A 56097-nucleotide genomic window follows, 5' to 3' on the forward strand; every position below is an offset into this window, starting at 1 on the left:
ACGGCTGTGCCCGAACTGGTCAACGCGCTGTAATTTGGCGCACATCAAAAGAGGGGCTTCAAGCCCCTCTTTTTCCATGGGCGCCTGGCTCGTACAGGTCAGGTCATCAACAATAATTCGGCAGCTGCATGGGCGCTTCAGACCCACTGCATTGATGGAGAGGGAGACTCTGAATGAATCGCAAGCATTGGGTGTTGGCGCGAGCCGGTTTGGTCGCCATGTGTGCAGGTGCTGTTTTGGTGGCACAGGCCTGGACGGTAGGGCAGGTGGCCCCGATGTCGGGGGCCGAAGCCAGTCAGGGGCGGGCCTATGCGCAGGGCATGCGTCTGTACTTTGACCAGGTCAACAAGGCCGGTGGTGTGCAGGGCCAGCCTGTGGAACTGGCCGTGCTCGATGATGTAGGCCATCCCGAAGAGACCGTGACCAAGACGCGCAAGCTGCTGAGCGAATCCAAGCCCGTGGTGCTGGCAGGCTATTTCGGCAATCGCAATCTCTTGGCCTTGCTGGAGAGCAGGGCTCTGGATGGCTCGCAGATTCCGCTGGTGGGTTATCAGAGCACGGATACCCGTGTGCTGGCATCACCCCAGATGTTCTCCACGCGTGCAGGGCTTGTCGAGCAGATCGCAAAGATTTCCACCCACCTGGCCACCGTAGGCATCACGCGGCTGGCGTTGGTGTTCGAGGAGCGTCCCGATGCACAGGAGCTGACGGCCTTGGTGACCAAGGCCGTGAACCCCAGCGGGGCCAAGCTGGTCGCATCGGCCATGCTTAAGAGCCGAGGTGGCTCGGACAAGGCTGTGCAGGAACTGCAGGCTGCGAAGACTTCGCCTCAAGCCATCCTGTTGGTGGCTTCCAGCCCTGCCACGGCGGCATTTGTCGAGGCATATCGCATGGAGGGCGGTACCGCCCAGGTCTATGCCACGGCCGAGGCCGATATCGAGCAGTTGGCCAAGCGTCTTCCTGTGGAGTACATGAGCGGTCTGTCGATTGCCCAGGTGGTGCCCAGTCCCTACAAGGTCTCGGGCAAGCTCAACAAGGAGTTTCGCGACGCGACGATTGCTGCGGGCAAGTCCCTGGACGTTCCGGTGAGCTTTGCGATGATGGAAGGCTTTGTGAATGCCAAAGTCATCGTGGAGGCCATGCGTCGCAGCCAGCCGGTGACGCCGGAAAAAATGAGTGCTGCCTTGCGCGGACTGGAGTCTTATGACCTGGGCGGCTACTGGGTGAACTTCAAGCCCGGGCAAGTGGGATCCAAATATGTGGACCTGTCCATCGTCAATGCCGCCGGGCGTGTGACGCAGTAAGAAACCAAGGCCTGATGCAGCACCGCGCCCAGGCCTTTTTTGCGGCCGCTCCCATCACGATGATCCTCCGTGCACAGAGAAGGCAAAAACTGTTGCCCTGGGGACAGGGAGTGGCGCCATGGCAGGCGAAACTGGCCAAAGGCCAGTCGGACGGCTTCACCGTCGGCACAGGGGTGCAAACAGTGAGCCGTCCTTCGAACTGCTTCTGAAATAAGAGCTGCCTGCGTATCTGGAACAAACGCTGCAGCCCTTTTTTATTGATAAAACGAAGAAGGAGACAACATATGTCCAAGCTGCCACCCGCCCTCAAAAAGCTGGCTCTGCCTGTCATCGGCTCGCCGCTTTTCATCATCAGCAATCCCAAGCTTGTCATCGAGCAGTGCAAGGCCGGTATCGTCGGCTCCATGCCTTCTCTCAATGCCCGCCCGGCCGAGCAGCTGGAGGACTGGCTGGCAGAGATCACCGAGACTCTGGCGGCCTGGGACAAGGCCCATCCCGATCGCCCTTCGGCACCATTCGCCATCAATCAGATCGTGCACAAAAGCAATGACCGTCTGGAGCACGACATGCAGGTCTGCGCTAAGTACAAGGTGCCCATCATCATCACCAGCCTGGGTGCGCGTGAAGATGTGAATCAGGCCGTGCATGGCTGGGGCGGTGTGGTGCTGCACGACATCATCAACAACAAGTTTGCTCGCAAGGCCATTGAAAAAGGTGCCGATGGCCTGATCGCCGTGGCAGCCGGTGCTGGCGGCCATGCGGGTGTGAAGAGCCCATTTGCCCTGGTGCAGGAAATTCGCCAATGGTTTGACGGCCCTCTGGCGCTGTCCGGCTCGATTGCCACGGGTGGCTCGATTCTGGCGGCCCAGGCCATGGGTGCGGACTTTGCCTATATCGGATCGGCCTTCATTGCCACCGACGAGGCGCGCGCCGTAGAAGCCTACAAGCAGGCGATCGTCGAGGGCAGCTCCGACGACGTGGTCTACAGCAATCTGTTCACAGGCGTGCATGGCAACTATCTGGCACCTTCGATTCGTGCGGCCGGTCTGGATCCGGAAAACCTGCCCGAATCAGACCCCAGCAAGATGAATTTTGGCGGCGGTGCGCAAAAGGCCTGGAAAGATATCTGGGGCTGTGGCCAGGGTATCGGTGCCATTGACAAGGTGCAGTCCACGGCGGAGCTGGTGGCTCGCCTCAAGCGTGAGTACGCCGAAGCCAAGGCAAGCCTGCTGGTTGCCTGAGGCAGTTCACTATCTTCTGTGCCAACGGCGTCTTCGGACGCCGTTTTTTATGGGCGGCTTGCTCGCTTGATGTTGCTCAAGCACGACTTGTTCAAGGGTTAACCCTTGTTAAATCGCTTCGGAGTTGATGCGTATCAATGTAGGCCTGGTCCTGCAATTGGCTTTTGCATATCAAGTCATGATGATTGTCAAAAGAAGAGTAGTATTCCGTTAATTTCAGTAAATACTGAAAATTGAGAAATGCAGCACACCCCTTCTTCCTCCACCGACAAACAGGTCGATACAGCACATGCCGAGTTGGCGAGCGTCATCCGTCGCCCTGGCGCGGGAGCTGTGTGGCAGGTGTTTGCCGGGCTGATATGGCTGCCACAGGCAGCCTTGCTGGCCTGGGCTGTGCAACTCATGGCCAACGGTCAGGGCATGGCGGCCGTCTGGCCCATGGCTGCTGGCGTGTTGTTGCTGGGCTTGCTGCGAGCCTGGGCAGAAGGCCATGGCGGCATGCTGGCCAACCGTGCAGCGCGCGCGCAGCTCAGCAGCTTGCGCGCCCGGGTGGCGCAGTCGCTGGCTCAGACATCGCCGCTGGACAAGAGCCGCCCAGCTTCCGGCCAGGCGGCTAGCGCCATGGCCGAGCAGGCCGAGGCCATTGTTCCGTGGCTGGCGCGTTACCAGAGCGCGATGTGGCGTGTGCGTCTGCTGCCCTTGGTGATTTTGGCTGCCGTGGCCTTGCAGTCATGGGTCGCTGCTCTGATTTTGATGGTTGCCGCGCCGCTGATTCCGCTTTTCATGGCGATCGTGGGCTGGCGTGCCAAGGCGGCCAGCGAAGAGCAGATGCTGCAGCTCGGTCATATGAACGCTTTCTTGCTGGACCGCCTGCGTGGCCTGAGCACGCTACGTGCACTGCATGTCGTGGAGCTGACGGGCCAGCGGCTGCGTGACCATGCCGAAGACCTGCGCACCCGCACCATGCGCGTGCTGCGCATTGCCTTTCTGTCTTCTGCGGTGCTGGAGCTTTTCTCGGCACTGGGTGTGGCCATGGTGGCCGTCTATATAGGTTTTCACCTGCTGGGCACGCTGAATTTCGGCGCCTGGGGCGACAAGCTCGGTCTGGGCCAGGCCATGTTCGTGCTGCTGCTGGCGCCGGCATTTTTCGAGCCTTTGCGCGATCTCTCGGCCGTCTGGCATGACAGAGCCGCAGGCGAGGCCGCACTGCAGACCTTGCAGAGCATGCAGGCGCAGTCCATGCAGATTGTCGGTGCACAACATGCCGCTGAAGCATCTCCGGTCGATGAGCAGTCATGGCCTGGCCAGCCTGTGTCCGTAAGCGTTTCGGAACTCAAGGTTCAGGCGCCAGGCAGTGACTCCAGCCTCGCGCCGCTGTCTTTGCACATACAGGCTGGCGAGCATGTGGCGCTGTGGAGTCCCAGCGGCAGCGGCAAGTCTGTGCTGCTGGCGCAGATTGCCGGCCTTTTGCCGGTACTGCAAGGCCGTATCGAAGTCGACCGGCAAACGCTTGATGCCAGCAGTGCTACCCAACTGCGCCGGCGAATGGCCTGGCTGGGTCAGTTGCCCCATGTCTTTGCCGGCTCGGCCGCGCGCAATATTGCGCTGGGGCGCAGCTCGGTAGGACCCGAGCAGATTGCCGAAGCTACGCAGCTGGCGGCACTTGATGAGGCCCTGGAGCATCGCCCCGGCGCAAGCCTGGGTGAGGGCGGCGCAGGCCTTTCCGGTGGCGAGGTGGTACGTTTGGCTCTGGCACGTATGGCCGCGCAGACACGGGCCGGACTGCTGCTGGTCGATGAACCTACTGCTCATCTGGATCCCGAGACAGCAGCCCAGATTACGCAGTCTCTGCGCCATATGGCCAGGGGGCGCACCATGCTGGTCGCCACCCATGATGCACAGCTGGCCGCTGCCATGGATCGCGTGATCGAGCTGCCGCTGCTGCGACCGACGCGGGAGCCGCAGTCATGAAGATGCGAGCCATTTCAATGCGCGAGATGCTGAAGCTGCTGGGCCAGATGGCGCCGCACAAGCTCTGGCTGGGAGGTGCCGCCCTGGCAGCGCTTACGGTGCTGATGGGCATGGCATTGCTGGGTTTGTCGGGCTGGTTCATCACGGCCACGGCCCTGGCCGGGCTGATGCCTGCCACGGCCCTGGTGTTCGATGTGTTCATGCCCTCGGCCGGCATTCGCCTGCTGGCCGTGGGCCGCACCGGTGCCCGCTATGCCGAGCGCTTGGTGACTCACGACGCCACACTGGCCGTGCTGGCCGCTTTGCGCCAGAGACTGTTCCTGAGCTGGGCTCGCCCGCAGGCCGCCCGTCTGCTGCTGCAGCGCCCGGCCAGGCTGTTGCAGCGTCTGACCTCCGATGTGGATGCCCTGGACAATCTTTATCTGCGCCTGCTGGTGCCCGCCGTGGCGGCGCTGGGCGCGGCCTTGCTGGCGGCTCTGGCCTACGGGTTCATGCGCTGGTGGCTGGGCCTGTTGACCCTGGCGTGGATGCTGCTGACTGGCTGGGGCATTGCCCTGTGGCATGGCTTGCGCAGCCGCAAGGCCGCTGTACGCCGTGCCATGGCACTGGAGGCCATGCGTGCCCAAACCGTGGATCTGGTTGCAGGCCAGACCGAGCTGCTAATGGCAGGCCAGTTGCCTGCCCAGGTGCAGCAAGTGCTGCACAGCGATGCGCGCTGCGCCCAGGCCGATGAGCGGCTTTATCAATCCGAAGCGGCTGCCGCCCAGGCTTATGGTGCGGTGTCTGCCATTACTTTGAGCGCATCCGTGCTGTTGATGGCCTGGTTGATGGAACAGGGCCGCATCAACGCGCCGGTTGCTGCGCTGGGTATTTTGCTGGCACTGTCGGCAATGGAGCCGTTTGCAGCTCTGCGCAGAGGGGCAGAACAGGCCGGGCGTACCTGGCTGGCGCTGCGCAGGCTGGCTCCACCGTTGGCGGCCAAGGCCGAAGCGGCAGAGAGTCCGCAGCAGCCTGTGCAGAAGCTGGCCGTCAGCTTGCAGTCTGTCCGACTTCGTCAATTGGGTCCTATAGACCTGAACGTGCGCCAGGGTGAGCGCGTGGCGCTGATCGGCAGCAGCGGCGCAGGCAAGACCAGCTTGCTGCATTTGATGGCGGGTGAGCTGCAGCCGGACGAAGGCGTGGTTCAGGCCCGCGGCTGCAGCTGGATGACACAGAGAACCGAGCTTTTTCAGGACAGCCTGCGCAACAACCTGAGGCTTGCCGATGCCAAGGCCGACGATGAGCAACTGTTGGGCGTCCTGCAGGCTGCAGGTCTCAGAAGCGACGTCATGGCCCTGCCACAGGGGCTGGACACCATGCTGGGTGAAGGCGGCCTGGGTCTGTCCGGAGGCCAGTCGCGCCGGCTGGCACTGGCCAGACTGCTGCTGAGCCCAGACCGCTGCTGGCTGCTTGATGAGGTGACCGAGGGACTGGATGCCGTCACTGCTGCCGATGTGCTGAAGCGGTTGGTGCAGGCGGCTGAGAGCGGCTCGCGAACGCTGATTTTTGCCACGCATTGGCAGCGTGAGGCGAGCCTCGCCGATCGCATTGTGTATCTGCAGGCAGGACAGGTAAGAGCGCAAGCCCTGCGCGGCACGCCAGAGTTTGGGCAACTGATGGCAAGGCTGCGACCCGATGTGCTGGGTGCTGTTGCACCGCAGTCCATATGTTTTTCCGATTGATTTTTGAAGTACCGAGAGAAAGGACCTGACCATGGACCTCGACATCGTCGATTTATCGCGACTGCAGTTTGCGATAACGGCGCTCTACCACTTTCTGTTTGTGCCGCTGACACTGGGCCTGTCCATACTCGTTGCCATCATGGAGACGGTGTATGTAATGACCGGACGAGCCATCTGGCGCGACATGACCAAGTTCTGGGGCGTGCTGTTCGGCATCAACTTCGCCATGGGTGTGGCCACCGGCGTGGTGATGGAGTTCCAGTTCGGCATGAACTGGAGCTACTACAGCCACTATGTGGGCGACATCTTTGGTGCACCGCTGGCGATCGAGGGTTTGATGGCCTTCTTCATGGAGGCGACCTTTGTCGGCCTGTTCTTCTTTGGCTGGGATCGCCTCTCCAAGGTCAAGCACCTGATCGTCACCTGCCTGATGGCCATAGGCACCAACTTCTCGGCGCTATGGATTCTGGTCGCCAATGGCTGGATGCAGAACCCCGTGGGTGCTACTTTCAACCCCCAGACCATGCGCATGGAAGTGAATGACTTCTTTGCCGTGCTCACCAATCCCGTGGCGCAGGCCAAGTTTGTGCACACGGTGTCGGCGGGCTATGTCATGGCCTCGCTGTTCGTGCTGGGTATTTCGGCCTGGTATCTGCTCAAGGGTCGTCACATCCATCTGGCCAAGCGCTCGATGACGGTGGCCGCATCCTTTGGTCTGGCTGCTTCGCTGTCGGTGGTAGTGCTGGGTGACGAATCCGGCTACCTGTCCTCGGAACACCAGAAGATGAAGCTGGCGTCGATCGAAGCCATGTGGGAGACCGAGCCCGCACCGGCCTCTTTCACGGCCTTTGGTTTCCCCGACCGCGAGGCGCGCGAGACCCATTTTGCCGTGCACATCCCATGGGTCATGGGCCTGATCGGTACGCGTTCGCTGGACACCCAAATTCCCGGCATCAACGAATTGGTCAAGAGCGCCGAGGGCAATATCCGCAACGGTATCGACGCCTATGACGCGCTGCAAACCATTCGCAAGGCCAGGACCGATGCCGAGATTCCCGCCGAGGCACGCCTGCGCTTTGAGAACAATGGCGCCAATCTGGGCTACGCCCTGCTGCTGATGCGCTATGTGGATGACCCACGCAAGGCGACCGAAGCACAGATCCATCAGGCAGCAATGGATACCGTGCCGCCGGTCGGTCCGCTGTTCTGGACCTTCCGCATCATGGTGGCCCTGGGCATGTTCTTCATCGTGCTGACCGGCACCTTCTTCTGGCTGGCTGCCCGCCACAGGCTGGATGCCTACCCCTGGCTGCTCAAGGTTGCCGTGTTCTCGATTCCGCTGCCCTGGATCGCCGCCGAATGCGGCTGGGTGGTGGCCGAGCTGGGTCGTCAGCCCTGGATCATCGAAGGCGTGCTGCCCACGGCCATGGCGGTTTCCAATCTGGGCGCGAAGACGCTGTTGCTGACCATTGCCGGCTTTGTGCTGATTTACACCGTGCTGCTGGTTATCGAGCTCAAGCTGATGGTCAAGGCCATCAAGAAGGGCCCCGAGCATGAGAGCGAACCTCACCTCAGCCTCTACGAACCCATGATCAAGAAGCTGGCACGCGGCCAAAGCTGAGAGGAGTAACCAAATGATCTTGCATGAACTGATTTCATATGACGTGCTGCGCCTCATCTGGTGGCTGCTGCTCGGTGTGCTGCTGGTGGGCTTTGCCGTCACCGACGGCTTTGACCTCGGCGCCATGGGCCTGTTGCGCGCCACGGCCAAGACCGATGTCGAGCGCCGTACGGCCATCAACTCAGTCGGCCCCGTGTGGGAAGGCAATCAGGTGTGGCTGATTCTGGGTGGCGGTGCCATCTTTGCGGCCTGGCCCCAGCTTTACGCCGTGTCCTTCTCGGGCTTTTACCTGGCCATGTTTGCCGTGCTGGTGCCGCTGATCCTGCGTCCCGTGGCGTTCAAGTTCCGCAGCAAACATGAAGATGCAGCCTGGCGCAACCGCTGGGACTGGGTGCTGTGCATCACGGGTCTGGTGCCAGCGCTGCTGTTCGGCGTGGCAGTGGGCAATGTGATCCTCGGCGTGCCATTTCGTCTGGGTGACGATATGCGCATTTACTACGACGGCAGCTTCTTCGGCCTGCTCACGCCTTTCGCATTGCTGTGCGGTCTGGTCTCGCTGTCCATGCTGCTCATGCATGGTGCGGCCTGGCTGATGTTCAAGACCGATGGAGAAGTCGCCAACCGCGCCGCCAGGTATGGCACATGGTTTGCCGTGCTGACCACCGTGCTGTTTGCGGTTGCCGGCCTGTGGCTGGCTACAGGCATCAACGGCTATGTGATTACCAGCGAGATCAACCCCGTCGGTCCCTCCAACCCCTTGAACAAGACCGCAGCCGTGGCTGCCGGTGCATGGATGGCCAACTTCAAGTCCTATCCCTGGCTCTGGCTGGTGCCCGGTATCGGCCTGCTCATGCCGCTGATCGTGGCCATCGGCTTGCGCAGCCGTCGCGAGTGGCTGGCGCTGCTGGCAAGCGGCCTGGCGATTGCCGGAATCATCCTGACCGTGGGCGCTGCCATGTTCCCCATGATCCTGCCCTCCAGCATTGATCCGCGCTTCAGTCTGACGGTCTGGGACTCGTCTTCCAGCCATGTCGTGCTGTTCATCATGCTGGTCTGCGTGCTGATCTTCCTGCCCTTGATCCTGGCCTATACCAGCTGGGTGTACTCGGTGCTGCGAGGCAAGGTGGACGTGAAGGCCATCGTGACCGGTCAGGGCCACTCGTATTGAGATGGGACGCCCCTCGGACGCCATGCTGCGTTCTTCCTTCTGTGTGGGGGGCGGTTCGAATATTGTTGGCCCATACATTGGATGGGCCGAATGAAAGGAAACTTATGTGGTATTTCGCCTGGTTGCTGGGTCTGCCGCTGGCAGCAGCCTTTGCCGTGCTCAATGCGATCTGGTTCGAGTTGATGGATGACGAGGCAACGCGTCGCAAGCTTCTGGAGCGAACCAAGTCGCTGCCGGATGCCTGAGTCGCCAAGACATGGAAAAGCCCGGTCGGCTTGGAGCTGACCGGGCTTTTTTTTATGGATGAGGCCTTGTCTTGCTCAGGCCGTGCGAGAGCTTCTCAACGCCTGCGTGGCCTGAGCCAGCTCGGTGATAAGTGACCAGTTGCCACTCTCCACGGCACTGGCGGGGACCAGCCAGGAGCCGCCCACGCAGACCACATTGGACAGTGCCAGAAACTCCGCCGCGTTGCCGGGCGAGATGCCGCCCGTGGGGCAGAAACGCAGCTCTCCGAACGGACCTTGCCAGGCCTTCAGCATCTGGATGCCGCCCGACTGCACGGCGGGGAAGAACTTGAGCTCGGTAAAGCCATCTTCCTGAGCCATCATGATTTCGCTGCTGGTTGCAACACCGGGCAGCAGCGGCAGGTTCAGATCGCGGCAGGCCTGGCCCAGCTTGCTGGTAAAGCCGGGACTGACGGCAAACCTTGCGCCGGCCCGAGCAGCCGCCGCGGCATCGGCTGCATTGCGCACGGTGCCCGCACCGACGATGGCTTCGGGCAGTTGCTTGGCGATGGCCTCTATGCAGGCCAGGCCCTGAGGCGTGCGCAGCGTGACCTCCAGAACCCTGATGCCGCCGGCCAGCAGTGCTTTGGCCATGGGCACCGCATGCTCTGCGTTGTGCAGCACGATGACCGGAATCACCGGTGCATCCTGCATGATGGACAAGGCGGTCATTTGAGCAGCCATGTGCAAGCTCCTTCTTCTGCGCTCAGCGCATTGCGCCGGAATCCGGCAAACAGTTCACGGCCCAGGCCGCGGTGATTGGCTTGTTGCAACGCTGGCGGCATGATGGCCAGCGGCCTGGCTTCCCATTCGGCATCCGTCAGCTCGGCTTGCAGCAGGCCGGTGGGGGCATCGAGCACGATGATGTCTCCGCTTTGTACCTTGGCCAGCGGGCCGCCAGCCAGCGCTTCGGGACTGACATGGATGGCCGCCGGGACCTTGCCCGATGCGCCGCTCATGCGGCCGTCGGTGACCAGGGCCACGACATAGCCCTTGCCTTGCAGAACGGCCAGCGGAGGGGTGAGCTTGTGCAGCTCGGGCATGCCATTGGCCTGCGGACCCTGCCAGCGCACCACACAGACGACGCCATTGAAGCCATTGGTCTGGCAGGCCTGCTCCAGCGCACCGGATTTGAAGGCCGCCTGCAATTCATCCTGCGAATCAAAGACCCATGCCGGTGCCCGCAGTGCGTGGCGATCTTCAGGTACGGCGCTGATCTTGATGACACTGCGGCCAAGATTGCCTTTGAGCAGCTTCAAGCCGCCCGTAGGGCTGAAGGGGCGGCTGGCAGGGCGCAGAACAGTGTCATCGCCGGAGATGCCCGCATCCTGCCATTGCAACTGATGGTTTTCGACATGGGGGATGCGCCCGAAGGCGGCCAGCCCCTCGGGCCTAACCGTAAGCACATCGCCATGCATGAGTCCGGCCTGCAGCAGCTGGGCGATCACGTAGCCAGGGCCGCCTGCGGCCTGGAACTGATTCACATCGGCGCTGCCATTGGGGTAGACGCGGGCCAGCAGGGGAACCACCGCGGACAGCTGCTCGAAGTCATCCCAGTCGATGACGATTCCGGCAGCTCGGGCCACGGCCACCCAGTGGATCAGGTGATTGGTGGAGCCGCCGGTCGCCAGCAGGGCCACCATGGCGTTGACGATGCAGCGCTCGTCCACGACATGCCCTATGGGGGCAAAGCGGCGGCCCCGGGTGATGGACAGCACGGTACGCATGGCTTCGCGCGTGAGCAGTTCACGCTCTGCGTCGGCGGGGTTGATGAAGGCTGTGCCGGGAACATGCAGGCCCATGGCTTCGAGCAGCATCTGATTGCTGTTGGCCGTTCCGTAGAAGGTGCAGGTGCCCTGATCATGGTAGGCCGCGTTTTCTGCCGCGAGCAGCTCCTGCCGGCCGACCAGGCCCTGCGCCGCCTGCTCGCGTACCTTGGCCTTGTCGCTGTTGGACAGGCCCGAAGTCATGGGGCCGGCAGGCACGAACACCATGGGCAGGTGGCCGAAGTGCAGGGCGCCGATCAGCAGGCCGGGAACGATCTTGTCGCAGACGCCCAGCATCAGGGCCGCATCGAAAGTGTCATGCGTGAGAGCCACGGCGGTGGACATGGCAATCGTGTCGCGGCTGAACAGGCTCAGCTCCATGCCGGGCATGCCCTGGGTCACGCCGTCGCACATGGCCGGCACACCGCCGGCCACCTGAGCCGTTGCGCCGTTGCGCCTGGCCTCGTCTTTCAGAATATCGGGGTAATGCGCAAACGGTGCATGGGCGGAGAGCACATCGTTATAGGCCGTGACGATGCCGACATTGGGGCCTTTTTCTTCAACGATGCGAATCTTGTCCGTGCCGGGCAGAGCCGCAAAGGCGTGGGCCACATTGGCACAGCCCATGGTGCGTACTTGTGGAGGGCGCGCGGCCATGGCATCGACCTGTGCCAGATAGTCGGAGCGGCTGGCGCGGCTGCGCTCCTGGATGCGCCGCGTCACCTGGTCCAGAACGGGGTGAAGTGCCATGATGAAAGTCCTTGGGCAGCAAGGCCTGTGCTTGGGGCGCAGGCATTGTCTTGGAATGAGTCAGAGCCATGCCCGGGGCATGGCTCCATGGTTGGGCGCTTATTTGGCGCGAGCTTGCTTGACGGCTGCCTGCACAGAGTCCCAGGTACCTTGACCCACGGACTTGGCAATGCCGGCATTGACGGTGCCGAGCTTGTCGCGCATGCGGCCTGCTTCGGCGGCTGGCAGCTCGTTGACCTGCATGCCCTTGGTCTTGATCTCGGCCAGAGCCTTGGCGGCTTCTTCGCGCGTGTCCTTGCGCTCGAATTCACGGCTCTTGATCGCCGCATCCTGCAGCACCTTCTTCTCGGCGGGGCTCAGCGTGTCCCACCACTTCTTGCTGACCGTCACGATCCAGGGGCTGTAGACATGGTTGGAGACGGTCAGGTACTTCTGCACTTCATAGAACTTGCTCGAAAGCACCGTGTTGAAGGGGTTTTCCTGACCGTCCACGGCCTTGGTTTCCAGCGCCGTGAACAGCTCGGAGAAGGGCAGGGGAACGGCATTGGCGCCCAGGGTCTTGAAGCTGTCCAGGAAGACGTTGTTCTGCATCACGCGCAGCTTCACGTCCTGCAGATCTTCCAGCTTGGTGATGGGGCGCTTGTTGTTGGTCAGATTGCGAAATCCATTTTCCCAATAGACCAGACCCACCATGCCCTTGGGCTCCAGAGTGGCCTTGACCTTCTCTCCCACGGGGCCGTCCAGCACGGCATCGGCCTCCTTGGTGTTGGCAAACAGAAAAGGGGTGTCCCAGATCGCCATTTCGGGCGACAGGCCCACCAGCGTGGCGGTGGAGCCGACCATCATTTCCTGGGCGCCGCCGATCAGGGCCTGCTGCATCTGCGTGTCCGAGCCCAGGGATGCGTTGCCGATGGCGCGGACCTTCATCTTGCCGCCGCTGGCCTTTTCCACTTCCTTGGCGAACATGCGCACGGCACGACCCTGGTTGGAGTCTTCCACCAGGCCGTAGCCGAACCGCACCAGGCGGGGCTTGAAGTCCTGCGCCTGAACGGCGCCGGCGGCCAGCAACATTGCCGTGAGGCCCGCGACTGCAAATTTGATACGCATACCCGTCTCCTTGCTTGATTGGGCCTGGGCCCTTTGATGAAATTGGAACTGTCGTGATGCGCTTGATTGCAGTGCGCACCATGTTATGAATCTAAGATCTTTCATGGATGGCATGCCGTTCTCAGTGCATCCATTTGAGCGGACCCGTGACCAGCTGAGGGAAGATCACGAAGAGCACGGCCAGCAGCACATAGACCATCAGGAAGGGATTGGTGCCCTTGATCACGGTTTCCATGCGCAGCCTGCCGACCCCGGCCACCACGTTCTGCACCGTGCCCACAGGGGGGGTGATCAGGCCGATACAGCCCACATAGATGAACATGAAGCCGAAGTACACGGGATCGATGCCGGCCTTGACGGCCAGCGGTGCGCAGACCGGACCGAAGATCAGGATGGTTGGGGTCAGATCCATGGCGGTGCCGACCACGAGCAGGAAGAGCATCATCACGGCCATGAAAAGCATGGGCTGATCCAGCAGACCCGAGAAGCTGTCGGCCAGCATATTGGGCAGGTCGGCGAGCGTGATCATGTAGGCGGTCACAGTGGCCGCACCGCAGAGGAACATCACCACGGCGGTGGTCTTGGATGCGCCCAGAAAGACTTCGTAGAGCCTACTCCAGCTCATCTCCCGATAGACCACCATGGACACGAACAGCGCGTAGACCGCGGCCACCACGGCGGCTTCGGTTGGCGTGAAGACGCCGCCCTTGAGGCCGCCCAGAATGATGACAGGCATCATCATGGCCCAGAAGCTCTTGGCCAGTGCCTTGAGGCGCAGGCCCCAGCTCACGCGTTCACCCGAGGTCAGCTGGTATTTGCGCGCGATGAACCACCAGGCAGCAATCAGAAAGCTGCCCATGAACAGGCCGGGAACGACGCCCGAGAGAAACAGCTTGCTGATGGAGGTGTTGGTGGTGACGCCGTAGATCACGAACGGCATCGAAGGCGGAATGATGGGGGCGATGATGCCGCCTGAAGCCAGCAGGCCGGCGCTGTAGCTGTCGGGATACTTCTGGTCGCGCATCATCGGCAGCAAGATGGTGGCCAGCGCGGCGGTGTCGGCAATGGCCGATCCGCTCATCGAGGCCAGCAGCACGGCTGCGCCGATGGCCACATAGCCCAGGCCACCCGGGATATGACCGACAAAGGCGCGGGCCAGATCGATGATGCGGCGTGACAGGCCGCCGGCATTCATCAGCTCACCTGCGAGGATGAAGAATGGCACGGCCAGCAGCGGGAAATTGTCGAACCCGGCTTGCAGGTTCTGCGCGAGCAGCTGGGTGTCGAAAAAGTCCAGGTGCCACATCAGTGCGACACCGGTGAGTATCAGTGCATGCGCAATCGGCATGCCGATCACCATGCCGCCGATCAGCACGGCGAGAAAAATCAGGGTAACGACCATGGCGCTCTCCTTACTCCACGCTGGTTTCAGAAGATTCGGATGGGGTGCCGCGCAGCATGTCGCGCACCACGACCAGCAGCATGCCTATGGCCAGCACCAGCGTCGCCGCTGCGCCCAGAGCCAGGGGATAGCCCAGCACGGTGCTGTAGCTGCTCCAGCCGGCAACGACCTGCTCCCAGGAGCCCCACAGCAGCAGGGCCATGCAGGTGCCGATCAGCAGTTGCGAGACCCAGAACAGGACTTTGCGGGTGATCGGGCCGACCCGCGATGTCACCATGTCAAAGCCCAGGTGGGCGCCTTCGAAAGCCGCCACGATGGCGCCGATGGCCACCAGCCACACAAACAGCAGGCGCGAGATCTCCTCATAGGAGACGATGCTGGTGTGGAAAACGTAGCGCAGCACCACGTTGACGAAAACGGCAACCACCATGCCGGCCAGGGCCAGCACCATCAGGCCTTCGGCCAGGCGCTTGAGCCATGGCTTGCGGCCCTGTGCCTCTTTGCGATCTTCAGACATTGGCTGTCTCCTGCTGTCTTTATGCTTGGGATTCGCGCCTTGCCCATTGCCGGGCCGCGAGCGCGATGTCGTTGAGATTCATGGTGGCGCTGACGGTCAGAACATCGGGCTCCTGACGCGGGTCTTCCAGCGTCGTGAACTGATTGGCCACCAGGTCGGGCGAGAAGAAATGCCCGGGTCGGGTCTGGACGCGTTCCAGGGCCGTGGCATAGTCGAGATCGAGAAACACAAAACCCAGCTGCTGGGCGCTGCGCAACTGGTCGCGGTACTTGCGCTTGAGCGCCGAGCAGGTCAGCACCAGGCCGTGTTCGGCATCTGCCTGAGCCAGTCGCTGCGCCAGGCGTTCCAGCCAGCCTTCGCGGTCGGCATCCGTCAGGGCAATGCCGGCCTGCATCTTGGCCACGCTCTGGGGGGAGTGGTAGCTGTCTCCTTCTACCAAGGTCCACCCCAGTTGACGGGCGATGGCTTCTCCTGCGCTCGATTTGCCGCAGCCGGAAACTCCCATGACGACGAGTGCCGACATGGTGCCATGAGGCTGGATCTTGCTTTGAGTCATTTTTGGATAGCGCTATCCGATGTGGTTAAAAAATGAGCAGCCTGCTGCTTTCTGCGATTGGCTTCAGACCTTGGTCGAAGGCAAGTCAGTGCTTTCATCAAGCTGCTTCTACAGACTTCATTTCAAGTCTGGATAGCGCTATCATACTCAAAAAACCTCAGGCATCTGACTAGGAGATTCCCTTGCCTCCCGAGACCCGTACCAAGAGTGAAACCCCGGCAGACAGCGCTTCTTCAAGGCGATCTCGTGCCAGCGGGCGCGTCACCCTCAGCGATGTGGCACAGGCTGCGGGCGTGAGTCCGATGACGGTCTCCAGAGCCTTGCGCGGAGAGCGCAGAGTGGCTGCAGCCCTGGTCGACAAAGTGCGCGAGGTTGCGGCTTCTCTGGGTTATGTGCCCGATCTGGCTGCACGTGCACTGGCCTCGCAAAAAAGCACCCAGGTGCTGGTACTGGTCCCCATGCTCTCCAACACCTTGTTTGTGGAGGTCCTGGAGGCTGTGCACAAGGTGCTGTTTGCCCAGGGCTATCACATGCTGATCGGCGTGACCCACTACGACCCTGCGGAGGAAGAGCAGTTGCTGCGGGCCTATCTGCCCATGCGGCCTGCCGGGCTGTTGCTGACCGGGTTTGATCACAGCGAAGAGTCGCGGAAATTATTGGCTGCCAATCCAGTGCCGCGCGTGCATCTCATGGAGTTGCGCGAGCCCGGCACGGGGCCCGATTGCTACAGCGTAGGTTTTTCTCAGATTGCAGCTGGCGCTGAAATGACCCGTCATCTGCTGGACAAGGGATACAGACGCATCGCATTTTGCGGAGCCCAGCTCGACGCGCGTGTCATGCAGCGTCTGGAAGGTTATCGGCAGGTGCTCAAACAGGCCGGCCTCTATGACCAGAGCCTGGAGATTCTCAATCCCGAGCGTTCATCGCTGGCGCTGGGTGCAAGGCAGTTTGAGACACTTCTCAAGGCGCAGACTACGGTGGATGCCATCTTTTTCTGCAATGATGACATTGCACAAGGCGCATTGCTGGAGGCCAATCGCATGGGGGTCAAGGTGCCGCAGCAGGTGGCGATCGCCGGGTTCAACGACCTTCCTGGCAGTGATCAGATGGTGCCGCCTCTGACCACTATCCATACACCCAGGGATGAAGTGGGCAGAAAAGCTGCCAGCATGCTACTGCAGTTGCTGGCAGGGGACACCGTCAGAGAGGCCAGCGTGGATCTGGGCTTCAGGCTGGTGCCCAGGGCCAGCACCTGAGTTGTCGGCGTCAGGCTTCCGAGCCTGACTTGCCTCGCCCGGTAATCTTGTCTTTCAGGTCCAGCAGTCGCGTCACGGCGGAGCCCATGCCCATGAGCTGCATGGCGGTCTCTGGCGACAGACGCTGAACATCGTCAAACCAGCTCATCAGTTTGTCGATGAGCTCGTGCATATCGCGCATGCGCTGCTGGGCGTAACGTTCTTCGTCGGTGCTGGCTTCCTCCATCATGGCGGCACGCAGCATGGACTGCGTGGGCTCGATCTCGCGGCGGCGGCGCTCTTCGGCCAGTCGCTTGAAGATTTCCCAGACATCCTCGGGTGCCTGGAAGTATTCGCGCCGGTCGCCGGGCTGGTGACGCAGCTGAACCAGCCGCCAAGCCTGCAGCTCCTTGAGCCCCATGCTCACATTGGAGCGCGAGAATTCCAGCGTGTCGGCAATCTGGTCTGCGTTCAGCGGCTCGGGCGAAATGAACAGCAGGGCATAGATCTGCCCCACGGTGCGATTGATGCCCCAGCGGCTGCCCATCTCGCCGAAATGCGAAACAAATTGTCGGCTCAGCTCCGACAGTGGTTTGGCTTGCGTCATGGCCTCCATTGTGCCTTTGCCCGGGGTTCTCAGTGGGGCAGGGAAATCAAGCCGGAGTGCAATCGCTCTGGTTTTGTTCATGCTTGGCGCATGAAACCCGCGCAGATATGTTTCGTAAAACTTGCAACGCTGTCAGCAAATTGTTGGGAATCGGCGCAAAATCGCCATCCTGTTTTAAGTCGGCTTTTTTACGTTGCCTGTTGCCGGGCAAACTCACCCTGCCGCCGGGCAGCCCATGGGCTGCCCGGCGGCCGTGATCTGATGGTTCAAAGTTCTATTTCCTCTCATTCCCGCAGTGCCCTGATCGACTGTACCAAGGGGCTGGCTTGTGCTGCCATCGTCTGGCATCACCTGGCTTTCTACGGCCCCATGTCCGATGTGGCTCACCCTGTCATGCCCGACCTGCTGGACTGGCTCTATGAGTACGCCCGTATGGCCGTGCAGATCTTTCTGGTGATCGGCGGTTTTCTGGCTGCAGCCAGCCTGGCTCCCATGGGTCTGGCGCGGTTTGATTCACCCTGGTCCAAGATCGGCAAGCGCTTTGTGCGTCTGGTCGTGCCTTATGCCGTGGCACTGGTGGTGACGATTGTGGTGTCTGCGGCGATTCGTCCCTGGTTCGATCACGAGTCCGTGTCCGCCGACCCCGATCTATGGCAGCTCATGGCCCATGCTTTGCTGCTGCAGGGCATTGTGGGCGAGGAGTCACTGTCGGCTGGTGTCTGGTATGTGTCCATAGACTTTCAGCTGTTCGCCGCGACCGTGCTGTTGCTGGCCGGAGTGCGCTGGCTGCAACAATGGGCGCTGAAGCGCTTGGGTGCTAGGGCCATGAAGCGCTGGTGGCCCTGGGCTGTGACTGGCATGCAAGGGCTGGTGGTTGTGGGGACGGCAGCTTCGTTGCTGAGCTTCAATCTTGATGCAGACCTGGATGTCTGGGCGATTTATTTCATGGGTGCCTATGGCATCGGCATGATGGCCTTCTGGGCAGTGGCGGCAGACAAGCGCCTGACGGCCTGGAGCTGGGGCCTGCTGATTGCTGCTCTGATCATCGGCGCGCTGGTCTATGAGTGGCGCGACCGCATTTTTCTCGCCGGCGTGACCGCGATGCTGCTGATCGTTTGCATGCGTACCGAGGTCATTGCCCGCTGGCAGGGTTTTGCACCGCTGCGTCGCCTGGGAGAGATTTCCTACTCGGTATTCCTGATTCACTTTTCCATCTGCCTGCTGGTCAACGCAGTGGTCAACCATTTCTGGCATGGTTCGGTCACAGCCGCCGTGGTGGGCATCCCGTTTGCCTTTGTGCTTTCACTGACTGCCGGCTACGCGCTGTATCAACTGGTGGAGCGCCATGTTTCGTCATGGAGTCAGGCCCTGCGCTGGCAGGCAGGCTTGATCGGCGCGGGTCTGCTGACCACCATGCTGGCCGGCTTGCGCTGAGTCTGATCCAGGCAACAAAAAAAGCAGCTCCGGTGAGCTGCTTTTTTGTTGGGTGAGCCGGTTCAGCGATGGAGCTCGCCCGCGCTTTCGGGCTGGAACTCGATGGCATCCACGCGCACGGTTACCTGACCGGTAGGGCTGGGCATCTTGAACTCATCGCCCACTGACAGGCCCAGCAGGGCGATGCCTACCGGCGCAAAGATGGAGACCTTGTCGGCGCTGCCATCCATATCCTTGGGGTAGACCAGTGTCAGCGTATTGGTCTTGGCGATCTCGAGAATGGTGAAGCGCACGGTGGAGTTCATCGTCACCACGTTGGCGGGTATTTCTGCGGGGTCGAGTACATCCGCGCGGTCCAGCTCCGCCTCCAGTGCATCACGGCCGGGGAACTGGCTGTTGTTCTTTTCCAGCAGCGATTCAATGCTATCCAGGTCCAAGGAGGACAGAGTGATATTGGGCTTGCGCTCCATGTAGTAACTCCCTTGCGAGATGGTGTGGTTGGCGCTTTGGCGTTGCGCAAACGGACAAAAGCCCGGGCAACGGTGTTGTCCGGGCCAAGGCATTCAGTGAAAGGCACCAACTTGGTGCATTGAAGGGATTGTCGGCGCTGAATCGCAAACTGCCAAGCCATCTCGCACTCACTGAGTGCGGATTGACTTTGAACTTGCTCTAGTTAATGGAGCGTGCTAGGCCTATAGAACAATGGGCGCAGTCATTTTCTAGCCAGATCTGACTCACTCAACCCTCACCGTATTGACTGGGATGCAGCCATGGTCAGTGCCCATTTCTTGCAATGAATAACTGTATTTATGTACAGTTGTTTTATGAAGAAACTTGCCTCATCCTCTGGACTGGAATCCATTCGGACCGATGTGCCGGTGCGGCTCATCAAGGGGCGAGGGGCTGCCAGCCAGATCACGCACCGGTTTGCACGGGAGCTGCGCCAGGGTTTCGATGACGGCTGGGGCAAGTCCGAACAGGATGGAGGAAGCGAAGAGGGTGAGGAGGTCAAGACCTGGTGCACCCATCTGGAGTGGGAGCGGGCCAAATCAGCCCTGAGCCGCCATGAATCGCCCGATCTGCCTTTTCATCTGGGGCTCAATCCCTATAGAGGATGCGAGCACGGATGCATCTATTGCTATGCCAGGCCCACGCATGGCTATCTGGGCTATTCGCCGGGTCTGGATTTCGAAACTCGGCTGATTGCCAAGCAGAACCTGCCCGAGGTGCTGCTCACCGAGTTATCCCGGTCCAGCCATGTGGCGGCCCCCATCATGCTCGGCTCGGTCACGGACTGCTACCAGCCTGTGGAGCGCGAAGTCGGGTTGACGCGCCGCGTGATAGAGGTCCTGGCGCAGGCCAGGCATCCGTTTTCCATCGTCACCAAGGGCAGCGGCATCGAGCGCGACCTTGATTTGCTGGTGCCGCTGGCACAGCAGCATCTGGTGGCCGTTTATGTGACGCTGACCACCTTGCAGCCCGAGCTGGCCCGGCAGCTGGAACCACGCGCCGCTGCGCCGTATCGACGGCTGCGCATGATTCGGACCCTGAGCGAGGCCGGCATACCCGTAGGCGTCAGCCTGGCACCGCAGATTCCGTTCCTGAACGACGATATGGAGCAGGTGCTGGCTGCAGCCAGCGAGGCCGGTGCAAGACAGGCTTTTTATGCAGTACTGCGTCTGCCGTGGGAAGTGGCTCCGCTGTTCAATGAATGGCTGATGCTGCACTATCCCGAGCGCGCCCAACGCGTGATGGAGCGTGTGCGGGATCTGCATGGGATCAGCGAAGCGGGCAGAGCCGACGGCAAGGTCTACAACAGCAGGTTTGGCCAGCGCATGAAGGGAACGGGCGCCTGGGCCGATATGCTGGCGCAACGCTTTGCATTGGCCTGCCGCAAGCTTGGGCTGAACCGTGAGCGAGTGCAACTGGACTGCGATCAGTACCATCATTCCTTGCTGTCGCCGCAGCAAAGTCTTTTCTGATGTTTTGTCTCAGCCCGTTGCGTGCCGACTCGGAACGGGTCGAGGCAGCGAGCTGCAGCTGCCCGGTTGCAAGAAGCCGGAATCTGGCGTGACTCCGGTCTTTTGGACACCTGAACTGACTACTGAGCTTGGTAATCAATGGACTTGAGCAAGGCCTGCTGGCGCTGATAGGCCTTCTGCAGTTCGCTCATCAGTGCTTCCGGGGTCGCGTCGGTGCCCGACTCCATGCCCATGTCCCTGAGTCTGGCTTCGAGCTGGGGCTGCTTGAAATACTGCAGCGCGATCTCTCTGACCCTGGCCTGCACATCGGCAGGGATATCCGGGCGCGACCAGACGCCGAACCAGCTTACCTCGGACAGTTGCGGGTAGCCCAGTTCCTTGAAGGTGGGCACATCGGGCAGTTGCACCATGCGCGTAGGGTAGTTCACGGCCAGCGGCTTGACCTTGCCGGCCTTGATCAGCGGCAGGGCGGTGGTGAGCCCGTCCATCATCAGCGGCACATGGCCGCCCATCAGGTCACTGAGCGCCGGAGGGGAGCCCTTGTAGCCCAGGTGCTTCATCTTGATATTGAGCAACTGCCCTAGCAGCATGCCCGAGGTATGGCCGCGCATGCCCGTGGCATACGAGGCAAAGTCCAGTCCGTCGGCCTGCTTTTTGCCGTAGTCGGCCAGCTGCTGCAGATTACTGACCGGGAAGTCCTTGTTGGCAATCAGCACCAGACCGTTGCGACTGAGTTGGGCCAGTGGTTTCAGATCCTTGAAGGGCTGATAGCTGACTTTGTAGGCCAGCGGCGTCTCGCTGACTATGCCGCCCTGGATCAGCAAGAACGTGTGGGCGTCCTTGCCGTTGGCGAGCAGGTCGTTGACGGCCAGCACGCCGGCCGCGCCGGGCTTGGATTCGACAATCACCGGCTTGCCCAGCTGTTTTTGCATGCCGTCGGCCAACAGGCGGGCCAGCGAGTCGGCATTGCCGCCGGCCGGGCCGCCCACCACCAGGCGTATGGGCTTGACGGGCCAGGGCGCTTGCTGCGCCATGGCCGCTGCACTCAGGCTCATGCCGGTTGCCAGAGCAACGGCCTTCCAGAGCATGGTTTGTTTCATCATTGTCTCCTCTGTTTTTTGACTGCCCGGCAGCTGGTTCCGCACACCGCCGTACCTGGCCGCCGCACCGTCCCGGCGAGAGTCCTGACCGAGGCGCCCGGGCAGTACTGTCAAAAAATTCTCGGCGCAAGGGGGGCAGAGGGTTTGACGAATTACGCCAGCTTCTTGGCCGTTGGAGCGACCAAGGGTTTTGGAGCGGTCCGCAGTACGGGCAGATCAGGGGCCGTACTGCCTTCAATGGCCTTGAGGAAGGAGCGCACCAGCAGACTTTCGCTGCGCTCCCTCATGCAATAGACATAGGTGGTGGTGCTGGCCGGGTCGCCGGCAATGCGCACCGGCCGAAAGCGCGGGTCGGCAATGAATTCGGCTTCGGACACGGCGCCGATGCCCAGGCCGCGCGCAACGGCCTCGCGTATGGCTTCGCGGCTGCCGATCTCCAGCTGGGTGCGGGGCTTCACACCGGCTGCCTGCAGTGCTTTCTCGATAGCGGTGCGCGTGGTCGAGCCTTGCTCACGAAGCAAGAGCGGCAGGCCGTGCAGCTCGCCCAGCTCGACCTGTTCGCGCCTTGCCAGCGGGTGATCGACATGGGCAAACAGGATGATGGCGTGGCGCGCATATTCGCGCGCCAGCAGCTCGGGCCTGTCATAGAGACCGGCCAGCACCGCCACATCGGTGGTGTAGTTCTCCAGATCGTGCAGCACCTGCTGCGAGTTGCCCATGCGAATCGACAGCTTCATGCCGGGGTGGCGGGCGCTGTAGGCCGCCACCATCTCGATCACATGAAACGGCCCCACGGCGCCGATCTTGAGCTCGCCCTGGTTGAGCTGGCCCGAGTCGCGCAGAAAGAACTCGGTTTCGGCCTCCAGCGCGAGCAGCTTCTGTGCCAGCGTCATGAGCTTGTGGCCGGCGCCGGTGAGCGTCATGCGATAGCCCTGGCGATGGAAGAGCTCGATCTGGCTTTGCCGCTCCAGCGTGGCGATCTGGCTGGAAACCGTGGGCTGGCTCAGGCCCAAAGCGCGGGCGGCGGCGCTCAGGCTGCCTTGCTGGGCCACGGCGATAAAGGCTCGGTAGCGGGCGGTGCTCATGCAGGTTTCATCTCAAGGTTTGATCTATGGAAGCTGTCAAAACTGATTCTGAAACCTTCACATGACAGTCATATGTCGTCCCTAATATTTGCGTCAACGCACTGCAATGACGGTGCGACGGCAGCCCGGAAAAGCTGCACTTCACACGCACATGCAAAGGATGAATTCCGTGACGATGACCCGCAAAACATGGCTCAAAGCCGCAGTCGCCAGCCTGACCCTGGCCGCCACCACCGGCGTCATGGCGCAGCAACCCACCGAGTTGCGCGTGGGCCTGATCCCTTCCGAAGACGCCCAGGCCATGATGCGCGCCAGCCAGCAGGTGATGGACCAGCTGGCCGCCAAGACCGGCCTGAAGATCAAGCCCTTTGTGGCCAATGACTACAACGGCGTGATCGAGGCCATGCGCTCGGGCAAGATCGACGTGGCCTATTTCGGGCCCTTCTCCTATGTGCTGGCCAGCCAGTTGGCAAATGCCGAGGCCTTTGCCATTCCCGTGGCCAAGAAGTCGGGCAAGAGCTCGTACAACAGCATCATCATCAGCAAAAAGGACAAGGGCCTGGGCACCGTGCCCCAGTTGCAGGGCAAGACCTTTGCCTTTGTCGATCCCAGCTCGGCATCGGGTCATCTGTTTCCCAAGGCCGGCCTCAAGGGCGAGGGCATCGATACCGACAAGTATTTCTCCCGCGTAATTTTCTCGGGCTCGCACGACGCCAGCATCATGGCTGTGGCCAACGGCAAGGTGGATGCGGCGGCCGTGGCCGATCCCATCTTCCAGACGGCAGTGGCCAAGGGCCATGTGAAGGCCGAGGATTTCCAGGTTATCTGGCGCTCCAAGGACATCCCTGAGTCGCCCATGGCCTGGCGCAAGAACCTCGACGAAGCCACCAAGAAGAAGGTGGCTGCGGCACTGGCCGAGATTAAGGGCCTGCCCTGGGGCGACCGTGGCGAGCTCAATGGTTTTGCGCCCACCAACGATCAGGCCTATGACGTGGTGCGCCAGACCGCCAAGGCGCTGAATCTGGACCTCGGGAAGATGAAATGATCAGCATCCGCAATCTGCGCAAAAGCTATGGCAGCAACCATGTGCTGCATGGCATAGACATGGATGTGAAGGCCGGCGAGTTCGTGGTCATGCTGGGCCTGTCGGGTGCCGGCAAGTCCACCTTGCTGCGCTGCATGAACGGGCTGAACCAGCCCGACAGCGGCCAGCTGCAGGTGGGCGGCATCGATCTGATGCGCAGGCACTCGCGCCGCGAGCTGGCCCGCCATGTGGCCATGGTCTTCCAGCACCACAACCTGGTGCAGCGCCTGTCGGTGCGCAAGAACGTGCTCACGGGGCGGCTGGGTCAGGTCGGCACGCTGGCCTCGGTGCTGCAGCTGTTCAAGCAAAGCGATATCGCACTGGCCGATGCATGCCTGCAGCGTGTGGGCCTGGCCCACAAGGCCGATGAGCGCACCGAAGCGCTCTCGGGCGGGCAGATGCAGCGCGTGGGCATTGCCCGTGCCTTGGCGCAGCAGCCGCAGCTGATTCTGGCCGACGAGCCCGTGGCCAGCCTGGATCCCAAGACCGCGCGCAGCGTGCTGCAGTATCTGCGCGATGCCACGCGCGAGCTCGGCATTGCCGTGGTCTGCAATCTGCACCAGGTTGATTACGCCCGGGAGTTTGGCGATCGCATCGTCGGCCTGTCGCAAGGGCGCATGGTGTTTGACGGCGTACCGGCGATGTTGGACGAGGCTGCGCTCAACGCCATCTACAGCGGCGAGCCTCAGCCCGCCGGACATACCCCAGAGCAGGGCGCTGCGCTGCATCTCAGCAGCACCGCAGTCGGCAACTGGCTGCCCGGGGCGATGTCGCCAGCCACTGCCGCAGGAGGTCTGCAATGAACAGCCAGAGCTTGAAACAGACCGATCGTTGGCAATGGACGGCGGGGCGCCCCGAAAGCACTGGCGGCTGGCTGGGCTATGCCGCAATGGCCTTGGCCATCGGCTGGGTGCTGCACTGGAGTGCTGCGGGCGCGCAGATGAGCTGGAGCGAGCTGGCGGGCGGCATGCCGCAGATTGGAGACTTTCTATCACGCTCGGTGCCGCCGGACTGGAGCATGCTGCCGCGCCTGTGGGCACCGGCGCTGGAGACGATACAGATCGCCATCTGGGGCACGTTGCTGAGCGTGATTCTGGCCCTGCCTTTGTCTTTCATTGCCGCCAGCAATCTGCACGGCTGGCACTGGCTGCGTCGCATCACGCGCCAGTTTCTCAATGTGATCCGCAGCATCAACGAGCTGATTCTGGCGCTGGTATTTGTCTCGGCCGTGGGCCTGGGCCCCTTCCCCGGTGTGCTGGCCCTGGCCCTGCACGGGATGGGCATGCTGGCCAAGTTCTTTGCCGAAGCCATCGAGGAGATCGACGACGGCCCGCTGCAGGCCTTGCGCAGCGCCGGTGCCAGCCAGCTGCAGATCATCGCCTTCGGCGTGGTGCCCCAGGTCATCACCGCCTGGATTGCCGTGGTGCTCTACCGCTTCGAAGTCAATCTGCGTTCGGCCACCGTGCTGGGCATGGTCGGAGCGGGCGGTCTGGGCTTCGAGCTGGTCAGCAGCCTCAAGCTGTTCCGCTACCAGGAGACTGCGACCTGCATCATCGTCATCACGGTGATGGTGATTGCAGCCGACATGGCATCGAACTGGCTGCGCAGCCGCATACAGCGGGGCACTCGCCACTGATTCCGCTGCGGTGCCGGTGTGCGCCGCAGTGCTTGAACCATCAAAAACATGAGCTATCAGCGCTTGGTACATAAGCGTCAAGGGCCGATTTTGCTCAAAAAACGTCAAAAAGGCTTTCTCGTGTGGACCTATCACAACCCCGTGCATATCAGCGTGGGTCGCAACAGTCTCGATCAACTGCCGGCCCTGCTGGCCGGGCGCAGCTGCCTGCTGGTCACTTTCCCCGAGGCTGAAAGCCTGGGCCTGGTGCAGCGCATGCGCCAGCTGCTGGGAGCGCAGCTTCGCGGCGTGATCGACAGTATTGCCCCCAATCCCGATGTGCAGTGGCTGGCGCCGCTGTACGAGCACGTGCAGCGTGACCATGCCGAGGTGCCCGTGATCGTGGCCCTGGGGGGCGGCAGCGCCATCGACTCGGCCAAGGCCTTGATCTGTCATACGCCCGGTGGCCGTTTTGCCGATCTGCGGGCGTTGCTCAAGCAGGGCGGCCAGTTGGGGGCGGGAGGGCACAAGGCCCTGATCGCCATCCCCACCACTGCCGGCACGGGCAGCGAAGTCACGCCCTGGGCCACGATCTGGGATCAGGCCGCCGGCCAGAAGTATTCGCTGCACCAGTCCTGCACCTGGCCCGAGGCCGCGGTCATCGATGCCGAGCTGATGACCAGCCTGCCGGCCGGCGCCACGCTGGCCTCGGGGCTGGATGCGTTGTCGCATGCGCTGGAATCCATCTGGAATGTGAACCGCAACCCGGTCTCCATGGCGCTGGCCGTGCAGTCGGCGCGCCGCACGCTGGCCACGCTGCCCGCGCTGATGCAGGATCTGGATAACCCACAGCTGCGCAGCGAGATGGCCGAGGCGGCGCTGATGGCCGGCCTGGCTTTTTCCAACACCAAGACTGCACTCGCGCATTCGCTGTCCTACGACATCACGCTGCAGCATGGCGTGCCGCATGGCCTGGCCTGCTCGTTCAGCCTGCCCCTGGTGCTGGAGATGGCGCTGGGCGCGGATGCGGTGGCCGATGCCGCCTTGCTCTCCATCTTCGATGCCGGCACGCCTGCTGTGGCCGTCGAGCGTCTGCGCTGCGTTCTGCAAGGGCTGGGCGTTGCCACCGATCCGGCCCACTATGGCGTGCAGCCAGACGCCTGGAGCGCCATGGTGCAAAAAGCCGCTAGCGGCCCGCGCGGTCGCAACTTCATTCGCTCTCTGAGCTGAGTCGCGCAAGGTCGACACCTTTGTGCTTTCCATTCTGTTGAGTCACCACTGAAAAAATCATGAACTCCATCGCTCAAGCCGAAACCCTGGTCCTGTCCCAGCCCTCTGCCGACCTGTCACCGCTCCAAGCCGTCATCTTCGACTGGGCCGGCACGCTGGTGGATTTTGGTTCGCTCGCACCCACGCAAATCTTTGTCGAAGCCTTTGCCAGCTTCGGCATCAGCATCAGCCTGGCCCAGGCGCGCGGGCCCATGGGCCTGTCCAAATGGGACCATATCCACCAGTTGCTGCAGGATGAAAGCATTGCTGCGCAGTGGCAGAGCGCTTTTGGCCGGACGCCGACCAACGAGGATGTGGATGCCATCTACGCGCGCTTCATGCCGCTGCAGATTGCCAAGGTGGGCGAGTTCTCGGCCCCCATAGCAGGCGCTGTGCAGACGCTGCAATGGCTGCGCGACCATGGTCTCAAGGTCGGCTCCTGCTCGGGCTACCCGCGCGAGGTGCTCAACCAGTTGCTGCCGCAGGCCGAGGGCGCAGGCCTCAAGCCCGACTATGTGGTGGCCGGCGATGAGCTCGAAGCCGGCGGCCGCCCCGGCCCCTTCATGGCACTGGCCAATGTGCTGGCGCTGGGCATTGGCGATGTGCGTGCCTGCGTGAAGGTGGATGACACCGTGCCCGGCATCGAGGAAGGTCTGCGCGCAGGCATGTGGACCGTGGGCCTGAGCCTGTCGGGCAACGAGGTCGGCTATAGCGTGGAGGAGTTTGCCAGGGCGCCCGAGCAAGAGGTCGAGGCCCGTGTCGCCGTGGCCGAAGCCAAGCTCAAAAAGGCCGGAGCCCATTACGTGGTGCGCAGCGTGGCCGATCTGCCGGCCGTGCTGGCGCAGATCGCGGCCCAGATGCGTGCCGGAAAAATGCCGTTCTAGGGCGCGATTCGGAAGCTCGCAGATCCGGTTGCGAGCCCGGCCCTGAACAGCCAAGCCCCAGGCCTGACGGCTAGGGGCTTTTTTTCTGCGGTTTGGGCTCAGCCTGCGGGCGTCTGCGCCTCGGGGTCGAGCTGCTCGTGATGCTCGATGACCTTGCGCATCAGCTGTGTGAAGAGCTCGCGTTCGGCCTCGCTCAGCGGGTCCAGCATCTGCTGCTGGGCTTGCAGCACGGAGGGGCCGGCGTCGGCAAGCAGGGCTTCGCCCTCGGGCGTCAGGGATAGCAGACGCACGCGGCGATCCTTGGCCGTGTGCTGGCGCAACAACAGACCACGTGCTTCCAGCCGGTCGATCACGCCGCCGATGGTGGATTTGTCAAAGCCCACTTCCATGCTCAGCGTGCGCTGGTCTATGCCCGGCAGATGCACCAGTTTTTGTAGCACGGCAAATTGCAGCGGCGTCACGCCCCAGGCTTCGGTGGCCTGGCTGAACACGGCCACGGCCACCTGTTGCAGGCGGCGTATGCCGTGGCCGGGAAAGGTTTCCACCTCCAGGCGTGGAAAGACAGGGTGGCTGCTGGCGCTGTCTGAGGCAACGTTTGGCAGTGCAGAGTTAATCATGGTTTTCCCTAGGTGGGGTTGGCATTTCAAGTTTCGAATAATACGATGCATGCATTTGGTATGCATACATACTATTTGTGTGCGGACTGATTGGGCAGACACTGGCGTCTGCGCACTTGAAGAACTTGAGGCCTCCATGCAGTTTCATTTGAACGGTTTTCGTCCTGGCAACCCCTTGATCGCTCCAGCTTCGCCGCTGGCCCCTGCCCATACCGAGACCGTGCCCTCGCAGGTCGATGTGCTGATCGTGGGCTGCGGGCCTGCCGGCTTGACGCTGGCCGCGCAGCTGGCGGCCTTCCCCGATATCCGCACCTGCATCGTGGAACAAAAGGAAGGCCCGATGGAGCTGGGCCAGGCCGACGGCATTGCCTGCCGCACCATGGAAATGTTCGAGGCCTTCGAGTTTGCCGACTCCATCCTCAAGGAGGCCTGCTGGATCAACGACGTCACCTTCTGGAAGCCCGATCCTGCCCAGCCCGGCCGGATCGCCCGCCATGGCCGCGTGCAGGATACGGAAGACGGTCTGTCCGAGTTTCCTCACGTCATCCTGAACCAGGCGCGCGTGCACGACCACTATCTGGAGCGCATGCGCAACTCGCCCAGCCGCCTGGAGCCGCACTACGCACGCCGCGTGCTGGATGTGAAGGTCGACCACGGTGCAGCGGACTATCCGGTCACCGTGACGCTGGAGCGCTGCGACGCGGCCCATGCCGGTCAGATCGAAACCGTGCAGGCCCGCTATGTGGTGGGCTGCGACGGCGCGCGCAGCAATGTGCGCCGGGCCATCGGCCGCCAACTGGTCGGCGACTCGGCCAACCAGGCCTGGGGCGTGATGGATGTGCTGGCCGTGACGGACTTCCCCGATGTGCGTTACAAGGTGGCCATTCAGTCCGAGCAGGGCAATGTGCTCATCATCCCGCGCGAAGGCGGTCATCTGGTGCGCTTTTATGTGGAGATGGACAAGCTCGATGCCGACGAGCGCGTTGCCAGCCGCAACATCACGGTGGAGCAACTGATAGCAACTGCCCAGCGCGTGCTCCATCCCTACAAGCTTGACGTCAAGAATGTGCCCTGGTGGTCGGTGTACGAGATCGGCCAGCGCATCTGCGCCAAATATGACGATGTGACCGATGCCGTGGCCACACCGGACTCGCCCCTGCCGCACGTCTTCATCGCCGGCGATGCCTGCCACACCCACAGCCCCAAGGCCGGCCAGGGCATGAATTTCTCCATGCAGGACAGCTTCAACCTGGGCTGGAAGCTGGCCGCCGTGCTGCGCAAGCAATGTGCGCCCGAGCTGCTGCACACCTATTCGTCCGAGCGCCAGGTCGTGGCCCAGCAACTGATCGACTTCGACCGCGAATGGGCCAAGATGTTCAGCGACCCGGCCAAGGAAGGCGGTCAGGGCGGTGTGGACCCCAAGGAATTCCAGAAGTATTTCGAGCAGCACGGCCGCTTCACGGCCGGCGTGGGCACGCACTATGCGCCCTCGCTGCTGACCGGGCAGGCCACGCATCAGGCACTGGCCAGCGGCTTCACCGTGGGCATGCGCTTCCATTCCGCGCCGGTGGTGCGCGTCTCCGATGCCAAGCCCGTGCAGCTGGGTCACTGCGGCAAGGCCGATGGCCGCTGGCGCCTGTATGCGTTTGCAGGGCAGAACGACCTGGCGCAGCCCGAATCCGGCCTGCTGGCGCTGTGCCGCTTCCTGGAGAGCGATGCGGCATCGCCGCTGCGCCGCTTCACGCAGGCCGGCCAGGATATCGACAGCATCTTCGATCTGCGTGCCATCTTCCCGCAGGCCTATACCGAGGTGGCGCTGGAGACCTTGCCGGCCCTGTTGCTGCCGTCCAAGGGCCAGCTGGGAATGATCGACTATGAAAAAGTGTTCAGCCCCGATCTGAAGAATGCCGGTCAGGACATCTTCGAGCTGCGCGGCATCGACCGCGAGCAGGGCGCTCTGGTGGTGGTGCGTCCCGACCAGTATGTGGCCCAGGTTCTGCCTCTGGGCGACCACGCTGCACTGAGCGCCTATTTCGAGTCTTTCATGCGAGCCTGAGAGCCCGTGACCTAAGGACTGCTGATCAGCATCAACACCTGGAAGGTGTTTCAGGGAGGGCATGGCCCTCCCTTTTTTGCGCCCGGGGCAGAGAGAGCGGGCGCTGCTTGCTACGATGTTTGCTTGTGCTCAAGAGGAGAAGACATGCTGTTGATCGTGGGTACCGTGCGTTTGCCATCCGAAAACCTGGCGCTTGCCCGGCCCGCCATGCGTGCCATGGTCGATGCATCCCGCGCCGAGCCCGGCTGTCTCGAGTACGGCTATGCCGAGGATGTGCTGGTGCCGGGGCTGATCCATGTGAAGGAGCTGTGGGTGGATCAGGCAGCGCTGGATGCACATTTCGCCTCCGCGCATATCCAGGCCTGGCGTGCCGCCTGGCCGACTCTGGGAATCGGGCAGCGGGATCTGCGGCTCTACGAGGTCCAGGCGTCACGCGCCACCTGAGCTGCGGCAGAGGCAGAGGCAGAGGCAGAGGCAGAGGCAGAGGCAGAGGCAGAGGCAGAGGCAGAGGCAGAGGCAGAGGCAGAGGCTTGCATGAAGATGCTTGGCGTGAGAGCGCCTAGTTTGAAGCCTGCTGCAGCCTGATGATGTCCACCGATATTTCCACTGCCGTCACGGCGCAACGGTTTTCAAGCCAGTGCGTGGTGTTCCTGTCTTCGGGCCAGCCCACGCCCGGGCCGTAGTCGGTGGCCACGCCATCTCTGTGGTCGGTGATGCAACCTTCGAGGATGTAGACCATGCCGGGTCGGTCCTTGTGGTCGTGAAGCGGGCCGAACACGCCGCCCGGCGCCATGGTCACCAGGCGCATGCGAAGCTGGCGCCCCGACATGCCTTCGATCTCGGGGCCCAGGTCGAGCGTGGCCAGCATTTGCACGGCCACCCCCCTGGTCTGGGGGACTTGCTGTTGCTTGGACATTCTTTGCTCCTTCGCGCCTCGTCATGGCCGTTGAAGCGAACCTGTCTTCGCTCAGGCCGGTTGCCAAAAGTGTGATCTCTTGCTGGCGCACAGGAAAGCCAAACCCATGTCATTGGCGTGGCGCCCGGCTGCACAAGCAGGCCCGGACAGGCTGTCCCGGACAGGCCGGGCAGAGCGGATCTTGTCCCCGGGGCTGTCTCTGCCGGGCGATTCCCCGACAATGCGCGAATGACTTCCCAAGAACAACCGCGCAACCCGCTGCATGGGCTGACGCTTGAGCGCATCGTTACCGATCTGGTTGATTACTACGGCTGGAGCGAGCTGGGGCGCCGGGTGCCCGTGCGCTGCTTCAATCTGGATCCCAGCATCTCTTCGAGCCTGAAATTTCTGCGCAAGACGCCCTGGGCGCGCGAACAGGTGGAGCAGCTGTATGTACAGACCCAGCGTGCCGATGAGCTCGAGCAGCAGCGGCGCGCGAGAAGATCGGAGCGCTCCGAGGACTGATCCGGCGCCGGACCGCATCAAGAAGACACCGCCGTCAGGCGGCTTTTGCCCGTGTGGGGTGACAGCTATGGCTGGGTAGTCTCGGCCGCGCGAACCCGTTCCAAAGAATCAGGCGCCCAGTTGCTGCGCATGGTGGCGCAGATGGTCGTCGACAAAGCTCTGGATGAAATAGTAGCCATGGTCGTAGCCCGCATGCCGGCGCAGCGTGAGCGGCTGACCGGCCTTGGCGCAGGCGGCTTCGAAGGCTTCGGGCAGCAATTGCTTTTCGATCAGGAATTTGTCGGCCAGGCCCTGGTCGATGAGGATGCCTGCGGGATAGGGGGCAGAGGCTTGCGCGCCCATCAGCTCGCTGGCGTCATGCCTGGCCCATTCGGCCTTGTCTTCGCCCAGATAGCCGCTGAAAGCCTTGTGGCCCCAGGGGCAGTTGAGCGGGTTGGCAATCGGTGCAAAGGCCGAGACCGACGTGAACCGGCCGGGGTGGCGCAGCGCCAGGGTCAGCGCGCCGTGGCCGCCCATGCTGTGGCCGAAGATGCCCAGACGCTGCAGGTCCACGGGCAGCTTGCTGCCGACCAGGGGCAGCAGGTCATTGAGGATGTAGCTCTCCATGCGCCAGTGCAGCGCCCAGGGCCGGGTGGTCGCGTCCAGGTAAAAACCGGCGCCCACGCCAAAGTCCCAACTGTCGGCCTCGCCCGCCAGACCCGCGCCGCGCGGGCTGGTATCGGGGCAGATCAGGGCGATATTGAGTTCGGAGGCCATGCGCTGGGCGCCGGCCTTGATCATGAAGGTTTCCTCGGTACAGGTCAGACCCGCCAGATAGAGCAGGGCCGGCACCTTCTCGCCCATCACGGCCTTGGGTGGCAGATAGACCGAGAACTTCATGGCGAGGCCGATCTCGGAGCTATGGTGTTCGTAATAGCGCTGGGCGCCGCCAAAGCAGGCGTGGGCGTTCTTGAGTTCCATGGCAGTCACTCCTAAAAGAAAAGCTGCTTGCGCTCGTCAATAAAGCGTTTGCAGCTGTTTTATATATAAATATGAATCAAAGCATGCGCAAGCAGCTATGAAATTAAAAGCGCTGGGTGGTTCTTCAAAACTAGCGCGGGCCATCGATGAGACACCGAGGAAGCGCCGCTGCGCACCGAGGGTGTCGTCCCCCTTCCGCGAAGCGAGAAAGGGGGAAGGCGCGGGGCCGCCCAGGCGAAGCGCCTCAGGGGGTTACGAAGCGTCAGCGTAGTTCACCACCGAGCGGATCGACTTGCCTTCGTGCATCAGCTCGAAGGCTTCGTTGATCTTGGCCAGGCCCATGGTGTGGGTGACGAAGGGTTCGAGCTGAATCTTGCCGGCCATGGCGTCTTCCACCATGCCGGGCAGCTCGCTGCGGCCCTTGACGCCGCCAAAGGCCGTACCCAGCCACTTGCGGCCGGTCACCAGCTGGAAGGGGCGGGTCTTGATCTCCTGACCGGCACCGGCCACGCCGATGATGACCGACTGGCCCCAGCCGCGGTGGGCGCATTCCAGCGCTGCGCGCATCACGTCCACATTGCCGATGCATTCAAAGCTGTGGTCCACGCCCCAGCCCGTCATCTCGACGATCACTTGCTGGATGGGCTTGTCGAAGTCCTTGGGGTTCACGCAGTCGGTGGCGCCAAAGGTTCTGGCCAGGTCGAACTTGCCGGGGTTGGTGTCGACGGCGATGATGCGGCCGGCCTTGGCCAGCTTGGCGCCCTGGATCACGGCAAGGCCGATGCCGCCCAGGCCGAACACGGCCACGGTGTCGCCTTCCTGCACCTTGGCAGTGTTCTTGACTGCGCCCAGACCGGTGGTCACGCCGCAGCCCAAGAGGCAGACCTGCTCGGGGTTGGCATCAGGGTTGACTTTGGCCAGCGAGACGGCAGCAACCACGGTGTATTCGCTGAAGGTCGAGCAGCCCATGTAGTGATAGATGGGCTCGCCCTTGTAGCTGAAGCGCGTCGTGCCGTCGGGCATCACGCCTTTGCCCTGGGTGGCGCGCACGGCCACGCACAGATTGGTCTTGCCGCTCTTGCAGAACAGGCATTCGCCGCATTCGGCGGTGTACAGCGGAATCACATGATCGCCGGGCTGGACGCTGGTCACGCCTTCACCCACTTCCACCACGATGCCCGCGCCTTCGTGACCCAGCACGGCGGGGAAGATGCCTTCGGGGTCGTCACCGCTCAGGGTGAAGGCGTCGGTGTGACAGACGCCGGTATGGGTGATCTTGACCAGCACCTCGCCAGCCTTGGGCGGCGCGACGTCGATCTCGACGATTTGCAGGGGTTCTCCGGCTTTGAAGGCTACGGCGGCGCGGGATTTCATGGGCAGGTCTTTCTTGGAAGGCTGAGGATGCGGTGGCTGCCCGGGGCAGGGCCAAGGCCTGACTGGGCGCACCGGTTGTGAAGTGTGAATGTAGGCGATCCCGTCGCCCTATGGAAATTCGTGGCCGCAGATGGCGGCTCTTTGGCCGAATGTCACACGGTTCGCGGGATCGTCTTCCGTCGGCTGGCGATGCCATGAATCCTGATCGGCCGCTTTGCACTCCGGCTGAGGCCGCCATCATAGGGACGGCATGGCCAGCATCCATCCTGCCGCTGCAGGGCTCTTGAACATCATCAGCAACTTGACCGCGTTCTTGCTGGCGGTTCGGGCTGCATGCGTCGCAGCATTGATCGGGGAGGATCTGGTCGTTACATCCGAGTCGGATCATCGCGGGCAGCACAGAGTATTGGCGCGCCTAGCGTCTCCAGCTCAATCCTCATTCGGTATCAGCGTCCCCCACACCGGCAGGTGTGCGCCTGGTGGTGCCGGGCCGTCATAGGCCGGCTGCACCTCAATGGCGGGCTTGCCCTCCTGGCAATCGATGAAGCCCCATTGACTGGGACGGTAGCGCGCCTCGGGGCCGTCGGGGGCGCCGACCAGAAACTCGGCCTGAATGTCATAGTCGATCAAGGGCACATGCAGGCTGGCGATATCGCCCTTGCGGCATTCCAGATAGGAGCGCTTCGGGTCGACCACCCAGGCGCCATAACCCGGGTTGACGTCGGGATCGAAGTGGAACACCGGACCGAGGCGCTGGTCGCGGGCAAGCTCCAATGCGCCGTTGTCGATGGCGCTGACCCAGGCACCTGCGATTTGCACCGGTTGCGTAAAGCGCGCCGCACTCAGTCCTCGCAGGCCAAGCGGTCGCTGGCGCTCGCCGTTGTCAAAGGCGTCGTAGCGGTTGATCAAGGTGCCTTTGGGGAATAGCTGCTCGCCATAGCGGAAGTCCTCGGGCAGCACAAAGCGCTGTCGGCTTTCGCGATAGTGGGCCCGCAGCGTCACGGCCTCTTCAATCTGTACCAGCTTGCGCGCCAGCACCAGTCCCCAGAGATCGCCGGCCAGGGCCAATATGGCCACCACCACGACGGGCCAGTGCCAGAACGGCGGGCGCTCGGAGGCGGGCGTGTGCCTATGGCGCAGCCACCAGAACAGCCCGCGCAGCAGCAGCCACAGGCTCAGGCCGGCTGCCACCAGGGGGGCGAGCAGCAGCAACAGCATGGGCAGGGTAAAAAGAGGTCCGGGAATCATGGGTGGAAAAAGGGGCAGAAGCCCCGGACTTTAGCAGTGGATGCGACTGCCTGCACTAGTTGCCGAGAGGGCTTGCGTATAGTCGAGGCTCGTGCGCTGCAAGTGCCTGCAGCGCTGGTTGTATATGCTTGAACTGCTCTGATTTTTGTATGGAACACCATCACGCTGGCGCCCACCGCGTCGATCTGGTTGTCTACCCCGGCTTCAAGGCGCTGGAGGCCATAGGCCCCATGTCCGTGTTTGACTATGCCAATGTGCATTTGCGGCACAAAGGCCTGCCTGACGGATATGTGGTGCGGGTGGTGGCGTCACAGGCCGGTCTGGTGCCCTCGGACACCTTGATGGGCTTGCAGGCCAGCCATACCCTGGCGCAGGTCGAGGCCGAGGGCACGGGGTGCACGGTGCTGCTGGTGGGCGCGCGCCATATCGAGCAGGTGCTGGCGGCTTCGCCCGAGCTGGTGGACTGGGTGGCGCGAGTGGCTCCCGGGGTCGGGCGCATGATCGCGCTGTGCAGCGGCAGTTTTTTTCTGGCAGCAGCCGGTTTGCTCAATGATCGCCGCGCGGCCACGCACTGGAGTGTGGCCGGGGCGCTTGCCCAGCGTTATCCGCGGGTGCAGGTGGATGCCGATGCGATCTATGTGTGCGACGAAATCAAGGACAGCGACGGCATGCGTCAGCTCTGGACTTCGGCCGGTGTCACTGCCGGCATTGATCTGGCGCTGGCGGTGGTGGAGCATGATTTCGGCCATGCGCTGGCACTGCAGGTGGCGCGCGACCTGGTCATGTATCTCAAACGTCCCGGCGGCCAGTCTCAGTTCAGCGTATCCCTGGCCGCACAGGCCACGCAGCACAGCGCAGTGCAGGCTGCTCAGCAGTGGGTGCTGGAACACCTGGACCAGCCCATGCCGCTGGCGCTGCTGGCGGGCAAGGCAGCGATGAGCGAGCGCAATTTTCGCCGCGTCTTTCAGCAGGAGACCGGCTGCAGTCCCAGCAGTTTTGTGGAAAACGCTCGCCTGGAGCGGGCCAAGCAGCTGCTGGAGAATCTGGGCTCTGTGCCCCTCAAGACCGTGGCCGCCAAGGTCGGGTTGGGCTCGGAGCAGGCGCTGCGACATCTGTTTGTGCGCAAGCTGGGTATCACACCTGTGGCTTACCGGGAGCGGTTCGGAGACTGATGGGCTTGCGGCATCCTGTCGGAAGCCGCCGGTTTTCGGTCAGCCGATCAGAACAGAGGGCTCTTGAAGAAATCCAGAGCGGCCTTGGCTGCAGCAAAATTGCGCTCGATCTGCGCCTGTTGCTCATCGTGGTTCGCGGTCTCGGCGGCAGGTTCGGCGGCGGACTTGGCCCTCTTTGGCGCCGCAGTTCTTTTCTTGTCTAGGCAGGGTGCATCCGAGCGGGATGCGGGTGCCAGTGCTGGAGCCTTGGGTGCGAGCAACCGGGTCAGGTCCAGCTCGGGATTGAGCTGCCACAGGCAGGACACATAGGTCGCCATGGCCACGGCCGGGTCGCCGCGCTCTATGCGTGCCATGGTAGGCTGGGAAATACCCAGCCGCTCTGCCCACTGCGTCTGTGTTTCGCCCCGACTCTTGCGCAGGGCCACTATGTGCTGGGCCAGCTGCGTTATCTGCAAAAGAATGGCGGGCGGAAACTCTGCGGGACTGGTGTTCTGGCGAGGCATATGCCAATGGTAGGCAGATTTGGGGAGTGCTCAGGGCAAACAGGGCGCTCTTTGCATTGAGCCAGCAGTTTTCTTGACTGTCCTACGAAGCGGCCAGATCAAGTCTGCAAGCATGGACGGCGATGGATCGTCAACACGGTCTTGGAGTTGCTCATGAAGTTTGTTCACTGGCTCTACACCCTGACTCATTCGCTGATTGCCCTGCTGTTCGGCCTGGCGGCGTTGTGCCTGATCTGGATGGCCGTCACCAAGGCCTGGGCCGTGATTGCTGCCGGCCTGGAGCCGGAGGCCACGCTGCATGTGGTGGAGGCGCTGGGCATTCTGGCCTCAGGCGTGGTGGCTCTGCAGATTTCCCAGACCGTGATTGAAGAAGAGGTGGTGCGCGACGCCCATATCAGCGGCCCGACAAGAGTGCGTCGCTTTCTCTCACGCTTTATGGTGGTGCTGGTGGTCGCCCTGGCCGTCGAGGGATTGGTTGCCACCTTCAAGGCCCAGGAGCAGCCCGAGAAGCTGCTGTATTCCGCCGCCTTGGTCATTGCCGTCGGCATGCTCATGGTCGGCTGGGGGGTGTTTGTTCACCTGAATCGTTCGGCGGAGGAACTGGAGCCCGAGGCCATGGAGGAGGCCAAGAGCGAGGACCGCAAGGTCAGCAACGACCACTGACGCAGAGCGTGGTGCGGGCATGCGGCCTTGCGCAATGAAAATGCCCTGAATTTCTTCAGGGCGTTTTCATTGCTGACTCAGGACTCAGGTCAGCAGTCGATACAGCGTCCCGTTGAATGCCACGGCGCCGCTGCCATGCAGCGCATCGAGCTGCGTCAGCACCAGCTCGCGTACCGGCGCGGTGACAGCGCTCAGGCCCAGCAGCCGGGCCACAGCAGCGGGCAGTTCCTCGCGCTGGCCGCCCAGGCTGCTCCTGAGGGCCAGGGCAATCGCTGCACGGATCTCGGCTGGCGGCAGGCAATCGATGCGGCGCAGATTGGCCGAGCCTACCTCTGCGCGATTGCGTACCCGCACCGCTCGTCCCGGCAGGTCGAGAAACTCCCCTTCTGCGGCCAGTGCCTCATCGGCCAGCAGCGATTGGCGTGCCTGCTCCAGCGCATCGCGCACGCGGCTGCCGGCGCGTTGCAGGCCCCAAAGCGTACGCATGCGGGTGACCAGTTCGTCGAAATGAATCGGTCCTTCCAGCTCCACTGCCTGGTGCATCAGCTGGGCCAGCTTTGCGGTGGATTGGTTGTGCAGTTCTCCGGCGGGAACGGCAAAGCGGGCTTCCTGATAGAGGCTGTCGTCAGGGCCGGTGGCCGATTCCGTCTCGGCGCTTTCGGCATCGGACCGTGCTGCGCGTTCTATGACTTCTGTGGCTGTCTGTGACTGATGGGTGGGCATTAGCGGCTGAACTGGTTCGGCCTGCTTGCGCTGCCTGGCAGCTTCGACGGCGGCCAGGACACGCTCGGTCTGGGCACGCGGCTGGCGGAACCAGTCGCAGCCCCAGATGCGCAGCAGCATCCAGCCCTGGCTCTCCAGCACCGACTGGCGCAGGCGGTCACGGTCGCGTGCAGAGCGGCTGTGGTGATAGCTCATGCCGTCGCACTCAATGCCCAGCAGATAGCGCCCCGGCTGTTCTGGATCGACCACGGCCAGATCGATGAAAAAGCCCGCAATGCCGATCTGAGTCTGCACCTGCAGACCCTGGGCCGTCAGCGCTTCGTACACATCTTCTTCGAGCGGCGACTCCAGATCGCGTCCGCTGATGCCGGCCAGGGCCAACTGGCCGGTGGCCGCGTATTGCAGGAATACCTTGAGCGCGGCCACGCCCTTGCCCTTGCCGCGTTCCAGGTCGATATCGTCGGCGGTGATGGATGAAAACACCTCGCAGCGCTGCTTGGCACGCGAGATCAGCACGTTCAGGCGGCGCTCGCCTCCATCGGCACTCACAGGGCCGAAGCGCATGGGCAGATAGCCCTGCGCGTTGCGCGCATAGGCCACCGAGATGAAGATCACATCGCGCTCGTCGCCCTGCACGTTTTCCAGGTTCTTGATGAAGAAGGGTTCGTTGGGATGGGCCACAAAAAAGGACTCTGCCTCGGGCTGCTGGCGACGCAGCAGTTCCAGCTCGTCCTGGATGGCGACTTTTTGCTGCAGCGAGAAAGCGGCCACGCCCAGGCTGAGCTGCGGCGACTGCTGTGCGTGTTGCATGATGGCGCGTGCAATGGTCTGGGCCTCGATGCGGTTGATGCGGCTGGCGCCGCTGTCAAAGCGGCCTTCGGGCAGATGGTGAAAGCGCAGCCCCATGCTCGAGCGGGCCGTGTAGGGGCTGGGCACGACGTAAAGGCTGCTGTTGTAGAACTGCTGGTTGGACACCGCAATCAGCGACTGGTGGCGGCTGCGGTAATGCCAGCGCAGCATGAGCTGGGGCATGCCCTTGGCTAGGCACAGGCTCAGAATGCTCTCCACATCGGCAGCTCCGGCGATGAGCTGGTCTTCGTCCTCGTCGTCGAACTCGTCCTGTTCGCTGGTCATGCGCGAGAAAAAACGCGTGGGCGGCAGCTGGCGGTCGTCGCCCACCACCACCAGCTGCTTGCAGCGGGCGATGGCGCCCAGCGCATCCACGGGCTCGATCTGGCTGGCTTCGTCAATCACCAGCAGATCGAACTCGACCGCACCAGGCTCCAGAAACTGGGCCACGGACAGGGGGCTCATCATGAACACGGGCTTGATGGCCTGGACGGCTTCGCCTGCGAGCTTGAACAGCTTGCGCAGCGGCATATGGCCGCGCTTGCGCGCAATTTCGCCATTGAGCACGCCAAGCGGGCCCATGCCGGATGCGCTGCGTGGCACCTGCTCGTAATGCGAGAGTGCCGACTGGGCGCGCGCGAGTTCGATGCGCTCCAGATCCAGCGCCCGGAACTGGCGCACCTTCTGGCTGTGCTGATCGCCGTTGAAAGCGACCAGCTCGGGGTGAGCCTGAGTGGCCTGACGCAGCAGCGCTTCGTAATAAGCGCGTTCGAGGATGGCGGGCAGGGTTCCTTGTGCAATGGATTCATTCTCGAGCTGCTGCACCAGGACGGCCATGCCGGCCGCACGCGCCTGCTCACGGGTGGCGTGGTACGAGGTCCAGTCCAGCAAGGCGTTGGGCTCGGCGACCCATTGTGCAAGACGCTCGCCAAAGTCGGCCAGCGGGATGCGGGCCAGATCGGCAGCGCCAAAGGCTTCCTGTGTCTCGAGCCGGTAGCCGTCCAGCAAGCTTTGCGCAGCATCATCGAATGCCTGCAGCGATGCACTGGCCCGGGCGGCCAGGTCCGCGCAATGTGCGGGCGATGGCAGCTGGGCATACAGCTGGCGAAAGGCGGCACTGCGGCCCTGTCCGTCGGGGCCGGCCATCCAGCCCAGCACGGCCTGCAGTTGCGCCCAGTCGCTTTGCTCGCCCTGCCACAGGCTGCCAAAGGCATCTGCCCCCAGGATCTGCTGCTGGCCCAGGTTCTGGCGCAGTTGCTGGGCTTCGATCAGGCTGTCGAGCAGGTTCAGACGCTCTGCCCGTGAACTCGGCAATGTCGTTTTCAACTGGCCCTTGAGGTTGGCAATCGCCGCGCGGTAGCCGCTGTTGAAAATGCGAAACAGCGAGTCGCCATGTGCTGCGATGCTCTGGCGTGGGGCATTCCAGTCCGCCGTCCAGGCGGATTCGGCAAAGCTGCCGCGCAGGCTCTGCGCTTGCCGGCTGAACTGGGCGCCGCATTCGACCAGCTTGTGCAGCTGGCCCAGGCCCTGATCCCAGATGCTGTTGGCGACGGCCTGCCGGTCTATGGACGGGGCACTGGCGAGCTGCTGCGCCAGCGTGATCTGCTCATGCAGAGACTGCAGAGTCTGTGCCGCCGGCGCGCTCAGGGATTGCGCCAGCAGCTCAGCATCCTGCTGCAACCGGGCCAGCATTGCTTGCAGCGTCGGCAGTTGCTGGGCGAAGCGTTGCGCATCCAGCTTGAGCAGCGCCGGATGGCATACGCCGCGCCACGGGTGCCCGGCCACCGGGCTCACCTTGGATGCCGCCTGGCGCAGTGCTTCGACAATCTGCTGGCGTGAATGAAAGTCCTCGGGTGACCAGTTCTGTGCGCCTTGCAGCAGATCGGGCAGATGCGCGATCTGCACCGTATCCAGCCGCGCCAGCCGCCCCAGGATCTGGTAGGGCGTGAGTGTGCAGGGCGCCAGCGCCTGATGCATGGTCTGGCTGTGCGCGTTGAGCTGCTGCTGCACGTTGCTCAGCTCATGGATGATTTGCTCGCGGTGCTCCACACGCGGCTTGCCCAGATCGCGCGTGGCCTTGAGTTCCTCCAGCACCTTGCGCTTGTTGGCATGGTGGCTGTGCAGTTCCAGACAGGCAGGCCCAAGGCCCACGGATTTGAGGCGGCGGTTGACCACCTCAAGCGCCGCCATCTTCTCTGAGATGAACAGCACTTTCTTGCCGTCGGCAATCGCCGCTGCAATCACGTTGGTGATGGTCTGGGACTTGCCCGTGCCCGGCGGGCCTTGAATGACCAGGTTCTCGCCGCGGCGCACGGCTTCGATGGCCAGTGACTGCGAGCTGTCCGCATCGACCACATGGCGCTGGCTGTCGACGGGGATCAGTTGGTCCACATTGGCGTCTTCGGGGAACAGATGTTCGCGTGCCTCGAAGCCGTCCTGCAGCGCGGCAGCAATCAGCGCCTGCTGGTCCAGCCGCTTTTCCGGCGGCCAGGTCGCAGTGTCCAGATCGCGGTACATCAGGAACTTGGCAAAGCTGAAGAAGCCCAGCGTCATGGCGTCGGGCAACACTTGCCAGCCGGGCTGGGCTGCAGCCATGGCGGCGACCGCGGCCAGATAGGCGCGGGGGGCGAAGTCGTCGCCGGCATTGAATTCGGGCAGCTCCAGGCCAAAGTCGGCCTTGAGCTTGGCCGCCAGCGACAGGTTCTCCGCCGCGTCTTCCTGCAACCAGGACAGGGTGAAGCGCTCGGCCGCGCTTTTGCGCTCCAGTGCTACGGGCAGCAGAATCAGCGGCGCAAAACGCGGCTTGTCGGGAGCATTGCGGTCGAACCATTGCAGCTGACCCAGCGCCAGAAACAAGATGTTGACGCCCTGTTCCTCGATGAAGGTGCGGGCATCGGAATACATGTCCAGTAGCCGGCGCTGCAGCTTCTCGCTGGACAGGCGCGTCTGCAATTTCAGGTCACGATGGCGCTGGGCCACACCGCGCGCATCGAGCTGTTCGTCGACGCTTTCTTCGGGCTGGGGCAGGGCGAGGGTAGCCTGTGTCTCTAGGGCCTCTGCAGGGTCTGCGGCCGCTTGCTCCTCCTCGGCCTTTGCCGGCGCAAAGCTCATGGCTTTGCTTTCGCCCGCCAGCAGGCGATAGACCTCGTCCGTGCGTTCATCCGCAAAATGCAGCACGCGTGCCGTGGCGGCCTGAGGCAGGCTCAGCAGCCGGTTGCGTGTGGAGAGGTCCAGCAGCGCCTGGCGGCTTTTTTCGAGCTGGCGGGTGATGAGGGCGGAATTCGAGTCTGCGTGCATGGGGCATCAAAAAGCACAGTGAGCTGGCACTTTAGCGTGCTCTCTGGTGCTGCCAACGCTGATTGGCAATGTATGCACTGCGGTTCCGTACCCGTTTTACAAATTGATCACAGTTTCCAGCCGAACTCGAGCGCAATGAAAGCCGAGCATTGGCCGCAGGTCTTTGGTGCAGCGCGGACCGTAACGCTGTAGCGCTCACCCTGCCAGCGCACCAGGGCTCCGGCGGCTGCCATGACGGGGCGTGTGTAGTTGGTGCGCAAGCCGGCATAAACGCCAGAGTGCAGATTGCCAAAAGTCAGCGGCGTGTACTCGCCTATGGCGTAGGTGCTCCAGCGGTCGATGCTGTTGCGATAGAAGCCGGCCTGCACGGAGAAATTGCTGGAAAACTCTCGTCTGATACCCAGGCCCAGGTTTTCCTCGTTCCATGTTTTGCCACGTTTCCGTTCGCTGAAATGGTGGCTGACCGTGTGCAGATTGATATGCCATGCGCCCGCAGCCTGGCTGACCTGGGCAGACTGATTGACCTCGACGGGCTGAGTGGTCTCGGCAGACTGATTGGCTTCGTCGGCCTGGACTGCGGAGCAGGCAATGACGATGGTCAACCCTGCCAGTGTTTTCAACGATTTCATTGCCGTTCCCCCCTGCATCGCTTCACAGGCGCATGCAGACAGGTCAGTGACATCCTTGGCTCGCGTTCGCAGTGCTGCCAAGGGACCTGGCTTACCAATTTTTATTTAAAAAATTCATGTAAACCATGTTTCCTAATGTCTATGACTATCGGTGTGGTGGATGTAAGAATAGTTCTTATCTATTGGTGATTGAATTTCAATTGGGTTTATGGAAATTTGGAGATTTCGCTGTCGAAAAAGCGGCAGGAAGAGGGAGCGGCTGCGTCCGGCCAGGTTGAAGGCGGTCTCTGTCAGACGCAAAAAAGGCCGCAAGGGCGGCCTTTTTGATGAGCTGAGGCGAGGGAGTCCTCGGCCTTGCGCGGTAGCTTAATCGCCTGGCTGCTGCTTTGCGGCTGCAGCTGCGGCGCGCAGCTTGTCCTTCTTGCTGGGTCTGCGGCCCTTGATGCCGCCGTTGCCGTCTTGCGCGACCGGCGGTGGCGGTAGGGCTTCGGTAGGCTCGAAGCCCTGGATTTGCTCCAGATCGATCTCCAGCTGATTGCGCTTGCAGATCAGCTTCCAGTGTGCGGTGTCGGCGGGGCTTACAAAAGTGATGGCGCAACCAGCATGCCCTGCACGACCCGTGCGGCCAATTCTATGAATATAGTCGGCGGGCGAGCGGGGCAGGTCGTAGTTGATGACCGTGGGCAGCTGTGCGATATCGATACCGCGCGCGGCCAGGTCGGTGGTGATGAGCAGTTGCCAGCGCTTGGCCTTGAACTGGTCGAGCACGTCCTTGCGCGCACCCTGGCTCATATCGCCGTGGAAGGTGGTGGCGTAGATGCCAGCCTTGTAGAGCTTGTCGGCCAGCATTTCGGCGGTGTGGCGCTTGGCGACAAAGACCAGGGCTCGTTCCCATTCGGGCTGGTTCTCGCCTTGCTTGACGAGCTGGCGCAGCAGCTGGGTGCGGCGGGTGCCGTCCACGGCAATGGCGCGCTGGCTGATGTTCTCGGGGCTGGTCGAATGCTCGGCGGCCTGGTCGGCATCGACCTGCACCCGAACGGGGTCGTGCAGCAGGCGGGTGGCCAGCGCCTCCACGTTCTGCGGGAAGGTGGCCGAGAACAGCATGGTTTGGCGTTTGGCGGGCAGCAGGGCCAGCACGCGGTTGAGTTCTTCGGCAAAGCCCTGGTCCAGCAGGCGATCCGCCTCGTCCAGAACCAGATGCTGCACCGCGTTCAGGCGCACGGCATTGTGCTCCACCAGATCCAGCAGGCGGCCCGGCGTGGCGACCAGAAAGTCGGCGCTGCCACGCAGCTGCATCATCTGCGGGTTGATGGAGACACCGCCATAGACCACGCGGCTGCGTGGTTGCTCACGCAACTGGCGCGTGATGTCGCTCAGGCTTTCATGAACCTGCAGGGCCAGCTCGCGCGTGGGCACCAGAATCAAGGTGGCCAGCGGCCGCACAAAGCCGGTGTGGCCGCGCTTTTGCGCCAGCCAGGCCTGCAGCAGGGGCAGCAGATAGGCCATGGTCTTGCCCGAGCCCGTGGGCGCGCAGGCCCAGAGATCGCGTCCGGCCAGCACGGCGGGGATGGCCTCGGTCTGAATCGGCGTCGCGTCGCGCAGACCCAGATCGAGTGTGGCATCCAGAAGCTCGGCGCGCAGGCCTAGGGGGGCAAAAGACATAGAAGAATCAATAGCGGTGTGCAGGAGGCGCATTGTGCGGGAATTGCCGCGTCGCAGCGAGGCGCAGGGACAAGCGCGGCGGCAGGCTACATTCGCAGGATTACAACCCGCAAGGAGCATCAGCCATGAGTCAGATCACGCATCAAGCCATTGTCATGACGGAATACGGAGGCCCCGAGGTCCTGCAGATCGCCTCGGTCGCTTCGCCGCCGCTGACGGCTGGACAGGTGCGCGTGCGGCACACGCGCATTGGCGTGAACTTTCACGATATCTATGTGCGCTCCGGGCTTTACAAGACGCTGGCGCTGCCGGGCACGCCCGGCATCGAAGCCGTGGGAGTGGTGGCCGAAGTGGGGGAGGGCGTGACTCGCTTCAGGCCCGGCGACCGGGTCTGCTATGTCTCTGGCGCCTATTCCATCTACGCCGCCGAGCGCGTGATTGCGGGCGACGAGCTGATTGCCGTGCCCGATGACCTCAGCGACGCGCTGGTCGCATCCAGCCTGCTGCGCGGGCTGACGGCCGATGTGCTGCTGCACCGGGTGGCCCGGGTAGGCCAGGGATCGCGGATTCTGGTCCAGGCCGCCGGTGGTGGCATGGGGCAGATTCTGAGCCAGTGGGCCACGCAGCTGGGGGCCATGGTGATCGGCACGGCAGGCAGCGATGCCACGGCAAAAAAGGCCGACCAGGCCGGCTGCGTGGAGGTGATCCGCTATCGCGGCGTGGGCGCCCAGGATGTGGCTGTGCGTGTGCAGCAGTTGACCGGCGGCGAAGGCGTGGATGTGGCTTATGACGGCGTGGGCAAGGACAGTTTCGATGCCTCGCTGGCCAGTCTGGGCATCGGCGGCCAGCTGGTGATGTACGGACAGTCTTCCGGTCCGGTGCCGCCGCTGGAGATTGCGCGTCTGGCCGCCAAGTCGAACAGCGTGTGCCGGCCCATGGTGTTTCATTTCGTCAAAAAGCCCAGAGAGCGCGATGCCATGGCCGCGCGCCTGTTCGAGGCGCTGCGCAAAAAGCATTTCCGCATGGGCGAGCCGCAGGAGTTTGCGCTGGCCGATGCCGCGCAGGCCCACCGGCAACTGGAGGCGCATGGCGCCCAGCAGCCCATCTTGCTCGTGCCCTGACGGGAGTGGTCTGCGGCAGCGGTCTTACTGCGCGCCGGCTTGGGGTCGTGGCAGATAGACCTCGTGCCACAGGCTGACTTTTCCATGCTCGTCAAAGCGCATGAGCAGCATGGCGACAAAGTGCTGGGCGCTGCCATCTGCCTTGGTGATGCAGACATCCATGGAAAAGACCACGGAGTCTTCGTCGGCCGTGGTGTGCCGGATGTCGTAGCGAATGCCTTCCATGTCCTGCTTCATGCCTTCGAGAAATTCGCGATAGCTCTCGAGGTCCGCTGCATAGTGGCGGCCGTTGGGCTCGACCACGAATTGCTCGGCAAAGCATTCGGCGACCTGCTCGCGGCTCAGCGTGGTGTGACGACTCAGGTGGCGCTGGTTCCAGTCGAGCACGGCATGGGCCAGCTCCAGATTGCGTTGTCGTTTTGCGTGCATGAAGACCAGTATAGAAGAGCCGATTCCGGGTTCGCTCCGCATTTCTGACATGGACCGATTCATAAATTTCTATAGCGGCTAGCGCTTTGTATCAATGGATACTGAGATGATTCACACTTGAAATCGACCTGTGTCTTGCGTAACCAGCTATGGTTTTACCAAGGCTGAGATCGGGGGGCACGTAAAAAAGCCCGCGGACTTTGCAGTCTGCGGGCTTTTTGCCACCCTGAGACCCGGAAATCCGGGCCTGGGTGTGCCGATCAACGCTGAGCGATAGGCTTGACGTCGCGCGACACGGAGCCGGTGAACAACTGGCGGGGACGGCCGATCTTGTACTCGGGGTCGGCCATTTGTTCGTTGAGCTGAGCGATCCAGCCCACGGTACGGGCCAGCGCGAAGATGCCGGTGAACAGGTTGACGGGGATGCCGATGGCGCGCTGCACGATGCCGGAGTAGAAGTCCACGTTGGGGTAGAGCTTGCGCTGGACGAAGTAGTCGTCTTCCAGGGCAATCTTTTCCAGCTTCTTGGCCAGGGCGAACAGGGGATCGTTTTCCAGACCCAGCTCGGCCAGGATTTCGTTGCAGGTTTCCTGCATCAGCTTGGCGCGGGGGTCGTAGTTCTTGTAGACGCGGTGGCCAAAGCCCATCAGCTTCACGCCGCTGGTCTTGTCCTTGACCTGTTCCATGAACTCGCCGACCTTTTCGATGCCGCCGTTGGCCTGGATGCCTTCCAGCATGTTCAGGCAGGCTTCGTTGGCGCCGCCGTGGGCAGGGCCCCACAGACAGGCCACACCAGCGGAGATGGCCGCGAAGGGGTTGGTGCCCGACGAACCGCACAGACGCACGGTGGAGGTCGAAGCGTTCTGCTCGTGGTCGGCGTGCAGGATGAAGATGCGGTCCAGAGCGCGCTCAACCACGGGGTTGACCTTGTACTCTTCGCAGGGGTTGCCGAACATCATGCGCATGAAGTTGCCGGCATACGACAGGTCGTTCTTGGGGTACATGTAGGGCTGGCCCATACCGTACTTGTATGCCATGGCGACCAGCGTAGGCATCTTGGCGATCAGGCGGATCGCAGCGATGTTGCGGTGCTCTGGGTTGGTGATGTCGGTGCTGTCGTGGTAGAAGGCCGACATGCCGCCCACCAGACCGGTCAGCACGGCCATGGGGTGAGCGTCACGACGGAAGCCGCGCAGGAAGAACTGCATCTGCTCGTTGACCATGGTGTGCTTGGTCACCAGCTCTTCGAAGTTGGCCTTTTCCTTCTCGTTGGGCAGTTCCCCGTACAGCAGCAGGTAGCAGGTTTCCAGGAAGTTGCAGTTCTTGGCCAGTTGTTCGATGGGGTAGCCGCGGTACAGCAGCTCGCCCTTGTCGCCATCAATGTAGGTAATGGCGGATTGGCAGGCGGCGGTAGAGAGGAAGCCCGGGTCATACGTGAACATGCCAGTCTGGGCATAGAGCTTGCGGATGTCGATCACATCCGGGCCGATATTGCCCTGGTACACCGGCATTTCCACACTGGGAGCGCCATTGCTGAAAGACAGCGTTGCTTTGTTGTCAGCGAGTTTCATTTCCAAACTTCCTTCTCTAGTTTGCCTAGCCTACTGGGGACAGTTACCGGGCTGGCGCTTGCGCACCATCTCCAGCACTTCCCTGACTTCTTGGGTATCGAGTTGTCCTTCAGGTTCCTTGCGACGCAAGAAAAGATCCATCAGGTCGTTGTCTGCCAGATCCATCAAGGCAGACAGGCCAGTCGCGTGTCTCCGCGTGAGCTGGCTTCCGTAGGTGGCGAAGAACTGCTCGATGAACAGATCGTTCTCAACCAGACCACGGCGGCTGCGCCACCTCAGCAGGTCGCGCTCACGTTCGTCGAGCAGAGTATTCGTCATCAGCATCAGACGGTTCGACGAACCATCAGCTCCTTGATCTTGCCAATGGCTGCTGTGGGGTTCAGGTGCTTGGGGCACACGTCCACGCAGTTCATGATGGTGTGGCAGCGGAAGAGGCGGTAAGGATCTTCCAGATTGTCAAGGCGCTCGCCCGTGGCTGTGTCGCGGCTGTCCGCGATGAAGCGGTAAGCCTGCAGCAGACCGGCCGGGCCCACGAACTTGTCGGGGTTCCACCAGAACGAGGGGCAGCTGGTGGAGCAGCTGGCGCACAGAATGCACTCGTACAGGCCGTTGAGCTCTTCGCGCTCTTCGGGCGACTGCAGGCGCTCCTTGCTGGGCGATGCGTAGACATCGCTTTGCAGGTAGGGCTTGATCGAGTGGTACTGCTTGAAGAACTGGGTCATGTCCACGATCAGATCGCGGATGACGGGCAGGCCGGGCAGGGGCTTGAGAACGATGTCGCCCTTGAGGGTGTTCATGTTCGTCAGGCAGGCCAGACCGTTCTTGCCGTTGATGTTCATGGCGTCGGAGCCGCACACGCCTTCACGGCAGGAGCGACGGAAGGCGATGGAAGGATCCATGGCCTTGAGCTTGACCAGGGCGTCCAGCAGCATGCGCTCGTGACCGTCCAGCTCCACTTGCACTGTTTGCATGTAGGGCTTGGCGTCTTTATCCGGATCGTAGCGGTAGATTTTGAATGTGCGCTTCATTTTGATCTTCTCTCGTGGGCTGCTGAATTAGAACGTGCGGACCTTGGGAGGAACGCTGGCAACGGTCAGGGGCTTGAGGTTCACAGGCTTGTAGGTCAGGCTGTTGGTCGCGCTGTCCCACAGGGTGTGCTTGAGCCATTCCTTGTCGTTGCGGCCCAGGGGGAATTCGGCGTGGTCGGCAGGGTGCTCGTAGTCGTACACGGTGTGTGCACCACGGCATTCCTTGCGGGCTGCGGCCGAGGTCATGGTGGCTTGTGCCACTTCGATCAGGTTGTCCACTTCCAGGGCTTCCATGCGAGCGGTGTTCCACACCATGGACTTGTCCTTCAGGGTCACGGAGCCGACCTTGTCGCGGATCGCGTTGATCTTGGCGACGCCTTCGTCCATGCTCTTTTGCGTGCGGAACACACCAGCATGAGTCTGCATGGATTGACGGATCTCGCCAGCGACGTCCTGGGCGTACGTGCCGTCCTTGGAGTCCTGCAGCTGGTTGAGGCGGGCCAGGGTGCGGTCGGCGCCATCGGCGGGCACTTCGTGGTGAGCTCCGAAGCCGTTGACGAATTCCACGATGTGCTTGCCGGCAGACTTGCCGAAGACCAGCAGATCCAGCAGCGAGTTGGTGCCCAGGCGGTTGGCGCCGTGCACGGACACGCACGAGCATTCGCCCACGGCGTAGAGACCGTTGACCACATTGTTCTGCTGACCGTCCCAGACCACGACCTGACCGTTGATGTTGGTCGGGATGCCGCCCATCTGGTAGTGGATGGTGGGAACCACGGGAATGGGTTCCTTGGTGATGTCCACGTTGGCGAAGTTGTGGCCGATTTCTTCCACGGAAGGCAGACGCTTGCGGATGGTTTCGGCACCCAGGTGGTCCAGCTTCATCAGGATGTAGTCCTTGTTGGGCCCGCAGCCGCGACCTTCCTTGATTTCCTGGTCCATCGAACGCGACACGAAGTCACGCGGTGCCAGATCCTTCAGCGTGGGAGCGTAACGCTCCATGAAGCGCTCGCCTTCGCTATTCAAAAGAATAGCGCCTTCGCCGCGGCAGCCTTCGGTCAGCAGCACGCCGGCACCGGCCACGCCGGTGGGGTGGAACTGCCAGAACTCCATGTCCTGCAGCGGGATGCCGGCGCGAGCAGCCATGCCCAGGCCGTCACCGGTGTTGATGAAGGCATTGGTCGAAGCCTGGAAGATTCGACCGGCGCCGCCGGTGGCCAGCAGCACGGCCTTGGCGTGCAGCTCGTACAGATCGCCGGTTTCCAGTTCCAGTGCGGTCACGCCGACCACATCGCCCTGGGTGTTGCGGATCAGGTCCAGCGCCATCCACTCCACGAAGAAGTTGGTCTTGGACTTGACGTTCTGCTGGTACAGCGTGTGCAGCATGGCGTGACCGGTACGGTCAGCGGCAGCGCAGGCGCGTTGCACGGGCTTTTCGCCGTAGTTGGCTGTGTGGCCGCCGAAGGGGCGCTGGTAGATGGTGCCGTCGGCATTGCGGTCGAAAGGCATGCCGAAGTGCTCGAGCTCGATCACGACGTTCGGCGCTTCACGGCACATGAACTCGATGGCGTCCTGGTCGCCCAGCCAGTCGGAGCCCTTGATGGTGTCGTAGAAGTGATAGTGCCAGTTGTCTTCGCTCATATTGCCCAGCGAAGCGGACACGCCGCCCTGGGCGGCCACAGTGTGCGAGCGAGTGGGGAAAACCTTGGACAGCGAGGCGACGGACAGACCGGCGCGCGACAGTTCCAGCGCAGCGCGCAGGCCGGAGCCGCCGGCACCGACGATCACGACGTCAAACTTGCGCTTGGTGATATTTGCTTTGGAGTAGCTCATTCTTAACCTTCAATCGTGGAGACTGTGTCTCAATCAGAGACGCCACAGAACCTGGATGCCCCAGCCGATGCAGCCGACCAGCCAGACAATGGTGACCACTTGCAGTGCAAGGCGCAGGCCCACGGGCTTGACGTAGTCCATCCAGATGTCACGCACGCCGATCCAGGCATGCCAGCCCAGAGCCACGAAGAGGGCCAGGGTCAGAAACTTCATCCACTGGGGAGCAAAAATGCCGGCCCACTGCTCGTAGCCCACGGGGCCGCCGACCGTCAGAAAGCGCACCAGCAGCACAACGGTGTACAGCGCCATCAGGACGGCGGTAGAGCGTTGAGCCAGAAAGTCGCGGGTGCCATAGTGCGCACCGACAACGGTGCGCTTGGAGCCGTAATTCACGGACATGGTTGTTTCCTTATCGTGAGGTGTTATTGACTGGGCGCTGATCAGTACAGGCCGAACAGCTTGGCGCCAAGCACCACGGTCAGGGCAACACTGATGCACAGAACGACGGCGGCGGTGGACTTGCCGGTCTGCTTGTTCACCGCGTGGTGGTTCACGTCCATCACCAGATGGCGGACACCTGCGCAGAAGTGGTGCAGATAGGCCCAGATCAGTGCCAGGCAGACAAGCTTGGCAAACCAGCCAAAGGGACCTGCGAATACCGATGTGAAGGAATCAAACGAAATTTCCGACGAGATCGAGTTGTCGAACATCCAGATGATGAACGGCAGCAGGATTGCCATCAGCAGGCCGCTGACGCGGTGCAGAATGGACACAATGCCTGCCAGGGGCAGGCGATAGGTCGGTAGGTCCGAGAAGAAGTTGATATTGCGGAACTCTGGCCGCTGTTTTGCTTTTTGCTCTGTCATGGCAGGGTACTTTCGTGGATGTAACTGCGTTGTAATCGCTAGTGCGAAGCGACACAAAATTCTATTGCAATGCAGCAGAATCCGTTAGCCGAATTTGCATAGCAGATGATTGGGTTCTGTTGCAATCAACGCTTTTACGGGGGGATTCAGTTCAATGCATTGCGGTAATGATGGGTGTCGGTGCGGTACAGGCCGCGTCGTAACTCCATGGGAACATCGTTGTATGTGTAAGCAGTTCGCTCCACGCTGAGCAGTGGCGTGGTGCTGGGAATGTTCAGCAACTGGGCTTGCTCGGCATCCGGCAGAACGGCGCGAATTTTCTCGTCGGCCCGCACCATGCGCACGCCATAGTCGAGCTCGAACATTGCGTAAGTGGGGCCCTGGTAGTTGGACATCTGTTCGGCCGTCAGCCCCTTGAAGGCGTTGCCAGGCAGCCAGATGTCCTCCAAAATAGTCGGGATTGCAGCAAAGGACAGGGTGCGGCGCACATGCATCACGGCGTCGCCGGTGCGCAGGGCCAGGGCGCGGGCCACTTCGGCAGGCGCGCGCAGGCGGCGGCACTCGAGGATGTGGCGCTCTGCGCGGCCTTCGCCCTGCAGGTCGCCAGCATCGGGGCGCAGATTCAGAAAGCGGTACTGCACCTGTTGGGCGGCGTGAGTGGCTACAAACGTGCCTTTGCCCTGGCGGCGCATGACCAGATTTTCGGCAGCCAGCTCATCGATTGCCTTGCGCACCGTGCCCTGGCTGACCTTGAAGCGTGCTGCCAGCTCCATTTCACTGGGGATCAGTTCTCCGGGGCGCCATTCGCCAGCTTCCAGACTTTGCAGGATCAGGCCCTTGATCTGCTGGTACAGAGGGCTGAAGGCTGGGGTGGAGACGCCGGCACCACCGCTATGGCTGGCGTTGTTGTCCGGGGCTGTGTTGTGGGGGCTGGGCATAGTTGGTTTTGAAGGTATCGCCTCCGCGATGCGATGCACAAAAAACAGTCGATTTGACTCTGGTCGCTAAGTGAAGATCATATCTTATATAAGACATAAGACAAATTGACCGGGCTTTGATTTCAGCAGTACACTTGCCGCATGTTTGCGGAGCTTGCGCTACTGGTGGTTACGCTGGTGCAACCTGGCGCCCATAACATCTCAATTTTTTCCAATCTTGGAGTTTCACCATGAGCAAGAAGCCCGTCCGTGTCGCCGTTACCGGCGCAGCTGGCCAAATCGGTTACGCCCTGTTGTTCCGCATCGCCTCCGGCGAAATGCTGGGTAAAGATCAGCCCGTTATTCTGCAACTGCTGGAAATCCCCGACGAAAAGGCTCAAAACGCTCTGAAGGGCGTGATCATGGAGCTGGAAGACTGCGCCTTCCCCTTGCTGGCCGGCATCGAAGCCCACGCCGACCCCATGACCGCCTTCAAGGACACCGACTACGCTCTGCTGGTGGGTGCCCGTCCTCGTGGCCCCGGCATGGAACGTGCTGACCTGCTGGCTGCCAACGCCCAGATCTTCACCGCCCAGGGCAAGGCTCTGAACGCCGTGGCTTCGCGCAATGTCAAGGTTCTGGTGGTCGGCAACCCCGCCAACACCAATGCTTACATCGCCATGAAGTCGGCTCCCGATCTGCCCGCCAAGAACTTCACCGCCATGCTGCGCCTGGACCACAACCGCGCTGCTTCCCAGCTGGCTGCCAAGGGCGGCTTCAAGGTCGGCGACATCAAGAAGCTGACCGTGTGGGGCAACCACTCGCCCACCATGTACGCCGACTACCGCTTCGCCACCGTGGACGGCAAGTCCGTGAAGGAAGCCATCAACGACCAGGAATGGAATGCCAACGTGTTCCTGCCCACCGTGGGCAAGCGCGGCGCCGCCATCATCGCTGCTCGCGGTCTGTCGTCGGCTGCTTCGGCTGCCAACGCTGCCATCGATCACATGCGTGACTGGGCCCTGGGCTCCAACGGCGAATGGGTCACCATGGGCGTGCCTTCCAACGGCGAGTACGGCATCCCCGCCGGTATCGTGTTCGGTTTCCCCGTGACCACCACAGCTGACGGCGAATACAAGATCGTCGAAGGTCTGGAAATCGACGCCTTCTCGCAAGAGTGCATCAACAAGACTCTGGCTGAGCTGCAAGGCGAGCAGGACGGCGTCAAGCACCTGCTGTAATCAGCGCAAAACCTATGCAAGACTGGAACCCTGCGCTGTATCTGCGCTTTGCCAATGAGCGCACGCGCCCTGCGGCAGAACTGCTGGCAAGAGTACCTTCCAGCTTGCATTCACCCGCTCGCAGCCTCCGCATCGTGGATCTGGGCTGCGGGCCGGGCAACTCCACCGAACTTCTGGTGGAACGTTTTCCCGGCGCCGATGTGCTCGGTGTCGACAATTCCGAAGCCATGCTGGAGACTGCGCGTAGGCAGTTGCCGCAGGCCAGGTTCGAGGCCGGTGATATTGCCTCCTGGGCACCTGCTGAAGGTGAGCCAGCACCTGATTTGATTTATGCGAATGCCTCCATCCAGTGGGTGGGCGAGCATGAGAGCCTGATTCCCCGTCTGTTTTCGTTGCTGGCGCCCGGTGGCGTGCTGGCCGTGCAGATGCCTGACAACCGTCAGGAACCCTCGCACCGAAACATGCGCGAAGTCGCCCAGTTGCCCCGGTTTGTGGCGCACATCGGGGACGCGAGCAAGGTGCGTACCGAAATTTTGCCCATAGGGGTGTATTACGACCTGCTGGCAGCGCCCCAGCCGGCGGCTCCCGCCAATGAGGCTGCGAGCGTGGATGTGTGGCACACCGTCTACCAGCATCCCATGGACTCGGCCGCAGCGATTGTGCAGTGGCTCAGCAGCACGGGCCTCAAGCCTTTCGTGGAAGGTTTGCCCCGGGAGCTGCAAGCCGAGTATCTGACCGAGTATCAAAGCCGCATCGATGCGGCGTATCCGGAGCGAGCCGACGGCAAGCGTCTGCTGGCTTTTCCCCGACTTTTCATGGTGGCTCAGCGCAAGTCATGACGAAAGAACTGGTTCATCCCGCCACCGTGCTGCTCGATGCTCAGGGTGGCGCTCAGCGTCTGCCCGTCTGCGATCACTACAGCGGCGTGGAAGCGCGCATGCGCAAAAGCCTGCAGTTGCAGGCAGAGATGATGCAGGAGTTCGGCACCTGTGTGTTCGACGTGACGCTGGACTGCGAGGATGGCGCTCCTGTCGGCCAGGAGGCCGAGCACGCTCGCCTGGTGGTCGAGCTGGCGAATGGAGCGGCTCAAGGCGCGCGCGTGGCGGCCCGGGTGCATGCGGTGGAGCATGCTCATTTCCAGGCAGACATGGACATCATTGCCGGCGGCGCGGCGGACAAGCTCTGCCACATCATGATTCCCAAGGTGGAGTCGGTGGATGACGTCATCAAGGCCGAAGCAGCCCTGCAGCGTGCGACAGACAAGCGTGTGCCGCTACATGTCTTGATTGAATCTCCTGCTGCCGTGCAGCAGGCCTTCGACATTGCCGCGCACCCGGCCGTGCAAAGCATCTCCTTCGGGCTGATGGATTTTGTCTCGGCCCATGGCGGCGCCATCCCGGCTTCCGCCATGACGGCACAGGGCCAGTTCGAGCATCCCTTGGTCGTTCGTGCCAAGCTCGAGATCGCGGCAGCCTGCCATGCCCACGGCAAGGTGCCCTCGCACTGCGTGGTCACGGAATTCAAGAATCCTGAAGCTTTGCAGGCTTGCGCGCAAAAAGCCTCGCGTGAGCTTGGCTACACACGCATGTGGAGCATCCATCCTGACCAGATTCGCCCGATTCTGCGTGCATTTGCGCCAGCAGAGGACGAAGTTCTACAGGCGGCACAAATACTTACCTCTGCAGCGGTGCAGAATTGGGCGCCCATCAGTTTTGGTGGTGTACTACACGACCGCGCGAGCTACCGCTATTTTTGGCAGTTGCTGGAGCGCGCTCACCAGACGGGGCAGGTCTTGCCGGTTGAAGTTCAACCCTGGTTTGCCCCGGCCTCAATCCGTTGAACTCATAACAAGTCTGCAGGAGCTAATTCCTATGAAGACCCTGATCGCCACTTTGATGATTGCCGCTCCCCTGGTCGCAATCAGCCACTCTGCCGTGGCAGAAACCGCTCCCAAGGCCAAGGCGGCCGCCGCCAAGAAGGCTCCCGCCGCCAAGAAGGCCACCACTACTTCCAAGAAGGGCAAGGCTGCCGCTGCCGTAGCTGCAGGTGGCGCGGGTGCTGCCGCCGTCGTGGCCGCCGGCCCGGCTTCCGCCGCACTGGGCACGGAAGAGCTGGCCGTGGCCGAGCGCGTGCACAAGGGCCGCATTGCCTGCGAGCTCGGTGCCTATGTGAATGTGAATGCCGACACCGCCAACCCCGGTTACTTCATCGTGGA

The 56097-nt window shown here is 62.3% G+C and carries 52 protein-coding genes (1 of these 52 only partly in view); 25 read left to right on the top strand and 27 right to left on the bottom strand.

What is annotated here, in order from left to right; translation table 11 throughout:
* Positions 1-173: 173 nt before the first annotated feature.
* The 7 genes from Cth01_RS21580 to cydX all read left to right on the top strand — a co-directional run bounded on the left by Cth01_RS21580 (position 174) and on the right by cydX (position 9271).
* Entirely contained in the window at positions 174-1304 is a 1131-nt protein-coding gene (locus tag Cth01_RS21580) for an ABC transporter substrate-binding protein (RefSeq protein ID WP_034407145.1), read from the top strand.
* 284 nt (positions 1305-1588) lie between these two features.
* Positions 1589-2545, top strand: coding sequence for an NAD(P)H-dependent flavin oxidoreductase (locus Cth01_RS21585; protein ID WP_034356911.1), 957 nt, complete (start codon positions 1589-1591; stop codon positions 2543-2545).
* 240 nt (positions 2546-2785) lie between these two features.
* Positions 2786-4516 (top strand): thiol reductant ABC exporter subunit CydD, encoded by a 1731-nt coding sequence (gene cydD, locus Cth01_RS21590; RefSeq protein WP_174447127.1) that lies wholly within the window; start codon positions 2786-2788, stop codon positions 4514-4516.
* The gene (locus Cth01_RS21595; protein WP_045840387.1) at positions 4513-6237 is read left to right on the top strand and encodes an amino acid ABC transporter ATP-binding/permease protein; all 1725 of its coding nucleotides are present in this window, start codon (positions 4513-4515) and stop codon (positions 6235-6237) included. The genes cydD and Cth01_RS21595 overlap by 4 nt, the downstream gene beginning before the upstream one ends.
* 31 nt (positions 6238-6268) lie before the next feature.
* On the top strand, positions 6269-7858 hold the full coding sequence (locus Cth01_RS21600) for a cytochrome ubiquinol oxidase subunit I (RefSeq protein WP_034356909.1): 1590 nt from the start codon (positions 6269-6271) through the stop codon (positions 7856-7858).
* 13 nt (positions 7859-7871) lie between these two features.
* The gene (cydB, locus tag Cth01_RS21605) at positions 7872-9026 is read left to right on the top strand and encodes a cytochrome d ubiquinol oxidase subunit II (protein ID WP_034380747.1); all 1155 of its coding nucleotides are present in this window, start codon (positions 7872-7874) and stop codon (positions 9024-9026) included.
* Positions 9027-9130: 104 nt separating this feature from the next.
* Entirely contained in the window at positions 9131-9271 is a 141-nt protein-coding gene (cydX, locus tag Cth01_RS21610; RefSeq protein WP_003053063.1) for a cytochrome bd-I oxidase subunit CydX, read from the top strand.
* Between the two features lie 75 nt (positions 9272-9346).
* Here the strand turns inward: cydX and eda are convergent, their stop codons facing one another.
* From eda to Cth01_RS21640, 6 genes are all read right to left on the bottom strand, one after another.
* On the bottom strand, positions 9347-9994 hold the full coding sequence (eda, locus tag Cth01_RS21615) for a bifunctional 4-hydroxy-2-oxoglutarate aldolase/2-dehydro-3-deoxy-phosphogluconate aldolase (protein WP_045840388.1): 648 nt from the start codon (positions 9992-9994) through the stop codon (positions 9347-9349).
* Positions 9979-11826, bottom strand: a complete 1848-nt coding sequence (gene edd / locus Cth01_RS21620; protein WP_003053066.1) for a phosphogluconate dehydratase — start codon at positions 11824-11826, stop codon at positions 9979-9981. Before edd ends, eda begins: the two co-directional genes overlap by 16 nt.
* Before the next feature lie 99 nt (positions 11827-11925).
* Positions 11926-12933 carry a TRAP transporter substrate-binding protein gene (locus tag Cth01_RS21625; RefSeq protein ID WP_003065736.1) on the bottom strand — a complete coding sequence of 336 codons (1008 nt, stop codon included), beginning with the start codon at positions 12931-12933 and terminating at the stop codon, positions 11926-11928.
* Between the two features lie 121 nt (positions 12934-13054).
* Positions 13055-14335: a TRAP transporter large permease gene (locus Cth01_RS21630; RefSeq protein ID WP_034356902.1), complete on the bottom strand. Its 1281-nt coding sequence runs from the start codon at positions 14333-14335 to the stop codon at positions 13055-13057.
* A gap of 10 nt (positions 14336-14345) precedes the next feature.
* Positions 14346-14852, bottom strand: coding sequence for a TRAP transporter small permease (locus Cth01_RS21635; protein ID WP_034392301.1), 507 nt, complete (start codon positions 14850-14852; stop codon positions 14346-14348).
* A 19-nt stretch (positions 14853-14871) separates the two neighbouring features.
* On the bottom strand, positions 14872-15408 hold the full coding sequence (locus tag Cth01_RS21640) for a gluconokinase (protein WP_045840389.1): 537 nt from the start codon (positions 15406-15408) through the stop codon (positions 14872-14874).
* 182 nt (positions 15409-15590) lie between these two features.
* Here Cth01_RS21640 and gntR point away from each other — a divergent pair, with 182 nt between their 5' ends.
* Entirely contained in the window at positions 15591-16664 is a 1074-nt protein-coding gene (gene gntR, locus Cth01_RS21645) for an HTH-type transcriptional regulator GntR (protein WP_034380738.1), read from the top strand.
* A gap of 10 nt (positions 16665-16674) precedes the next feature.
* Here the strand turns inward: gntR and Cth01_RS21650 are convergent, their stop codons facing one another.
* The gene (locus Cth01_RS21650; protein WP_003053080.1) at positions 16675-17259 is read right to left on the bottom strand and encodes a GbsR/MarR family transcriptional regulator; all 585 of its coding nucleotides are present in this window, start codon (positions 17257-17259) and stop codon (positions 16675-16677) included.
* Positions 17260-17511: 252 nt separating this feature from the next.
* Between Cth01_RS21650 and Cth01_RS21655 the strand changes: the two genes are divergently transcribed.
* Positions 17512-18684 carry an acyltransferase family protein gene (locus Cth01_RS21655; RefSeq protein WP_045840390.1) on the top strand — a complete coding sequence of 391 codons (1173 nt, stop codon included), beginning with the start codon at positions 17512-17514 and terminating at the stop codon, positions 18682-18684.
* Positions 18685-18746: 62 nt separating this feature from the next.
* On the opposite strand, the gene rnk is transcribed toward Cth01_RS21655, so the two are convergent.
* Positions 18747-19154, bottom strand: coding sequence for a nucleoside diphosphate kinase regulator (gene rnk, locus Cth01_RS21660; protein ID WP_045840391.1), 408 nt, complete (start codon positions 19152-19154; stop codon positions 18747-18749).
* A gap of 354 nt (positions 19155-19508) precedes the next feature.
* Here rnk and Cth01_RS21665 point away from each other — a divergent pair, with 354 nt between their 5' ends.
* Positions 19509-20666 carry a PA0069 family radical SAM protein gene (locus tag Cth01_RS21665; RefSeq protein ID WP_045840392.1) on the top strand — a complete coding sequence of 386 codons (1158 nt, stop codon included), beginning with the start codon at positions 19509-19511 and terminating at the stop codon, positions 20664-20666.
* A 119-nt stretch (positions 20667-20785) separates the two neighbouring features.
* Here the strand turns inward: Cth01_RS21665 and Cth01_RS21670 are convergent, their stop codons facing one another.
* A complete protein-coding gene (locus tag Cth01_RS21670) occupies positions 20786-21766 on the bottom strand; it encodes a Bug family tripartite tricarboxylate transporter substrate binding protein (RefSeq protein ID WP_034356899.1) in 981 nt (326 codons plus the stop codon).
* Between the two features lie 152 nt (positions 21767-21918).
* Positions 21919-22851, bottom strand: coding sequence for a LysR substrate-binding domain-containing protein (locus Cth01_RS21675; RefSeq protein ID WP_034356896.1), 933 nt, complete (start codon positions 22849-22851; stop codon positions 21919-21921).
* A 175-nt stretch (positions 22852-23026) separates the two neighbouring features.
* On the opposite strand from Cth01_RS21675, the gene phnD reads away from it, so the two are divergent.
* The 5 genes from phnD (at position 23027) to phnX (ending at position 27703) form a co-directional block, all read left to right on the top strand.
* Positions 23027-23896, top strand: coding sequence for a phosphonate ABC transporter substrate-binding protein (phnD, locus tag Cth01_RS21680; protein WP_082085702.1), 870 nt, complete (start codon positions 23027-23029; stop codon positions 23894-23896).
* Positions 23893-24738, top strand: a complete 846-nt coding sequence (gene phnC, locus Cth01_RS21685; RefSeq protein ID WP_034356892.1) for a phosphonate ABC transporter ATP-binding protein — start codon at positions 23893-23895, stop codon at positions 24736-24738. The genes phnD and phnC overlap by 4 nt, the downstream gene beginning before the upstream one ends.
* Positions 24735-25571: a phosphonate ABC transporter, permease protein PhnE gene (gene phnE / locus Cth01_RS21690; RefSeq protein WP_045840393.1), complete on the top strand. Its 837-nt coding sequence runs from the start codon at positions 24735-24737 to the stop codon at positions 25569-25571. The genes phnC and phnE overlap by 4 nt, the downstream gene beginning before the upstream one ends.
* A 120-nt stretch (positions 25572-25691) precedes the next feature.
* Positions 25692-26780, top strand: a complete 1089-nt coding sequence (psrA, locus tag Cth01_RS21695; RefSeq protein WP_045840405.1) for an iron-containing alcohol dehydrogenase PsrA — start codon at positions 25692-25694, stop codon at positions 26778-26780.
* Between the two features lie 59 nt (positions 26781-26839).
* A complete protein-coding gene (gene phnX, locus Cth01_RS21700; protein ID WP_034392285.1) occupies positions 26840-27703 on the top strand; it encodes a phosphonoacetaldehyde hydrolase in 864 nt (287 codons plus the stop codon).
* Between the two features lie 98 nt (positions 27704-27801).
* Here phnX and Cth01_RS21705 read toward each other — a convergent pair whose 3' ends face one another.
* Positions 27802-28320, bottom strand: coding sequence for a MarR family winged helix-turn-helix transcriptional regulator (locus Cth01_RS21705; RefSeq protein WP_034356884.1), 519 nt, complete (start codon positions 28318-28320; stop codon positions 27802-27804).
* Between the two features lie 136 nt (positions 28321-28456).
* Between Cth01_RS21705 and Cth01_RS21710 the strand changes: the two genes are divergently transcribed.
* On the top strand, positions 28457-30376 hold the full coding sequence (locus Cth01_RS21710; protein WP_034392280.1) for an FAD-binding monooxygenase: 1920 nt from the start codon (positions 28457-28459) through the stop codon (positions 30374-30376).
* Positions 30377-30520: 144 nt separating this feature from the next.
* Positions 30521-30820: a putative quinol monooxygenase gene (locus Cth01_RS21715; protein WP_034356878.1), complete on the top strand. Its 300-nt coding sequence runs from the start codon at positions 30521-30523 to the stop codon at positions 30818-30820.
* Between the two features lie 115 nt (positions 30821-30935).
* Here the strand turns inward: Cth01_RS21715 and Cth01_RS21720 are convergent, their stop codons facing one another.
* The gene (locus Cth01_RS21720) at positions 30936-31292 is read right to left on the bottom strand and encodes a cupin domain-containing protein (RefSeq protein ID WP_045840394.1); all 357 of its coding nucleotides are present in this window, start codon (positions 31290-31292) and stop codon (positions 30936-30938) included.
* Between the two features lie 228 nt (positions 31293-31520).
* Here Cth01_RS21720 and Cth01_RS21725 point away from each other — a divergent pair, with 228 nt between their 5' ends.
* Positions 31521-31796, top strand: coding sequence for a VF530 family protein (locus Cth01_RS21725; protein WP_045840395.1), 276 nt, complete (start codon positions 31521-31523; stop codon positions 31794-31796).
* A 108-nt stretch (positions 31797-31904) separates the two neighbouring features.
* On the opposite strand, the gene fghA is transcribed toward Cth01_RS21725, so the two are convergent.
* The 3 genes from fghA to Cth01_RS21740 form a co-directional block, all read right to left on the bottom strand.
* A complete protein-coding gene (fghA, locus tag Cth01_RS21730; protein ID WP_034380714.1) occupies positions 31905-32756 on the bottom strand; it encodes an S-formylglutathione hydrolase in 852 nt (283 codons plus the stop codon).
* A 252-nt stretch (positions 32757-33008) separates the two neighbouring features.
* On the bottom strand, positions 33009-34130 hold the full coding sequence (locus tag Cth01_RS21735) for an S-(hydroxymethyl)glutathione dehydrogenase/class III alcohol dehydrogenase (protein ID WP_034380711.1): 1122 nt from the start codon (positions 34128-34130) through the stop codon (positions 33009-33011).
* Positions 34131-34559: 429 nt separating this feature from the next.
* On the bottom strand, positions 34560-35378 hold the full coding sequence (locus tag Cth01_RS21740; protein ID WP_224648538.1) for a hypothetical protein: 819 nt from the start codon (positions 35376-35378) through the stop codon (positions 34560-34562).
* 149 nt (positions 35379-35527) lie between these two features.
* Between Cth01_RS21740 and Cth01_RS21745 the strand changes: the two genes are divergently transcribed.
* Positions 35528-36550 carry a GlxA family transcriptional regulator gene (locus Cth01_RS21745; protein ID WP_003063594.1) on the top strand — a complete coding sequence of 341 codons (1023 nt, stop codon included), beginning with the start codon at positions 35528-35530 and terminating at the stop codon, positions 36548-36550.
* 47 nt (positions 36551-36597) lie between these two features.
* On the opposite strand, the gene Cth01_RS21750 is transcribed toward Cth01_RS21745, so the two are convergent.
* Entirely contained in the window at positions 36598-37053 is a 456-nt protein-coding gene (locus Cth01_RS21750) for a helix-turn-helix domain-containing protein (RefSeq protein WP_034392268.1), read from the bottom strand.
* A 153-nt stretch (positions 37054-37206) separates the two neighbouring features.
* Here Cth01_RS21750 and Cth01_RS21755 point away from each other — a divergent pair, with 153 nt between their 5' ends.
* Positions 37207-37716, top strand: coding sequence for a hypothetical protein (locus tag Cth01_RS21755; protein ID WP_003063591.1), 510 nt, complete (start codon positions 37207-37209; stop codon positions 37714-37716).
* Between the two features lie 84 nt (positions 37717-37800).
* Here Cth01_RS21755 and proA read toward each other — a convergent pair whose 3' ends face one another.
* The 3 genes from proA to Cth01_RS21770 all read right to left on the bottom strand — a co-directional run bounded on the left by proA (position 37801) and on the right by Cth01_RS21770 (position 44876).
* Entirely contained in the window at positions 37801-42585 is a 4785-nt protein-coding gene (gene proA / locus Cth01_RS21760; protein WP_045840396.1) for an anti-phage protein ProA, read from the bottom strand.
* A gap of 107 nt (positions 42586-42692) precedes the next feature.
* Positions 42693-43214, bottom strand: a complete 522-nt coding sequence (locus Cth01_RS21765) for a hypothetical protein (protein ID WP_034356860.1) — start codon at positions 43212-43214, stop codon at positions 42693-42695.
* 366 nt (positions 43215-43580) lie between these two features.
* A complete protein-coding gene (locus Cth01_RS21770) occupies positions 43581-44876 on the bottom strand; it encodes a DEAD/DEAH box helicase (protein WP_034356857.1) in 1296 nt (431 codons plus the stop codon).
* Positions 44877-45001: 125 nt separating this feature from the next.
* Here Cth01_RS21770 and Cth01_RS21775 point away from each other — a divergent pair, with 125 nt between their 5' ends.
* Positions 45002-45997 (top strand): quinone oxidoreductase family protein, encoded by a 996-nt coding sequence (locus tag Cth01_RS21775; protein ID WP_045840397.1) that lies wholly within the window; start codon positions 45002-45004, stop codon positions 45995-45997.
* Between the two features lie 24 nt (positions 45998-46021).
* Here Cth01_RS21775 and Cth01_RS21780 read toward each other — a convergent pair whose 3' ends face one another.
* From Cth01_RS21780 to Cth01_RS21815, 8 genes are all read right to left on the bottom strand, one after another.
* Positions 46022-46426, bottom strand: coding sequence for a nuclear transport factor 2 family protein (locus Cth01_RS21780; protein WP_233425256.1), 405 nt, complete (start codon positions 46424-46426; stop codon positions 46022-46024).
* 260 nt (positions 46427-46686) lie between these two features.
* On the bottom strand, positions 46687-47997 hold the full coding sequence (locus Cth01_RS21785) for a citrate synthase (RefSeq protein ID WP_003063579.1): 1311 nt from the start codon (positions 47995-47997) through the stop codon (positions 46687-46689).
* A 30-nt stretch (positions 47998-48027) separates the two neighbouring features.
* Positions 48028-48321 (bottom strand): FAD assembly factor SdhE, encoded by a 294-nt coding sequence (locus Cth01_RS21790; RefSeq protein WP_003053208.1) that lies wholly within the window; start codon positions 48319-48321, stop codon positions 48028-48030.
* Positions 48321-49025, bottom strand: coding sequence for a succinate dehydrogenase iron-sulfur subunit (locus Cth01_RS21795; RefSeq protein ID WP_003053210.1), 705 nt, complete (start codon positions 49023-49025; stop codon positions 48321-48323). The genes Cth01_RS21790 and Cth01_RS21795 overlap by 1 nt, the downstream gene beginning before the upstream one ends.
* A 27-nt stretch (positions 49026-49052) precedes the next feature.
* Entirely contained in the window at positions 49053-50858 is a 1806-nt protein-coding gene (gene sdhA, locus Cth01_RS21800; protein WP_034356849.1) for a succinate dehydrogenase flavoprotein subunit, read from the bottom strand.
* A gap of 33 nt (positions 50859-50891) precedes the next feature.
* Positions 50892-51257, bottom strand: coding sequence for a succinate dehydrogenase, hydrophobic membrane anchor protein (gene sdhD, locus Cth01_RS21805; protein WP_003063575.1), 366 nt, complete (start codon positions 51255-51257; stop codon positions 50892-50894).
* A 41-nt stretch (positions 51258-51298) separates the two neighbouring features.
* Positions 51299-51724, bottom strand: a complete 426-nt coding sequence (sdhC, locus tag Cth01_RS21810; protein ID WP_003063573.1) for a succinate dehydrogenase, cytochrome b556 subunit — start codon at positions 51722-51724, stop codon at positions 51299-51301.
* Positions 51725-51870: 146 nt separating this feature from the next.
* Positions 51871-52662 (bottom strand): GntR family transcriptional regulator, encoded by a 792-nt coding sequence (locus Cth01_RS21815; protein WP_012839254.1) that lies wholly within the window; start codon positions 52660-52662, stop codon positions 51871-51873.
* Between the two features lie 230 nt (positions 52663-52892).
* Here Cth01_RS21815 and Cth01_RS21820 point away from each other — a divergent pair, with 230 nt between their 5' ends.
* The 4 genes in view from Cth01_RS21820 to Cth01_RS21835 are tightly spaced (at most 31 nt apart) and all read left to right on the top strand, a layout consistent with a single transcriptional unit that may run on beyond the window.
* Positions 52893-53882 carry a malate dehydrogenase gene (locus Cth01_RS21820; RefSeq protein ID WP_003063568.1) on the top strand — a complete coding sequence of 330 codons (990 nt, stop codon included), beginning with the start codon at positions 52893-52895 and terminating at the stop codon, positions 53880-53882.
* 14 nt (positions 53883-53896) lie between these two features.
* Positions 53897-54721, top strand: a complete 825-nt coding sequence (gene tam, locus Cth01_RS21825) for a trans-aconitate 2-methyltransferase (RefSeq protein WP_034356847.1) — start codon at positions 53897-53899, stop codon at positions 54719-54721.
* Positions 54718-55722, top strand: a complete 1005-nt coding sequence (locus Cth01_RS21830) for an HpcH/HpaI aldolase/citrate lyase family protein (RefSeq protein WP_034356844.1) — start codon at positions 54718-54720, stop codon at positions 55720-55722. Before tam ends, Cth01_RS21830 begins: the two co-directional genes overlap by 4 nt.
* 31 nt (positions 55723-55753) lie before the next feature.
* A protein-coding gene (locus Cth01_RS21835; protein WP_045840399.1) for a hypothetical protein crosses the window boundary here: on the top strand, positions 55754-56097 show its 5' portion. 229 nt of this gene lie beyond the right edge of the window; only the first 344 of its 573 coding nucleotides appear in the window; its start codon is at positions 55754-55756; the stop codon falls past the right edge of the window.

Source organism: Comamonas thiooxydans (assembly GCF_000964545.1).
Classification (GTDB): Bacteria; Pseudomonadota; Gammaproteobacteria; order Burkholderiales; family Burkholderiaceae_C; genus Comamonas; species Comamonas thiooxydans.

What these genes read in the sequence shown, in the direction of transcription:
- phnC (WP_034356892.1), top strand. Translation starts at nt 23,893, where the DNA reads ATGATCAGCATCCGCAATCTGCGCAAAAGCTATGGCAGCAACCATGTG.
- Cth01_RS21625 (WP_003065736.1), bottom strand. Translation starts at nt 12,933, where the DNA reads ATGCGTATCAAATTTGCAGTCGCGGGCCTCACGGCAATGTTGCTGGCC.
- Cth01_RS21650 (WP_003053080.1), bottom strand. Translation starts at nt 17,259, where the DNA reads ATGGAGGCCATGACGCAAGCCAAACCACTGTCGGAGCTGAGCCGACAA.
- phnD (WP_082085702.1), top strand. Translation starts at nt 23,027, where the DNA reads ATGACCCGCAAAACATGGCTCAAAGCCGCAGTCGCCAGCCTGACCCTG.
- Cth01_RS21585 (WP_034356911.1), top strand. Translation starts at nt 1,589, where the DNA reads ATGTCCAAGCTGCCACCCGCCCTCAAAAAGCTGGCTCTGCCTGTCATC.
- Cth01_RS21720 (WP_045840394.1), bottom strand. Translation starts at nt 31,292, where the DNA reads ATGTCCAAGCAACAGCAAGTCCCCCAGACCAGGGGGGTGGCCGTGCAA.
- Cth01_RS21750 (WP_034392268.1), bottom strand. Translation starts at nt 37,053, where the DNA reads ATGCCTCGCCAGAACACCAGTCCCGCAGAGTTTCCGCCCGCCATTCTT.
- Cth01_RS21635 (WP_034392301.1), bottom strand. Translation starts at nt 14,852, where the DNA reads ATGTCTGAAGATCGCAAAGAGGCACAGGGCCGCAAGCCATGGCTCAAG.
- proA (WP_045840396.1), bottom strand. Translation starts at nt 42,585, where the DNA reads ATGCACGCAGACTCGAATTCCGCCCTCATCACCCGCCAGCTCGAAAAA.
- Cth01_RS21630 (WP_034356902.1), bottom strand. Translation starts at nt 14,335, where the DNA reads ATGGTCGTTACCCTGATTTTTCTCGCCGTGCTGATCGGCGGCATGGTG.
- Cth01_RS21785 (WP_003063579.1), bottom strand. Translation starts at nt 47,997, where the DNA reads ATGAAACTCGCTGACAACAAAGCAACGCTGTCTTTCAGCAATGGCGCT.
- Cth01_RS21580 (WP_034407145.1), top strand. Translation starts at nt 174, where the DNA reads ATGAATCGCAAGCATTGGGTGTTGGCGCGAGCCGGTTTGGTCGCCATG.
- Cth01_RS21780 (WP_233425256.1), bottom strand. Translation starts at nt 46,426, where the DNA reads ATGCACGCAAAACGACAACGCAATCTGGAGCTGGCCCATGCCGTGCTC.
- Cth01_RS21755 (WP_003063591.1), top strand. Translation starts at nt 37,207, where the DNA reads ATGAAGTTTGTTCACTGGCTCTACACCCTGACTCATTCGCTGATTGCC.
- Cth01_RS21705 (WP_034356884.1), bottom strand. Translation starts at nt 28,320, where the DNA reads ATGATTAACTCTGCACTGCCAAACGTTGCCTCAGACAGCGCCAGCAGC.
- fghA (WP_034380714.1), bottom strand. Translation starts at nt 32,756, where the DNA reads ATGGAACTCAAGAACGCCCACGCCTGCTTTGGCGGCGCCCAGCGCTAT.
- cydX (WP_003053063.1), top strand. Translation starts at nt 9,131, where the DNA reads ATGTGGTATTTCGCCTGGTTGCTGGGTCTGCCGCTGGCAGCAGCCTTT.
- tam (WP_034356847.1), top strand. Translation starts at nt 53,897, where the DNA reads ATGCAAGACTGGAACCCTGCGCTGTATCTGCGCTTTGCCAATGAGCGC.
- phnE (WP_045840393.1), top strand. Translation starts at nt 24,735, where the DNA reads ATGAACAGCCAGAGCTTGAAACAGACCGATCGTTGGCAATGGACGGCG.
- Cth01_RS21790 (WP_003053208.1), bottom strand. Translation starts at nt 48,321, where the DNA reads ATGCTGATGACGAATACTCTGCTCGACGAACGTGAGCGCGACCTGCTG.
- Cth01_RS21595 (WP_045840387.1), top strand. Translation starts at nt 4,513, where the DNA reads ATGAAGATGCGAGCCATTTCAATGCGCGAGATGCTGAAGCTGCTGGGC.
- eda (WP_045840388.1), bottom strand. Translation starts at nt 9,994, where the DNA reads ATGGCTGCTCAAATGACCGCCTTGTCCATCATGCAGGATGCACCGGTG.
- Cth01_RS21830 (WP_034356844.1), top strand. Translation starts at nt 54,718, where the DNA reads ATGACGAAAGAACTGGTTCATCCCGCCACCGTGCTGCTCGATGCTCAG.
- Cth01_RS21675 (WP_034356896.1), bottom strand. Translation starts at nt 22,851, where the DNA reads ATGAGCACCGCCCGCTACCGAGCCTTTATCGCCGTGGCCCAGCAAGGC.
- Cth01_RS21820 (WP_003063568.1), top strand. Translation starts at nt 52,893, where the DNA reads ATGAGCAAGAAGCCCGTCCGTGTCGCCGTTACCGGCGCAGCTGGCCAA.
- sdhC (WP_003063573.1), bottom strand. Translation starts at nt 51,724, where the DNA reads ATGACAGAGCAAAAAGCAAAACAGCGGCCAGAGTTCCGCAATATCAAC.
- phnX (WP_034392285.1), top strand. Translation starts at nt 26,840, where the DNA reads ATGAACTCCATCGCTCAAGCCGAAACCCTGGTCCTGTCCCAGCCCTCT.
- cydD (WP_174447127.1), top strand. Translation starts at nt 2,786, where the DNA reads ATGCAGCACACCCCTTCTTCCTCCACCGACAAACAGGTCGATACAGCA.
- Cth01_RS21735 (WP_034380711.1), bottom strand. Translation starts at nt 34,130, where the DNA reads ATGAAATCCCGCGCCGCCGTAGCCTTCAAAGCCGGAGAACCCCTGCAA.
- edd (WP_003053066.1), bottom strand. Translation starts at nt 11,826, where the DNA reads ATGGCACTTCACCCCGTTCTGGACCAGGTGACGCGGCGCATCCAGGAG.
- sdhD (WP_003063575.1), bottom strand. Translation starts at nt 51,257, where the DNA reads ATGTCCGTGAATTACGGCTCCAAGCGCACCGTTGTCGGTGCGCACTAT.
- Cth01_RS21715 (WP_034356878.1), top strand. Translation starts at nt 30,521, where the DNA reads ATGCTGTTGATCGTGGGTACCGTGCGTTTGCCATCCGAAAACCTGGCG.
- Cth01_RS21665 (WP_045840392.1), top strand. Translation starts at nt 19,509, where the DNA reads ATGAAGAAACTTGCCTCATCCTCTGGACTGGAATCCATTCGGACCGAT.
- Cth01_RS21765 (WP_034356860.1), bottom strand. Translation starts at nt 43,214, where the DNA reads ATGAAATCGTTGAAAACACTGGCAGGGTTGACCATCGTCATTGCCTGC.
- sdhA (WP_034356849.1), bottom strand. Translation starts at nt 50,858, where the DNA reads ATGAGCTACTCCAAAGCAAATATCACCAAGCGCAAGTTTGACGTCGTG.
- Cth01_RS21655 (WP_045840390.1), top strand. Translation starts at nt 17,512, where the DNA reads ATGGTTCAAAGTTCTATTTCCTCTCATTCCCGCAGTGCCCTGATCGAC.
- Cth01_RS21725 (WP_045840395.1), top strand. Translation starts at nt 31,521, where the DNA reads ATGACTTCCCAAGAACAACCGCGCAACCCGCTGCATGGGCTGACGCTT.
- Cth01_RS21740 (WP_224648538.1), bottom strand. Translation starts at nt 35,378, where the DNA reads ATGATTCCCGGACCTCTTTTTACCCTGCCCATGCTGTTGCTGCTGCTC.
- Cth01_RS21640 (WP_045840389.1), bottom strand. Translation starts at nt 15,408, where the DNA reads ATGACTCAAAGCAAGATCCAGCCTCATGGCACCATGTCGGCACTCGTC.
- Cth01_RS21770 (WP_034356857.1), bottom strand. Translation starts at nt 44,876, where the DNA reads ATGTCTTTTGCCCCCCTAGGCCTGCGCGCCGAGCTTCTGGATGCCACA.
- cydB (WP_034380747.1), top strand. Translation starts at nt 7,872, where the DNA reads ATGATCTTGCATGAACTGATTTCATATGACGTGCTGCGCCTCATCTGG.
- Cth01_RS21670 (WP_034356899.1), bottom strand. Translation starts at nt 21,766, where the DNA reads ATGAAACAAACCATGCTCTGGAAGGCCGTTGCTCTGGCAACCGGCATG.
- Cth01_RS21745 (WP_003063594.1), top strand. Translation starts at nt 35,528, where the DNA reads ATGGAACACCATCACGCTGGCGCCCACCGCGTCGATCTGGTTGTCTAC.
- Cth01_RS21600 (WP_034356909.1), top strand. Translation starts at nt 6,269, where the DNA reads ATGGACCTCGACATCGTCGATTTATCGCGACTGCAGTTTGCGATAACG.
- Cth01_RS21815 (WP_012839254.1), bottom strand. Translation starts at nt 52,662, where the DNA reads ATGCCCAGCCCCCACAACACAGCCCCGGACAACAACGCCAGCCATAGC.
- Cth01_RS21775 (WP_045840397.1), top strand. Translation starts at nt 45,002, where the DNA reads ATGAGTCAGATCACGCATCAAGCCATTGTCATGACGGAATACGGAGGC.
- Cth01_RS21795 (WP_003053210.1), bottom strand. Translation starts at nt 49,025, where the DNA reads ATGAAGCGCACATTCAAAATCTACCGCTACGATCCGGATAAAGACGCC.
- rnk (WP_045840391.1), bottom strand. Translation starts at nt 19,154, where the DNA reads ATGGAGCGCAAGCCCAATATCACTCTGTCCTCCTTGGACCTGGATAGC.
- Cth01_RS21710 (WP_034392280.1), top strand. Translation starts at nt 28,457, where the DNA reads ATGCAGTTTCATTTGAACGGTTTTCGTCCTGGCAACCCCTTGATCGCT.